General features: G+C 43.9%; 52 protein-coding genes (1 of these 52 only partly in view). 21 read left to right on the top strand and 31 right to left on the bottom strand.

Annotated elements, in window-relative coordinates; all coding sequences use genetic code 11:
- Window positions 1–323 precede the first annotated feature (323 nt).
- From B3O12_RS05775 to B3O12_RS05785, 3 genes are all read right to left on the bottom strand, one after another.
- Window positions 324–1,976, bottom strand: coding sequence for a hypothetical protein (locus B3O12_RS05775; RefSeq protein ID WP_286755615.1), 1,653 nt, complete (start codon window positions 1,974–1,976; stop codon window positions 324–326).
- Between the two features lie 365 nt (window positions 1,977–2,341).
- Window positions 2,342–2,977 carry a peroxiredoxin gene (locus B3O12_RS05780; RefSeq protein ID WP_286755616.1) on the bottom strand — a complete coding sequence of 212 codons (636 nt, stop codon included), beginning with the start codon at window positions 2,975–2,977 and terminating at the stop codon, window positions 2,342–2,344.
- Window positions 2,978–3,222: 245 nt separating this feature from the next.
- Window positions 3,223–3,603: a GtrA family protein gene (locus tag B3O12_RS05785; protein ID WP_189630580.1), complete on the bottom strand. Its 381-nt coding sequence runs from the start codon at window positions 3,601–3,603 to the stop codon at window positions 3,223–3,225.
- Between the two features lie 85 nt (window positions 3,604–3,688).
- Between B3O12_RS05785 and B3O12_RS05790 the strand changes: the two genes are divergently transcribed.
- On the top strand, window positions 3,689–5,395 hold the full coding sequence (locus B3O12_RS05790) for an ArnT family glycosyltransferase (RefSeq protein WP_286755617.1): 1,707 nt from the start codon (window positions 3,689–3,691) through the stop codon (window positions 5,393–5,395).
- A 78-nt stretch (window positions 5,396–5,473) separates the two neighbouring features.
- On the opposite strand, the gene B3O12_RS05795 is transcribed toward B3O12_RS05790, so the two are convergent.
- Genes B3O12_RS05795 through B3O12_RS05815 form a run of 5 tightly spaced genes read right to left on the bottom strand, consistent with a single transcriptional unit; the run spans window position 5,474 to window position 7,224 of the window.
- Complete coding sequence (locus B3O12_RS05795) at window positions 5,474–5,848, bottom strand: SdpI family protein (protein ID WP_286747176.1); 375 nt, start codon at window positions 5,846–5,848, stop codon at window positions 5,474–5,476.
- Window positions 5,848–6,060 (bottom strand): zinc ribbon domain-containing protein, encoded by a 213-nt coding sequence (locus B3O12_RS05800; RefSeq protein WP_286755619.1) that lies wholly within the window; start codon window positions 6,058–6,060, stop codon window positions 5,848–5,850. Before B3O12_RS05800 ends, B3O12_RS05795 begins: the two co-directional genes overlap by 1 nt.
- Window positions 6,060–6,221 (bottom strand): Arc family DNA-binding protein, encoded by a 162-nt coding sequence (locus B3O12_RS05805; RefSeq protein WP_189630584.1) that lies wholly within the window; start codon window positions 6,219–6,221, stop codon window positions 6,060–6,062. The genes B3O12_RS05800 and B3O12_RS05805 overlap by 1 nt, the downstream gene beginning before the upstream one ends.
- Window positions 6,222–6,224: 3 nt before the next feature.
- Window positions 6,225–6,368, bottom strand: coding sequence for a hypothetical protein (locus B3O12_RS05810; protein WP_189630585.1), 144 nt, complete (start codon window positions 6,366–6,368; stop codon window positions 6,225–6,227).
- A gap of 4 nt (window positions 6,369–6,372) precedes the next feature.
- On the bottom strand, window positions 6,373–7,224 hold the full coding sequence (locus B3O12_RS05815; RefSeq protein ID WP_189630586.1) for an SPFH domain-containing protein: 852 nt from the start codon (window positions 7,222–7,224) through the stop codon (window positions 6,373–6,375).
- A 129-nt stretch (window positions 7,225–7,353) separates the two neighbouring features.
- Between B3O12_RS05815 and B3O12_RS05820 the strand changes: the two genes are divergently transcribed.
- The 6 genes from B3O12_RS05820 to B3O12_RS05845 all read left to right on the top strand — a co-directional run bounded on the left by B3O12_RS05820 (window position 7,354) and on the right by B3O12_RS05845 (window position 15,333).
- Entirely contained in the window at window positions 7,354–8,460 is a 1,107-nt protein-coding gene (locus B3O12_RS05820; RefSeq protein ID WP_286755621.1) for an alanine racemase, read from the top strand.
- A 75-nt stretch (window positions 8,461–8,535) separates the two neighbouring features.
- The gene (locus B3O12_RS05825) at window positions 8,536–10,950 is read left to right on the top strand and encodes an ABC transporter permease (RefSeq protein ID WP_286755622.1); all 2,415 of its coding nucleotides are present in this window, start codon (window positions 8,536–8,538) and stop codon (window positions 10,948–10,950) included.
- 169 nt (window positions 10,951–11,119) lie between these two features.
- Window positions 11,120–12,121, top strand: a complete 1,002-nt coding sequence (locus B3O12_RS05830) for an endonuclease/exonuclease/phosphatase family protein (RefSeq protein WP_189630589.1) — start codon at window positions 11,120–11,122, stop codon at window positions 12,119–12,121.
- A gap of 22 nt (window positions 12,122–12,143) precedes the next feature.
- Window positions 12,144–12,338, top strand: coding sequence for a PspC domain-containing protein (locus B3O12_RS05835; protein ID WP_189630590.1), 195 nt, complete (start codon window positions 12,144–12,146; stop codon window positions 12,336–12,338).
- A 12-nt stretch (window positions 12,339–12,350) separates the two neighbouring features.
- Window positions 12,351–13,967, top strand: a complete 1,617-nt coding sequence (locus tag B3O12_RS05840) for a hypothetical protein (RefSeq protein ID WP_189630591.1) — start codon at window positions 12,351–12,353, stop codon at window positions 13,965–13,967.
- Window position 13,968: 1 nt separating this feature from the next.
- Window positions 13,969–15,333: a DUF5723 family protein gene (locus tag B3O12_RS05845; protein ID WP_189630592.1), complete on the top strand. Its 1,365-nt coding sequence runs from the start codon at window positions 13,969–13,971 to the stop codon at window positions 15,331–15,333.
- Here B3O12_RS05845 and B3O12_RS05850 read toward each other — a convergent pair.
- On the bottom strand, window positions 15,328–17,637 hold the full coding sequence (locus B3O12_RS05850; RefSeq protein ID WP_286755625.1) for an efflux RND transporter permease subunit: 2,310 nt from the start codon (window positions 17,635–17,637) through the stop codon (window positions 15,328–15,330). The genes B3O12_RS05845 and B3O12_RS05850 overlap by 6 nt on opposite strands.
- A gap of 30 nt (window positions 17,638–17,667) precedes the next feature.
- Between B3O12_RS05850 and B3O12_RS05855 the strand changes: the two genes are divergently transcribed.
- Window positions 17,668–18,462 carry a thymidylate synthase gene (locus B3O12_RS05855; protein ID WP_189630594.1) on the top strand — a complete coding sequence of 265 codons (795 nt, stop codon included), beginning with the start codon at window positions 17,668–17,670 and terminating at the stop codon, window positions 18,460–18,462.
- Here B3O12_RS05855 and B3O12_RS05860 read toward each other — a convergent pair.
- Entirely contained in the window at window positions 18,440–19,270 is an 831-nt protein-coding gene (locus B3O12_RS05860; RefSeq protein ID WP_286755627.1) for an aminotransferase class IV, read from the bottom strand. The genes B3O12_RS05855 and B3O12_RS05860 overlap by 23 nt on opposite strands.
- A gap of 82 nt (window positions 19,271–19,352) precedes the next feature.
- Between B3O12_RS05860 and sdaAB the strand changes: the two genes are divergently transcribed.
- The 3 genes from sdaAB to B3O12_RS05875 are packed head-to-tail and all read left to right on the top strand — an operon-like array spanning window position 19,353 to window position 22,881.
- Window positions 19,353–20,030, top strand: a complete 678-nt coding sequence (sdaAB, locus tag B3O12_RS05865; protein ID WP_189630596.1) for an L-serine ammonia-lyase, iron-sulfur-dependent subunit beta — start codon at window positions 19,353–19,355, stop codon at window positions 20,028–20,030.
- A 9-nt stretch (window positions 20,031–20,039) separates the two neighbouring features.
- Entirely contained in the window at window positions 20,040–21,494 is a 1,455-nt protein-coding gene (locus B3O12_RS05870) for a TolC family protein (protein WP_286755629.1), read from the top strand.
- A gap of 10 nt (window positions 21,495–21,504) precedes the next feature.
- On the top strand, window positions 21,505–22,881 hold the full coding sequence (locus tag B3O12_RS05875; protein WP_286755630.1) for an efflux RND transporter periplasmic adaptor subunit: 1,377 nt from the start codon (window positions 21,505–21,507) through the stop codon (window positions 22,879–22,881).
- A gap of 91 nt (window positions 22,882–22,972) precedes the next feature.
- Here the strand turns inward: B3O12_RS05875 and B3O12_RS05880 are convergent, their stop codons facing one another.
- Genes B3O12_RS05880 through accC form a run of 3 tightly spaced genes read right to left on the bottom strand, consistent with a single transcriptional unit; the run spans window position 22,973 to window position 26,319 of the window.
- Window positions 22,973–23,551, bottom strand: a complete 579-nt coding sequence (locus B3O12_RS05880) for a Maf family nucleotide pyrophosphatase (RefSeq protein WP_349675965.1) — start codon at window positions 23,549–23,551, stop codon at window positions 22,973–22,975.
- Complete coding sequence (locus B3O12_RS05885) at window positions 23,517–24,821, bottom strand: DUF1015 domain-containing protein (protein WP_286755632.1); 1,305 nt, start codon at window positions 24,819–24,821, stop codon at window positions 23,517–23,519. The genes B3O12_RS05880 and B3O12_RS05885 overlap by 35 nt, the downstream gene beginning before the upstream one ends.
- A 1-nt stretch (window position 24,822) precedes the next feature.
- Window positions 24,823–26,319, bottom strand: coding sequence for an acetyl-CoA carboxylase biotin carboxylase subunit (gene accC / locus B3O12_RS05890; RefSeq protein ID WP_286755634.1), 1,497 nt, complete (start codon window positions 26,317–26,319; stop codon window positions 24,823–24,825).
- A gap of 157 nt (window positions 26,320–26,476) precedes the next feature.
- On the opposite strand from accC, the gene B3O12_RS05895 reads away from it, so the two are divergent.
- Both B3O12_RS05895 and B3O12_RS05900 read left to right on the top strand, forming a co-directional pair.
- A complete protein-coding gene (locus tag B3O12_RS05895) occupies window positions 26,477–27,727 on the top strand; it encodes an aminotransferase class I/II-fold pyridoxal phosphate-dependent enzyme (protein WP_286745271.1) in 1,251 nt (416 codons plus the stop codon).
- Between the two features lie 99 nt (window positions 27,728–27,826).
- The gene (locus tag B3O12_RS05900; protein ID WP_189630603.1) at window positions 27,827–28,000 is read left to right on the top strand and encodes a histone H1; all 174 of its coding nucleotides are present in this window, start codon (window positions 27,827–27,829) and stop codon (window positions 27,998–28,000) included.
- Between the two features lie 72 nt (window positions 28,001–28,072).
- Here the strand turns inward: B3O12_RS05900 and dapA are convergent, their stop codons facing one another.
- The 8 genes from dapA to B3O12_RS05940 form a co-directional block, all read right to left on the bottom strand.
- Window positions 28,073–28,933, bottom strand: a complete 861-nt coding sequence (gene dapA, locus B3O12_RS05905) for a 4-hydroxy-tetrahydrodipicolinate synthase (RefSeq protein ID WP_286755636.1) — start codon at window positions 28,931–28,933, stop codon at window positions 28,073–28,075.
- Window positions 28,934–29,443, bottom strand: a complete 510-nt coding sequence (locus tag B3O12_RS05910; protein ID WP_286755638.1) for a DUF6913 domain-containing protein — start codon at window positions 29,441–29,443, stop codon at window positions 28,934–28,936.
- The gene (ligA, locus tag B3O12_RS05915) at window positions 29,444–31,495 is read right to left on the bottom strand and encodes an NAD-dependent DNA ligase LigA (protein ID WP_286755640.1); all 2,052 of its coding nucleotides are present in this window, start codon (window positions 31,493–31,495) and stop codon (window positions 29,444–29,446) included.
- Window positions 31,496–31,500: 5 nt separating this feature from the next.
- Entirely contained in the window at window positions 31,501–31,695 is a 195-nt protein-coding gene (gene xseB, locus B3O12_RS05920; protein WP_189630607.1) for an exodeoxyribonuclease VII small subunit, read from the bottom strand.
- Complete coding sequence (gene xseA, locus B3O12_RS05925) at window positions 31,685–32,923, bottom strand: exodeoxyribonuclease VII large subunit (protein WP_286755641.1); 1,239 nt, start codon at window positions 32,921–32,923, stop codon at window positions 31,685–31,687. Before xseA ends, xseB begins: the two co-directional genes overlap by 11 nt.
- Before the next feature lie 166 nt (window positions 32,924–33,089).
- On the bottom strand, window positions 33,090–33,593 hold the full coding sequence (locus B3O12_RS05930; protein WP_286745284.1) for a Spy/CpxP family protein refolding chaperone: 504 nt from the start codon (window positions 33,591–33,593) through the stop codon (window positions 33,090–33,092).
- A 4-nt stretch (window positions 33,594–33,597) separates the two neighbouring features.
- Window positions 33,598–34,155 carry a hypothetical protein gene (locus B3O12_RS05935; protein WP_189630610.1) on the bottom strand — a complete coding sequence of 186 codons (558 nt, stop codon included), beginning with the start codon at window positions 34,153–34,155 and terminating at the stop codon, window positions 33,598–33,600.
- Between the two features lie 30 nt (window positions 34,156–34,185).
- Window positions 34,186–34,725, bottom strand: a complete 540-nt coding sequence (locus B3O12_RS05940; protein ID WP_189630611.1) for an RNA polymerase sigma factor — start codon at window positions 34,723–34,725, stop codon at window positions 34,186–34,188.
- 255 nt (window positions 34,726–34,980) lie between these two features.
- On the opposite strand from B3O12_RS05940, the gene B3O12_RS05945 reads away from it, so the two are divergent.
- On the top strand, window positions 34,981–35,442 hold the full coding sequence (locus B3O12_RS05945) for a MarR family winged helix-turn-helix transcriptional regulator (protein WP_286755642.1): 462 nt from the start codon (window positions 34,981–34,983) through the stop codon (window positions 35,440–35,442).
- Here the strand turns inward: B3O12_RS05945 and B3O12_RS05950 are convergent.
- Window positions 35,432–36,553 (bottom strand): P1 family peptidase, encoded by a 1,122-nt coding sequence (locus tag B3O12_RS05950; RefSeq protein WP_286755643.1) that lies wholly within the window; start codon window positions 36,551–36,553, stop codon window positions 35,432–35,434. The two genes, B3O12_RS05945 and B3O12_RS05950, sit on opposite strands and share 11 nt — an antisense overlap.
- Window positions 36,554–36,658: 105 nt before the next feature.
- Here B3O12_RS05950 and B3O12_RS05955 point away from each other — a divergent pair, with 105 nt between their 5' ends.
- Together B3O12_RS05955 and B3O12_RS05960 are read left to right on the top strand one after the other, a co-directional pair.
- Window positions 36,659–37,891: an MFS transporter gene (locus B3O12_RS05955; RefSeq protein WP_286755644.1), complete on the top strand. Its 1,233-nt coding sequence runs from the start codon at window positions 36,659–36,661 to the stop codon at window positions 37,889–37,891.
- 54 nt (window positions 37,892–37,945) lie between these two features.
- On the top strand, window positions 37,946–38,356 hold the full coding sequence (locus B3O12_RS05960; RefSeq protein WP_286755645.1) for a heme-binding domain-containing protein: 411 nt from the start codon (window positions 37,946–37,948) through the stop codon (window positions 38,354–38,356).
- Window positions 38,357–38,508: 152 nt separating this feature from the next.
- On the opposite strand, the gene B3O12_RS05965 is transcribed toward B3O12_RS05960, so the two are convergent.
- The 6 genes from B3O12_RS05965 to B3O12_RS05990 all read right to left on the bottom strand — a co-directional run bounded on the left by B3O12_RS05965 (window position 38,509) and on the right by B3O12_RS05990 (window position 47,396).
- The gene (locus B3O12_RS05965; protein WP_189630616.1) at window positions 38,509–39,429 is read right to left on the bottom strand and encodes a universal stress protein; all 921 of its coding nucleotides are present in this window, start codon (window positions 39,427–39,429) and stop codon (window positions 38,509–38,511) included.
- Between the two features lie 95 nt (window positions 39,430–39,524).
- A complete protein-coding gene (locus B3O12_RS05970; protein WP_286755646.1) occupies window positions 39,525–40,604 on the bottom strand; it encodes an aminotransferase class V-fold PLP-dependent enzyme in 1,080 nt (359 codons plus the stop codon).
- Window positions 40,597–41,790 (bottom strand): MFS transporter, encoded by a 1,194-nt coding sequence (locus tag B3O12_RS05975; RefSeq protein WP_189630618.1) that lies wholly within the window; start codon window positions 41,788–41,790, stop codon window positions 40,597–40,599. The genes B3O12_RS05970 and B3O12_RS05975 overlap by 8 nt, the downstream gene beginning before the upstream one ends.
- A 393-nt stretch (window positions 41,791–42,183) precedes the next feature.
- Complete coding sequence (locus B3O12_RS05980) at window positions 42,184–44,436, bottom strand: aminotransferase class III-fold pyridoxal phosphate-dependent enzyme (RefSeq protein WP_286755647.1); 2,253 nt, start codon at window positions 44,434–44,436, stop codon at window positions 42,184–42,186.
- Between the two features lie 137 nt (window positions 44,437–44,573).
- Window positions 44,574–46,298, bottom strand: coding sequence for an amidohydrolase (locus B3O12_RS05985; RefSeq protein WP_286755648.1), 1,725 nt, complete (start codon window positions 46,296–46,298; stop codon window positions 44,574–44,576).
- Window positions 46,299–46,541: 243 nt separating this feature from the next.
- The gene (locus B3O12_RS05990) at window positions 46,542–47,396 is read right to left on the bottom strand and encodes a M57 family metalloprotease (protein ID WP_189630620.1); all 855 of its coding nucleotides are present in this window, start codon (window positions 47,394–47,396) and stop codon (window positions 46,542–46,544) included.
- Between the two features lie 211 nt (window positions 47,397–47,607).
- Here B3O12_RS05990 and B3O12_RS05995 point away from each other — a divergent pair, with 211 nt between their 5' ends.
- Window positions 47,608–50,430 (top strand): S8 family peptidase, encoded by a 2,823-nt coding sequence (locus B3O12_RS05995; RefSeq protein ID WP_286755649.1) that lies wholly within the window; start codon window positions 47,608–47,610, stop codon window positions 50,428–50,430.
- 156 nt (window positions 50,431–50,586) lie between these two features.
- On the opposite strand, the gene serA is transcribed toward B3O12_RS05995, so the two are convergent.
- Genes serA through B3O12_RS06010 form a run of 3 tightly spaced genes read right to left on the bottom strand, consistent with a single transcriptional unit; the run spans window position 50,587 to window position 55,255 of the window.
- Window positions 50,587–52,479 carry a phosphoglycerate dehydrogenase gene (gene serA / locus B3O12_RS06000; protein WP_189630821.1) on the bottom strand — a complete coding sequence of 631 codons (1,893 nt, stop codon included), beginning with the start codon at window positions 52,477–52,479 and terminating at the stop codon, window positions 50,587–50,589.
- 5 nt (window positions 52,480–52,484) lie between these two features.
- Complete coding sequence (locus B3O12_RS06005) at window positions 52,485–52,844, bottom strand: hypothetical protein (protein WP_286755650.1); 360 nt, start codon at window positions 52,842–52,844, stop codon at window positions 52,485–52,487.
- Entirely contained in the window at window positions 52,841–55,255 is a 2,415-nt protein-coding gene (locus B3O12_RS06010) for a penicillin acylase family protein (RefSeq protein ID WP_286755651.1), read from the bottom strand. Before B3O12_RS06010 ends, B3O12_RS06005 begins: the two co-directional genes overlap by 4 nt.
- A 153-nt stretch (window positions 55,256–55,408) precedes the next feature.
- Between B3O12_RS06010 and B3O12_RS06015 the strand changes: the two genes are divergently transcribed.
- The 4 genes from B3O12_RS06015 to B3O12_RS06030 all read left to right on the top strand — a co-directional run.
- On the top strand, window positions 55,409–55,948 hold the full coding sequence (locus B3O12_RS06015) for a KdsC family phosphatase (RefSeq protein ID WP_286755652.1): 540 nt from the start codon (window positions 55,409–55,411) through the stop codon (window positions 55,946–55,948).
- Between the two features lies 1 nt (window position 55,949).
- Complete coding sequence (kdsA, locus tag B3O12_RS06020; RefSeq protein ID WP_286755653.1) at window positions 55,950–56,795, top strand: 3-deoxy-8-phosphooctulonate synthase; 846 nt, start codon at window positions 55,950–55,952, stop codon at window positions 56,793–56,795.
- Window positions 56,792–57,643, top strand: coding sequence for a polysaccharide biosynthesis/export family protein (locus tag B3O12_RS06025; RefSeq protein WP_286755654.1), 852 nt, complete (start codon window positions 56,792–56,794; stop codon window positions 57,641–57,643). The genes kdsA and B3O12_RS06025 overlap by 4 nt, the downstream gene beginning before the upstream one ends.
- The coding region annotated (locus B3O12_RS06030; RefSeq protein WP_286755655.1) for a GumC family protein crosses the window boundary (this coding region is incomplete at its 3' end): on the top strand, window positions 57,643–57,671 show 29 of its 2,306 nt. The annotated region continues 2,277 nt past the right edge of the window. The genes B3O12_RS06025 and B3O12_RS06030, both read left to right, overlap by 1 nt.

Raw genomic sequence — 57,671 nt, forward strand, 5'->3', positions numbered from 1 at the left:
ACCCTGAGCAAAGCGAAGGGCCTGTCAAGTACCTATGCCACCTGAACATTCCCTAAATAGGTCCAATGCTCTTGCTTTAACCGCAGCATTGCAGCACCCTGAGTGTCTCCTGAAAGGGGCACTGAGCACCAGCCTATAGCACATCAGAGTCCTCTAGCGAGAGACTCTGATGGAGGTTAGAGAATTAGGTTAATTGGAAGGGTTCAAGGTTCAATGTTTAAAGTTTAAGGTATTGACAAACTGGATCTTAAGGTTTTATCCTGAGGGAGTTTATAAGCGTAAAAGGCGAGATAAACGACCTCTTTTTTTGTATCGGTCTGATATTAACTTTGCTTTGTAAGCGTTAGAGATGGCTGCATAAAATCGGCTTTGTAAAATGTAGGAGCAATTTGTACAACAGGGCAATTTGATGAACCATTATTGTTGCTATAGCCAATCGCAATATTGGTTATTATGCCATTGTCATTATTTACAGTGGTTCCTTCTAAACTAAACTTTCCTGCGGGGCTTAGTGCTGTAAAATAGCTAAGAGGAAAGCCTTCTTTGTCTCCAGCAGGTTGAATATAGTCTCCATTATTAAGGAGAGAAACGGTATAGCTTTGGTCTGCAGCTAGGGTTTCTCCAAGGTCTATTTCTCCAAACTGAACGGAAACCACCATATCATACTCTCCTGGTGATTTAGTACTGGCCAAAACTTCGAGTTTGAAACCGGTAACAACTCTCAGGTGGTTATTAGAGGTGGTGGTCGGAGGAGTAGGGAAGTCGCATTGAAAGGTGGTCACATCGAGATAATCTACAGGTACCCATACATTAGTTACATCTCCAGAAAGTTTATAAAACCAGTCCTGGGGATTATCTAAATCGGCACTTGTAGGAAATGGGTTTGCATCGGGTACAACTTTCTTTTTTTGATCGAGTGTCGCTGTTGTTCCTTGCAAGGCATAAATAGGAGTAAAGCTGTTAATGCTCTGTGATTGCACTCCATGATCAGTGTAATAGTCGGGCATAAAGAAGTTAATCGAGGTAAAAAACCTGTTATTACCCAGGCTTATGCCCTTTCCCCAAAAAAAAGTCCTAGAAACTATGCCGCTGCTGGTTTGCATTTCCGAAACTACCGCAGGTAGGGGGTACTGGTCTGTACTTAGCGCGGCCTTAAACATTTGCTCGGCAGGGCTTAGTGGAACGGTACCATTCTGAAAAGATTGTTCCAGGTAGGCATTGAATACTTCTGGTAGTTTGGTCCATGTTGGGGTACTTGATACAGCCCCAGTTGCAGGCACATGTCCAAAAAGGTCCTTGACATGAAGTGCCCCGTACGTTATACCTTTATTCGGAAGGTCTGCAGTCTTTATCAAATGAAGTATCGCTTCGTAAACAAAATTGAGCGCTGCGATGGTTTCATAGATATGCATTACAAGTTTTGTCATGGATTCCCATCGAAGGTTTGAGCCCAGCGCTCCTGAAAAATTACCTTTATGAGCATACTTCAAGACCTTATCAAATACTTTAAATCCATTCGATTCAGATAGTGTTCCAGCATTTAAAGCATTATGTATTCTCAAAAAAGCCAACTGAATTTTGTCTAGTGCTCCAGAGCTTGTTTCATTGCCATAGGCCCAGTGAGTGAATGTACAGTCAGGGCCACTAAATGGACTAATAGTAGGATCAATGCTGTGGGCTAGATTCTTCTTTTTTTTACCGGCCTGACGCAGAATATCTAAGGCTTCTTTGACCTGCCCTTTGGCTGTATTTAGAGCATCTTCGAGGGTTTTTAGATCTGCCTTGTATTCTTGTTGTAAGGCGAGGTCAATCATTGTTTTCAATTCCTGGATAATAGCATTGTCTTCGGAATAACGATCTATGCTATGCTTTCCACCGTCTATAGCGTGAATCAGAGAGTCGAGATCGCTGCCGGCAGTAAAGATTTTGCTAAAGTCATCAGCAAGCTCTACAATATTGGAAAAGTTGAGACTCATTATTTCAAGTAATTTGGTTGAGGAGAAAGTTGAGGAAAAAAGTAGATGTAAAAAACCGTAGTAATACCTGATTTTTAGCTACGCAAAATCGGGTTCAATACTAAGTGGTCAATTTTGAGGATTAAAAAAGTATAACAGAGTCTAGGTGTTTGTATAAGTTACATGGCTGGGCCCTTCCCTACATACGTGTTGGGAGTTAAGCTGTTTTAACGATACAAAGGCAGTCTCAGAAACCAAATAATCAACGACTTTGGATATTTTGGAGGTAACCGCTCGCCATTTTAATTAAATGAAGACCAGTAGATAAATACCTGGTGTATAGCCAATGATTTATTGAAATAGAGACCGCCTCGCTACTTAATCTGCTACTTATTCGGCTGAGGAGTGGTTCTGAGGTATGGTTTAATTACCTTATGACCTTTGGGAAATTTGGCTGGAATATCTTCCGTTGCAATGGCGGGCGAAACCACTACATCATCTCCCTCTTTCCAATCGGCCGGTGTAGCTACGCTATAGTTGGCCGTAAGCTGTAAGGAATCGATTACCCGCAGAATTTCTTGGAAATTGCGTCCGGTAGAGGCCGGGTAAGTGAGTGTGAGCTTCACTTTTTTATCCGGGCCAATCACAAAAACCGACCGAACGGTTAGGGTATCGTTGGCATTCGGATGAATCATATCATACAAGGTTGCCACTTTTCTGTCTTCATCGGCTATTATCGGAAAGTTCACCGTAGTGTTTTGCGTTTCGTTTATGTCTTGCACCCAGCCTTTGTGCGACTCAAGTCCGTCTACCGAAACGGCCAGCACCTTTACATTTCGCTTTTCAAACTCGCTTTTCAATTGAGCTGTGCGTCCTAATTCGGTAGTGCATACCGGAGTATAGTCTGCAGGGTGCGAGAATAATAAACCCCAGCTATCTCCCAACCATTCATGAAAATTAATTGGCCCCTCAGTGGTTTGAGCACTAAAATCAGGGGCAATGTCACCTAGTCTAATTGCCATAATTTTTAGTTTTAAGTTTAGTTGTGAACGTAGTGTTGAATACAAAGTTCAAAAAGTCTATAGAAATTATAGGGTTATTTAGAAAAAACTTAGATGACTCCTTACTATTGGGCAAAAGTGACCATAATTTTCCACTACAGGCAGAACGCTCTCAGCACCTGAGTAGTCGTTGATGAACGGGGGCAATGAAGACAACGATAAGAAGGCTTCTTGTCTAATACTCATTGAGTAAGCTCATGTATACCTTACATGAAAGTGAAGTTGTAGTTGGCTATGAAATTCCAGACTACCACTACGGCAATGGCAATAAGCTTGGCCCAGTAGAAATTAAGTCCCTTTTTATTGATGAGCAGATAAATGATGAGAGTATTAATACCCAGGCCAATAATGGCAAACCCCAGATATTTGGAGTATTGCAGCCATTCCTCGGGGTTGGAGTCGTGAAATGTCCAGGTTTTGTTAAGAAAAAAATTGAAGGTGGCGGCAAGCAGAAAGCCAAGTCCGTTGGCTACATACTTGTTCACCTTTATTTTTTCTTTTCCCAGATATGTTATTCCATAATCTATGCCCATTCCGGTGAGTCCAACCAGGCAAAATCTGATGAATTTGATGATTACTTCAGTCATTGATTTGTTGTGGGCGAAACCACAAATATGCAGAACATTTAAGTTTCTTGAAAAGGCTTACTTTTGTGCTTTCTAATTTCCTTAGATGACTACTAGCACCTTATCTCGAAGTACGGACACTAAGCCGGTTTTCGCGGTTTTTCTGATTATATGGTTTATTGTTGGGCTTATTCAAAACTACTTTACTGAGGTGAGCGGAGAGGAAGCCTATTACTGGTTGTTCTCTCAATATCTTGACTGGGGCTATCTGGATCATCCTCCAATGGTTGGTGTTTTAAGCTATATGGGCTACACCCTCATTCCAAATGCCCTGGGGTTAAGGCTCTGGTTTTTAATCGCTAACATGCTCACTTTGGTGGTTATTCGTAAAACCTTGGCTAAGAAAGACGATCCGTTGTTTGTTTGGATTGCCCTTTCGGCTGTGGCTGTCCATGCGGGTGCTTTTTTGGTAAAAACAGATGTGCCCTTAATTCTGTTCGAAGCATTATTTCTGTATTTCTACAAACAGTATTTGGAAGACGACAACTGGAAGGTTTCGGTGTTGTTGGCGTTATCTATTGCTCTTATTATGCTGAGCAAACACCATGGTTTCCTGATTGTCATTTTCACGGTGCTTTCTAACCTTAAGTTGGTTCTGCGTAAATCTTTCTGGCTGGTGGTGTTGGCCACTGTGGTATTTATGATACCCCACACCATTTGGCAGTTTAATCACGATTTTGCCACCATCAAGTTCCATTTGTACAACCGAATAGACATGGGCTTTAGTTGGGAATCGCTGGCTTATTATGTCGGTATTCAACCGGTAGTATTTGGCCCGTTTTGTGGAGTTTTACTCATTGCAGGGGCTTTCTTGAACAGGCATAGTTCCGATTTTAACCGGGCCCTTCGCTTTTGCCTGGTGGGAGTATTCGTCTTCTTCTTTATTTCCACTCTCAAGGTAGAGTTTCATAAACATTGGACGAGCATAATGATGATGCCGCTGGTGCTTCTGGCTCATGAGTACATAGCCGATCATGAACGCATGAGACAATGGATGAAGCGTATTGCGGTGGCTACTCTAGTGCTGATTGTACCCTTAAGAATATATCTGATGTATGATTTCCTGCCCAAATCGTGGACTGAAGGGTGGGACGTGTTGCATAATTGGGATACCTGGGCCGAAGAGGTGAACGAGCTGAGCAACGGCCTGCCTATTATGTTCAACAATCACTACGAGAGAGCCTCTCGTTACGCCTACCTTACCGGAGACATTGTGCACTGTTATAACACCTTTGATTACCGGGAAACCCAGCACGACCTTTTACCATTAGAGGAGCAGCTGCAAGGAAAAACAGTGTTTCAGATAAACCGTTATCGCGATACGGTAAACTACAAAGACTATTACACGCAAATTGGGAAGGGCATACATTATCGGGTGGTAGAAAACTTCAGGAGTTTTAGAAAGGTAGCTGTAGAACTGATTGATGAGGAGCAAGTAAATGACCTTAAGAAAGGAAATGTGATGGTAACCTTGCGACTAACCAACCACTATGATTATGCAGTCAATTTTAGCGATGCAGGTGAGCGTAGAGTTGTACTCAATGCCCATTATTTAAAGGGCTTGCAGCCCGTAGGAATACAGGAGTTGAAAGAACTGAGTGGAGAAATAGCTCCGGGAGAAAGCAGGGAGGTGTCAGTATTACTACAGCAGCCGCAGTTGGGAGAGGGTAAGCACCACCTTCGCTTTTCAATACAAGTTGAGGGTATAGAGCCTCCCATTAACTCCAAAAAATATGAGCTGGAAATGGACTAAACTCCACCGCATTATGCCGGCTTTAGCTCAAACACTCTTGCCCGAACCAAGGTGGAGTTTTTTTAATGTAAGGCAACACTAGAACCGGTCGGCATCCAGGTCTTTAGGCATTCCGTCTTTGTCGAACCGGTTATGGAGCTTACTTTCCGTAATGGCAATAACCATAAGAAAGCCCAGGGTCATCACTCCGGAAGCAATGAGTATTTGCGCTTCCAGGCTGCTTATTACAAAGTATAGCACAATTTGAATGGCTACGGTAATAATACCTGCCCAAAGTATGGCCTTGGCACTGAACTGATTGGCAAACTCCCAGGTATGTTGGGTTTTCATAGAAAATGGTGTACGATAACCTACCCAACGGTTGGGCGACTCCACATTTACGAACTGCATAAGCACTCCCGGCAGCAGGGCCGAGAAGGCAATAATGGCATGGATAAGCAGGGCTTGGGTCATTAGGTTGTAATTAGGTCTAACAAGTTACTTAATGTACCGGCTTTGTTCATTTTATAAAATTCTGTATAGCCGCAGCGAGTACAGTTTATAGCGGCAAACTTTCGGTTTTGAATATCGAAAAAACGGCTCAATCCGCTGCCTGTCATCGCAACAGTATCCGTTTCGAACGATCTGTTCCTACACTTGGGACAGGTCCAGTTTTTGTGTTCCATTAGTCTTTCTTTTTAGGTAGTCTCGAAGCTTCCTTCAAGGCTTTGTTTATAATCCATTCCATTTGTCCGTTTGTACTACGAAATTCATCGGCCGCCCATTTTTCAACAGCGGCCAGAATTTCAGGATCCATCCTGAGCACAAAAGGTTTCTTCTTGGCCATAACTTAGTATTTCTCTTTGCCCAAAACCAGGTAAAAGTCGCCCATAGAAGTAACTACCCGCCAGCCAGACATGGCCAACTCGTTCAACCTCTTTTCGAATTTCTCCAGCTTTTCAAATGGGCCTTTCTGTAAAATTTTATACTGCATAATTCTAATGGTTTAAGGTTCCGGCATTTACCACAGGAGTAGCCGATTTGTCGGAGCAAAGTACAACCATAAGATTACTCACCATAGAGGCCTTTTTCTCCTCGTCTAAATCTACTATCTGTTTTTTATTCAGCTCTTCCAAAGCAGACTCAACCATGCCCACAGCACCTTCTACAATTTTATAACGGGCGGCTACTATGGCCGTAGCCTGTTGTCTTTGTAGCATAGCACTGGCAATTTCTTCGGCATAGGCCAAATAACCAATACGCGCTTCAATTACTCGTATACCGGCAATGGCCAAACGCTCAGCCAGCTCTCCTTCAAGGTCGTGGTTTACTTCTTCCATGCCCGAGCGGAGCGTTATTTCGCCTTCATCTTCAAAGTTGTCATAGGCATAAGTGTTGGCTAGCTTTCGCACGGCCGCATCGGTTTGTACCCTCACAAAGTGAGTGTAATCGTTCACCTCGAAAGCTGCTTTATAGGTTTCTTCAACCTGCCAAACCAAAATAACGCTAATGAGAATGGGGTTACCCAGTTTGTCGTTCACCTTTACCCGTTCGCTATCAAAGTTGTGTGCACGAAGCGAAACCTTCTTTTTGGAGTAAAATGGGTTCACCCAGAAAAAACCATTCTTCTTAACCGTTCCTCTATAGTCTCCGAAAAAAACCAATACTCTGGATTGATTGGGTTGCACTACAAAAAAACCGGGCAACAGAAACAAGAAGAGGATAAACAGAAGAGCAAATAGCGGGTTTTGGGTAACAATTAGTGCGGCTATTGTTCCGGCCAGGAGAATGAAAGCAAAGGCAAGCATGCCAAAGCCGGATTTAGGCTGATAGGGTTTTTCGTTTTTCATGTCTTCAAATTTAATATGATATTAAAATGATATCAAAAGATAATCATAAAAACGTGACCTTTAGAAAAAAGGTTGAGTTCTGTGGCCAATTTTTTTTAATGCCTGTCATTATCCTCGTAATTTTCAGTCATGGAACTGAATATAACCCGACCTACTCTACTGCTCGATGAGGCCAAAATGCTGGCCAATTTGGATCGCATGCTTCAAAAAGCCCAAAGAACCGGAACAGAGCTGGTGCCTCACTTCAAGACCCACCAGTCAAGAGAAATTGCGGGGCTGTTTAGGGCAAGGGGAGTAGATCGGATTAGCGTGTCTTCAGTGAAAATGGCAGAGTACTTCGTCCAGAATGGTTGGAAAGATATTACCGTGGCTTTCCCTTTAAACCCACTGGAGGTTGATGCTTTAAATGTGCTTTTAGAACAAGGGGTGAAGCTGACTGTATTGGTGGCAGACCCTGCGGTTATTCAGCATGTTGCCGGCCGATTCAAGCAAACGGTAAATGTGCTTGTGGAAGTAGATGCCGGTTATGGCAGGTCTGGACTAAAAGCCACTCGTGTAGATTTATTTGAACAGGTACTCAAAGCACTGACCAATGATGAGAGCCTGAGATTCTATGGCCTGTATTGCCACCCGGGTAATACCTACCAGGCCAATAGTATTGATGATATCAGGCAAATTTGGAAGGAGAGTATCGAAAAGCTTCTGGAACTAAAAAATACCCTTGGTTTGTCAGAGTGTGTTATCAGAATGGGAGATACCCCCGGTTGTACGGTGGTCGAAGATATGCAGGGCGTGGATGAAATGGGTCCCGGTAACTTTATTTTTTATGATCTGGTAATGAATTACCTGAACGTTTGTGATGAGACCGACATTGCCGTGGCAGTGGCTTGTCCTGTGGTGGCCAAGTATGCCGATAGAAATCAGATAGTGGTGCATGGAGGTGCGGTTCATTTTTCTAAAGACCATTTGTTCGATGCCAACGAGCAGAAATTTTTTGGGGAGATGGTTATTCTTCAGGAGCGAGGATGGTCTTCCATTATTCCGGAGGCCCGTTTAACTTCTCTTTCTCAGGAGCACGGAGTATTGTCGGTAGATGACGAAACTTTTGAGGCCATAGAAATTGGTGATGTGCTTGGCTTTCTGCCTATACACTCATGCCTCACTGCCAATTTGCTTAAGTCTTACCTGACCTTAGATGGCAAAAGGTATGAGCATATGGAAACTGTAATGAGCTAATGCAACTTCTGTGTGGTTTGAGTCGTCTTACGCGCAAGTGGCGCAAGCCACTGGTCAAAACTCAAACCAACAATAATGTTATACAACTACATCAAAACTGCCTTCCGGAGTATTTGGAAGGATAAATTCTTTTCTGTTCTCAATATTTCGGGGCTGGCTATAGGCATAGCGTGTTGCATGCTCATTGTTACTTATGTTCAGTACGAATTGAGCTATGACAGGCACTTCCCTAATCACGAAAACATTTACCGGGTAGTTATTGAGGGCTCTTTCAATGGCAGAGACTTTACGGGCTCGCAAAGTCCGGCTCCCACCGGTGCTACTTTCAGAGACCAGATACCCGGAGTAGAAGAAAGGCTACGGCTTAGAAACACCGGCAATTGGATTGTGAAATACAACGATAAGGTTTTTAATGAAAACCGCTTTGTGTTTGCCGATGAAACGTTCTTTGAGGTATTCCGGGTGCCATTGCTCAAAGGTGTTCCGGGGGAGGTGCTCACCAAGAAAAACCACCTGGCCATGAGTGCTACTACTGCCCGTAAGTATTTTGGCGATGAAGACCCGATTGGTAAAACGGTGCGCCTAGATAACGACTCCGATTGGGTAGTTGCCGGAGTCTATGAAGATATTCCTTCCAATAGCCACTTTCGTTTCAATGTAATTTTGTCATTCATTACCAGAGAAAGTGACTACAACAACCAGCAATGGCTCAATCAAAACTATGATACTTATCTGGTAATGCAACCCAACGCCAATGTAGAGCAAGTGCAAAAGCAGATGAACGAAATTGCTATTGAGAAGATGGGGGCAGAGTTTAAACAGTATCTGGATATGACTTTCGAGCAATTCGAAGCAGCCGGTAACCGATTTCATTATTTTCTTCAGCCCATAGCCGATATTCACCTGTTGTCTGATGGTTACGGAGGTTTTGAACCTGAGTCTGACATAACCTATGTCTATATATTCTCGGCCATAGCGGTTTTTATATTGGTTATTGCCTGCATCAACTTTATGAATTTATCGACCGCCCGAAGTGCCAACAGGGCCAAAGAGGTTGGTGTTCGTAAGGTACTTGGTTCTGTTAAAGGTCAGTTGGTGACACAATTTATCTCCGAGTCGGTGCTTATCACCTTTATCAGCGGACTGATTGGCCTTGGATTGGCTGTTCTCTTGCTTCCATTTTTCAACAACTTTGCCGGGCGCGAAATGAGTCTCGATTTTGTGGCCAATCTGCCGTTGGTTTTTGCCGGTTCAGTGGTGGTGGGCTTTTTGGCCGGATTGTATCCTGCGTTTTTTCTTTCAGCATTTAGCCCTGTAAAAGTATTGAAGGGCAACCTGAGTATGGGTATGAAAAGTGGTGGCTTGCGCAAAGCCCTCGTTACCTTTCAATTCTTTATATCCATTCTGCTCATTATAGGTACATTCAGTATTCTCAATCAGCTGCAGTACATTCAAAACAAAAAACTGGGATTTGAGAAAGAAAAGGTGTTGTTGGTCCATAATACTTACTTATTGGGCGATGGTGTGGAAGCATACAAAAACGAGCTTTTGGCCAATGCCAATGTGGAGGCAGTGAGTTCTACCTGGTATTTGCCCACTTCGAGCAACAGATCTAGTACGGTGTTTTTTCCTGATGGCATTATCGACCAGGATAGGGGGCAGGTATCGCAAAACTGGTATGTAGACCATAACTATCAAAAAGTGTTTGGTTTAGAGCTAGTGAAGGGCCGTTTCTTCGACCGTGATATTCCCACCGATAGTACAGCCATGGTAATAAATGAGAAAGCAGCCGAAATTTATGGTATTAAAGACCTGGAAAATGCGGTGATTGGCGATTTCAATGATGATGGTTCGGCCCTTGACCGATACAAGGTAATAGGTATTGTAAAAGACTTTCATTTTGAATCGCTCAAAACAGAGATTGGCCCCTTGGTTATGCGACTCAACGGCCAAAATGGCTACTTGGGCGTTCGACTCAATGCTGGCAATTTTCAGCAGGTAATTAGCGATGCCCGATCGGCCTGGGACCAGATGGCTACCGACCAGCCTTTTGAATACAGTTTTCTAGACGATCGCTTTGGAAATATGTATGAAACAGAAAGCCGTTTAGGCGATATATTTACCTCTTTTGCCGTACTGGCTGTGCTTATTGCCTGTCTTGGTCTTTTTGGTTTGGCTGCATTTACCGCACAACAAAAAACCAAAGAAGTGGGCATTAGAAAAGTACTGGGAGCCACTTTGCCCCAACTCATGTATTTAATGTCTAAAGAAGTTACGGTACTCATCCTTATTTCTTTTGTGGTGGCCTCGGCAGTCGGGTGGTATGGGGTAGACTTGTGGATGCAGTCTTTTGCCTACAGACCGCCCATTAGCGTTTCCGTGTTTTTGTTGGCCGGAGCTTGTGCACTGGTAATTGCTCTGCTCACCATGAGTTATCAGTCTATCAAAGTGGCTACCGGCAATCCGGTACGTGCTTTGCGAAATGAATAAATAACGAAAGGAGAAAAGCCTTCCGCCAGAAAATACCTGAAAATCTTTTCTAAGGAATGGTCGTGAATATCAATCGGTTGAGATTGAACTTGCGACCATTCCTGTTTTTTGTGGTTTATGTTACAAGAAAATCGTTTTAAAATTGTTAGAATAGTGATTTGAGTGGTCAATGAAATCTCTCTTTAAGTTACCGCAGGTTCTTTGGATTTTCTTCACACTGGTGGTCTACTCCAGCGTACTCATATCTCCTCTGTTTTTTAAGTACTCAGGTATTGTGTCTTTTGGTGTGCCATTGGTGCTACTGCTCAACTTCTTATTACTCATTGCCTCACTTTTCTTTAAATGGAAGTCGGGTTTCATAGCCCTGGTACTACTCATAGTTGGCTACCCTTTTCTGCAGGTGAGTTTTAGTTTTGGAGGAAGGGAAGAGTCTACGTCAAAGTCTGTTTCAATAATGAACTACAATGTGAAATGGTTTGTAGACGCGAAAAAGGATAACTATGAGGAGGTAATCGACTGGATGGATAAAGTGGATGTAGACATTATGTGTTTTCAGGAGTTCTACCCACTCAAAAATATATCCCCTCGAATTGCCCAAAAAGGATATCGCGCCTCGTTGCACAAAGACCAGTTTCATGTAGCTATCTATTCCAGGTACCCCATTATTAACGAAGGGTTGGTTTTTCCTTTAGACGAGTTGAATAATGCACGGTTTGCCGATATTAAAATTGGAAAAGACACCCTCAGGGTCTATAGTGTTCATCTGGAGTCTATGGGTATTAATCCCGATAAAATTCAGAACCCTGAAGGCATTAAGCTGGAATACGAAAACGTGAAAAACCGATTTATTACGGCTTCGGCCAGGCGAACACGTCAGATCAAAGAGTTGCTGGCTCATGCAGCTTCAGGACCTCGAAAACATATTTTTGCCGGAGACTTCAACGATGTGCCCTTTAGCTACAATTACTTTCAGTTTAAGAAAAAGTATAAAAATGCTTTTGAAGAAGCCGGTAGGGGCATGGGAGTTACTTACAACGGAAAACTCCCATTTCTTCGAATCGATAATCAATTCTATTCCCAGGGCATAAAAGCGTTGGAGCTCAAAACCGTCAATGATGTTTATTATTCCGATCACTTTCCCTTAATCGGAATTTATGATATAACTCCTTAAATTGTTGGCTAATACTATTTTTATGGCTGGCAACAACAAATTATACCGTTCTCAAGACAAGAAGATTATTGCAGGAGTTTGTGCAGGGTTGGCAGAGTATTTAGGTTGGGAGGTCTCTATGACCCGACTGGCCTATGTTCTGATCTCAATTTTTAGCGCTGCTTTTCCCGGAGTAATTGTCTATCTGGTACTGTGGGTTGTAATGCCTGAGAAATAATCAACCCGTGGTATGAAAAAATTATTGACTGTTTGCTTTGCTGCTCTGGCTGCATTTATGCTCGCCTGCAATGTGCAGTATTTTGAAGATGCCGAATTTGGCGATATCGTGTTCGACCCCTCCATTGCTGTTGTGTTTGGCGAACTAAACTATACGGTAAGCGATTTATTTGAGGAACTGAACGATGCTACAGCAGGAGTAACCACCAATGCTGAAAATGTGGTTACCATAGTCTATTCCGAGCAGTTACAGTCGCAAAGTGCCGAAGAGTTTTTGCAGGTACAAGATCAGACCTTTGGCTCGTCTCTTCCGGCCGGAACAAGTATTAGTAATCCACCGGCCACAACCACCATAACCATTTCTGAAACCTACGAGTTTGATTTGAGTCAGAGAGGCAATGAGGCTTACGACAGTATATTTTTTAAGGGTGGACTTTTTGAGTTTACGGTAGAGTCCGACTTTAACGCTAATATAGATTTTGAGGCTACCTTTCAGTCCTTAGAGAGTAATGGAACCCCGCTGGTTATGAGCGGCAGGCTCACCGCATCCAATAATACGTTTACCGATACCGAAAGTCTGGCCAACTATGCAGGCTACTTTCATCGCGACAAAGATGGCAATACTACTTCCAATAAATTTTTGGTTAACCTGACATACGACATTGAAGTAACCCCTTCCAGTTCCATTGCCGCTGCCGATCGTATTGAGTTTAACGTGGGCATGACCAACACCAGCTTTGAACGGGTATATGGTTTCATCGACTCTCAGGAGCTCGAAGTGAGCTTTGAGATTGTGAGTTTCGATTTCTTCGATCAGTTTGGCGATGGTACCATTCAGTTTGCCGATCCGCGGGTGTCTTTTGTATTCGACAATAGTTTTGGCTTCCCGCTGGGGGTAGATTTTCAACAGATTGCAGCCATTACCAAAACCGGTCAAATCATTAATCTGAGTGGCGATGTAATTAACCAACTGAATGTGGTAGCCAGACCTTCTTTGGCAAATGAAGGAGCCACAAGAACCACACAGATAGATCTGACACCTGAAAACTCAAACATTGATGAGCTGCTAAATGCGCGCCCCAAACGAGTAATTGTAGACGTTCAGGCCGCATCGAACCCCAACGGCATACCCTTCCAATACAACTTTGTAAACGATCAAAGTGTGTTGAATGTAGGGGTAGATATTGAAATTCCGCTTCACTTGAGCCTTGATGAACTTAGAGCGGAAGAGAGCATGCCATTTACCAGCCCTGAAGATATAGATAAGGCCAAACGCTTACTGCTGAGGCTCATTGCAGACAATGAACTGCCCATGGGAGGACTGGTAGAGATCCAGTTTCTGAACGATCAGGGAGGAATAGTCTACACTATTGATGAGCAACCTGTTTTTGAAGCCGCTCCGCTTGGAACAAACGGCAGAACAACCTCATCCGTACGCACCATTGCCGATATCGAAATGGAAAGCGAAGATATTCAGGCCATTAAAGAAGCCACACGGATCAATCTGGTAGTTAAGCTTTCGACTACCGAGGTTGGGCAAGGGGCCAATGTGAAGTTTTTCGATGATTATCAGTTAAAGTTTACCATTGCTGGTCAACTGGATGTAGAACTAAACACTAACGGTAACTAAGATGAAGAAGCTCACTCTAACCCTTATTGCTCTTTTGGTTGCCGTTCAGGTTTCGGCTCAAGGTTTTTTGTCCTTCTATCAGCTGCGCGATATAGTGCCACAAAGCAGTAATTTTCAACCTGCCTTTATCCCCAACAATAGTTTCACTTTTGGGCTTCCCGCCAATTTGGGAGTTACCGTTCAGGGCGATCTGCGCCTGGAAGAGCTTTTGTATAAGGCTCCCGGACAAAGTGATTTCACCGTCAACTTCGATGTTATGAATGGTGTAGCACTTACCACCAACCACGTGAATGTGCAGACCGATATTAATTTGATGCACCTTGCGTTTAAAACAAAGCAAGGCGGTTTTTCTGTGTTTGCCAACATTAGGGCCAATGTGGATCTTATTTACAACAAAGATTTAATTGAATTTTTGGCCAATGGTAACTCAACAAGAATAGGAGGTACTTTGGACTTTTCAGGTAGCCGGGCTCGTATTGATGGATACCATGAAGTGGGTATTGGCTATGCCAGACGCTTTCTGGACGATAAGCTAACGGTTGGTGGCCGAATAAAAATGGTAACCGGAATGTTTCATGGCTCAATACAAGAGAATGCCACCCTAACCCTTACTACCGATGAAACCGACTATAGCTGGCACGTAGAAGTACAGAATGGAACGGTTAATACAGCAGGGTTCGATATGTTCGGAGATTCTGATGATTACTCTGATAGTGAAAGAATGCAGTATCTCATGTCTAATGGCAACCAAACCGTGGCCTTCGACTTTGGCGTGCGTTACCAGCCGCTGAAATGGCTGGAGGTAGAAGCGGCCGTAAACGACATCGGAAAAATTAAGTGGACAGAACAGGCCAAGAATTATAATACAGAGGATGCCTCATTTACTTTTTCGGGAATTGATTTACGCGATATGGAAGATCCGGAACAGGCCATTCAGGATAGTATAGTAAATAAGTTTACCTCTAACGAAACCAGAGAACCCTTTGAAACAACTATGGCTAAGCGTGTTTATCTGACAGCCTCTGCTTACCTGACTCCCAACGATCGATTCTCCATAACCTATTTCAAGCGCGATGCACTGTCTGGTATGCGGCCCAACTATGCCGTTTCTTTCAATCACAAGTTCGACAAGTTTGTGGTGGGTATTTTAGGAAGCTATAGAGGAGCCAATAATGAATATAATTTTGGAGCCAATTTGGGTACCAACATTGGACCGGTTCAGCTATACCTGGCTATGGATAACGCTCTGGTTACAAACAGGCCGGAACAATACAGTAAGGCCGACATCCGATTTGGTCTCAACCTTATGTTCGGTTACAAAAAATGGATCAAGAAGTCCGACATTGTCGATTTGGACAAGCTATAGTTTTTTGCGGCCAATGCGCCTGAGTATAATTGGCAAAATGGTGAGGTCGAATAGTACGGCCAATAGAGCCGCAAGCACTATGAAAAAGCCTAGATAAAATGCGGCAGAAAAGCCTGAGGCCAGAAAGACGGCAAAACCCAGGGCAATAACTATTGACGTAACCACAATGCTCTTACCCGTTTTTACAAAGGTGTTTTTAATCGCCTGTGATTGCTCTGAGCCTTGTCTTTCTTGTTGAAAACGTGCTATAAAATGTATGCTGTCGTCTACGGCTATGCCAAGGGCCACGGTAAAAATTATGGCAGTTGAAATATTCAGGTCTATGGCCAGCAGCCCCATACTACCAAACAGCAGGCAAATGGGAAGTACATTAGGTATTAGAGCTATGAATGCCAACAACCAGCTTCGGAAGGCCAGGAGCACAAATATACCAATACAGAGTAAGGCAAAGCCCAAACCTTTAATCAGCGAGCGTACAACGTAACTATCCGTTTTGTCAATAAGGTATGAGGCTCCGGTAAGTTTGGCCTCGAGCCCATTCCCGTTTATTTGAGAAGCTAAAAACACATTTAGGCTGTCGTTTAGAGGGTGGTAATGAGCGCTTCCAAGGTCTTTGGTTCTTCCTACCATGCGAATCATTTTTCCGTTAATTGACTGTACGTTATTTCGTAAGGTGCGCAGTCGAGGGGAGTAGTAATAACGCCTTACTTTATCCAGATCATCGGTTTGTGGTAGGGTGGCATACTTACGAGCTCCACCGTAGAGTCCTGCATTTATTTCGCGAATAAGCGAAAGAGGAGATTGCACATGAGCCACTCCATATTTTTGTTGCAGATAGTTTTCAATGCGCCCCATCTTTTCCACTACTTCCGGTGAAAAAAGATCAGCATTGTCGGAGAGCTTTATACCCAGTTCAAAAGGTTTGTAACCATCATAGTTTTTGTCGAAATAGGCTACTTTTTCCAGTTCCGGCTCGTTGCGTTGCAGCCCCACAATCAGGCTGGTAGAGAGCTCAAGTTTAGAAATGCCCCAAACCGAAGCAAGGCAGAGCAGGAGCGTGCCGGCAACAATAAACCGGGGCCGTTTTAGAATTTGCCCGTGAAGGTTGTAAAGTGTGCGTTCCCACGAAAAACCAAAAGCCGATGTGTTTTGAACGGTAGACGGATAAAAATAAAGGAGGGACGGAAGACTAAGGAATGTAACCACAAAAGCCAGTAGCACACCCGCTGCCGTAAGTAAGCCAAACTCCTTGATGGGAGTTATGGGTAAAAAGAGCAGGCCAAGAAAGCCCGTTGCGGTGGTAGCGGAAGTTAAAAGAGTAGCCTTTCCAATGGTTTTTACAGCCAATCGTATGGCCTCTTGCTTGGGTAGAGCCTGTAACTTTAACTCGTCATATTTATGAACGAAATGAATGACATCCGAAAGAGCCACAACCAATAAAATGGGCGGAATCATCACCACCATCACATCAATAGGTTTGTTTAGCCAGGCCATTAGCCCCATGGTCCAGATCAGTGTGATGAGCAAAACAACGAGTGGAAGTATCAGTCCTTTCCAGCTTCTGAATAACAGAAAGAGAATCAGTGCAATAACTAATAGCCCTAAACCCAAAAGACGCGATAGCTCCTTTTCCAACTTTAAGGTAAAATCGTATTGCATTTGAATTTTTCCGGAGATGACGAAGTCTTCCAGTCCGGCAGAAGAAAAATGATCAGACAGTTGAAGGTAAAAGGCATCGGCATCTGGCTTTGCCTCAAAGGTTTCATGTTCCAACCATAAAAGTACCGAACCATCTTCTCTACCAAAGTAGTTGCCCAGCATTCCTAAAGAGTCTAGAACAGACGGTGTAAAACGGTTTATTTTGGGCAGCAATGGATAGGTGTTGATGCCAAAGGGAGTAATTTGTATGCCTTTCAGGTCTAAGGCGCTTTCTATACGTTTTACCTCGGGCCACTGATCAAGGGTTTGTTTATGGAGTTCAACGCTATCGAGGAACGGTTGGGTGAGGCCTTCCTTGTTTTTTTGCACCACAAACAGAAAATCGTTGAATTGCCCAAACTCGTCAATGAACTCATTGTAATAGGTAAGGTCATCATCACCCTCGGGGAAAAAACTATTGAAGCTATAGTTGAACCGAAGGTCATTGAGTTTAGTACCAAAAAACAGGGTGATGGCCAACAGAATGAATAAGTGCCAGCGCGCTTTGGAGGTGTTAAGATAAAAGCAGGTGGTTAAAAAAACTTCCCAGCCATTTTCCTTGTGATCTGACTTCGGTTTACCCACATTTTCCGTTAATTTGTTCACTAGTTCAAATCTAAAAATACCCTACAGAAAATGAGGCAATACCACGAATTGTTGAGACATATTTTGGAGAATGGAGTGGACAAGGGCGATAGAACCGGCACTGGTACCCGAAGCGTGTTTGGGTATCAGATGCGATTCGATTTGTCCGAAGGCTTTCCGGTGGTAACGACTAAAAAACTCCATCTGCGGTCTATTATTCATGAATTGCTTTGGTTTCTAAAAGGAGATACGAACATTAAGTACCTGAAAGATCATGGGGTGCGAATATGGGATGAATGGGCAGATGAGAATGGTGACCTAGGGCCTGTTTATGGCTACCAATGGCGGCATTGGCCCGATGGCAAAGGAGGTACAATTGACCAGATTACCAAAGTGGTTGAAAGCATTAAAAATAACCCTAATTCGCGCAGGCATATTGTAAGTGCCTGGAATGTGGCCGATGTAGATCATATGGCTCTGCCTCCTTGTCATACCATGTTTCAATTCTACGTGGCCAATGGTAAGCTCAGCTGTCAGCTTTACCAACGGTCTGCCGATGTCTTTTTAGGGGTTCCTTTCAACATAGCCTCCTATGCCTTACTCGTGTTAATGATAGCGCAGGTTTGTGATCTGGAGCCGGGCGAGTTTGTTCACACTTTTGGCGATGCTCACCTCTATTCCAATCACTTCGATCAGGCCAGGTTACAGTTAACAAGAGACTTTAGGCCTCTGCCAACAATGAAACTGAATCCTGAAGTGAAGGATCTGTTTTCATTTACCTATGAGGATTTTGAACTAATAGGTTACGATCCGCATCCGCATATTAAGGCCGAAGTAGCTGTGTAAGTATTGGCTTTAAAAAAGCCAGAGGGTTCTCTTTCCTTTGAGTACTATTCATAAAGTGAGAATAATACCTGATGCCCGATGCATTGGTAGTAAAAATACATTGTGCTGTTGGGAGTACCTCAGGGTTGGCTTTTACCTCATTCACTACCATGCCGGCCTTTTCGGCTTTTTCAAGCACAGCCCTTCGCATAATACCTTCTATACAGCCGGTATCTAAAGAAGGAGTAAATAGCTCACCATTGGTTACCCAAAACAAGTTGGCCATGCTGGCTTCTGCCAGGTGTCCTTCGGTACTTAGTAACACAATCTCATCCCATTCATTTTCTGCCCTTTCTTTTCCTGCCAGTACATAGTCTATGGCATTTGTTCTTTTGGCAAAGGAGTAGAGGGTATGCCGGGTGGTAATGGTTTGGCTCAAGCCAATAGTGCCCAGGCCTTCAAAAAATGGTTTGTGAGAGGGCTTGCACTCCAACAGAAAGCCGCAGCTGTTTTGCTCCGGGGCATACAGTCCGCCTTCATTTCTCCATACTATGAGCTTGGTTCGTGTGGCGCCTTTAACAGCATTCTCTTTGCACAATTGCTCAATACTGTCGCGCACATAGTTGGGGGTCAACACTTCAGGAGCCTTCATGCCGTAGACCGCGGAGGCACGCAACAGCCTTTCCAAATGCCAATCAATTAAATCAATTCTGTCCGGCCCTGTAACAATCGTTTCGAATAGGCCGTCTCCATAACAAAATGCACGATTGCTTGTTAAAATCAGCGGTTTGGAAGTGTCAATAATTCGGGAGTTAAATATTGCTTTCATGGAGGGTATTCACCTTTCAAACATAATCGAAAATCAAGTAGGGCATATTTATCTAATATTGAAAACATAATTTGGATGATCTATGGCAGAGCAAAGTAGTGTGTTTGATATGATTGGTCCTGTAATGATAGGCCCCTCCAGTTCTCACACCGCTGGAGTTGTTAGAATAGGGCGTGTAGCCCGCAAGATTTTAGGTAAGGCTCCTGAAACTGCCGACATAACGTTTTACAATTCTTTTGCCAGAACCTATGAAGGCCATGGCTCTGACCGTGCAATTATTGCCGGGCTAATGGATTTTAAAACAGACGATGACCGGATTAAAACCGCCCTCGACCTGGCCAAAGAAGCTGGCTTTCAGTACAAATTTAAGTCGGTAGGCAATGCATCTGTTATGCATCCAAATACGGTTAAGGTGGTAGCTACCAGTGGAGACCGCACCATTGAGGTGGTGGGTGAGAGCCGCGGTGGCGGGGTAATAAAAATTGGCAGTGTAAACGGTTTTGGAGTAGGGTTCAATGCCAACCTGAGTACAATGATTATAATGGCAGCCGATAAAAAAGGAGCTATTGCCTTTATTGCCACAGTTTTAGCCAATGAAGATTGCAACATTGCCTCCATGGCGGTTAACCGAAAAGGTAAGAACGACCGAGCCTGTCACGTGATAGAAATGGACTCTAAACCCTCGCAGGTAACCATCGATTTTCTGAAACATTTGAGCTGGATAAATGAGGTCATATTTATTCCGGATATAGATTTTTAAATACAAATCATGAAGTTGAAAAAAACAATAATTTTTGGGCTGGGAATGCTCCTGAGCTTTCACCTGGCTCAAAGTCAGGAAGGTCAAACAACTTTCACTCTGGAAGAGTGTATTAATTACGCCTGGGAAAACAACCTGAGCGTAAGAAGTAATCAACTAAACCAATTGGGCAATGAAATAGCCCTGAAGCAATCCAGATTTGCCCTGTTGCCAAGCGTAAGTGCCAACGGAAGCGTGGGTAAATCGTTCGGTAGAAGTATTGATCCGGTATCTAACTCCTTTGTGAGTCAGGATTTCACTACCGGAGGTCTCTCTGCTAGTTCGTCTGTGGTACTCTACAGCGGAGGAGCTCTTAGAAATACCATTAAAAGAAATGAGCTGAATCTGGAAGCCAGCGGATTAGACCTTGAAAAAGCTAAGAACGACATAGGCTTGCAGGTGGCGACTAACTTTCTAAACGTACTGCTCAATCAGGAACAACTGCAAAATGCAAGGTACCAGCGAGAGGCTACAGCCGCACAATTAGATCGTACGACCAAATTGGTGCAGGCAGGCTCTCTGCCCATTACCAATCAGCTCGATTTAGAGTCTCAGTTGGCTTCTAACGAAGTTCAGGTAGTGAATGCCGAAAACGCTTTGAACCTGGCTATGCTTAATTTGAAGCAGGCTATGCAGATGCCAGCAGAGGTAAACCTTCAGTTGGAGGCACCAACCCTGGAGATTGAATCAGTTAGGCTGGCTATGAGCAACCCTTCTAAGATTTATGAAATAGCGCTAGACAATCAACCCGATGTAAAGAGTGCCGAACTGGGAATACAGAGCAGTGATATGGATGTAAAAATTTCTAAAGGAGCTTTCCTGCCCACCTTGTCATTGAGCGGTAGTATTTCTACCAACTATTCCGATCAGGCAAGGCAGCTTACCGGTACACAAGAGGTTGTTGTGCCTGCCCAGGAAATTGGCTTTGTGCAAGGGACCAACGAGAGCGTTTTTTCCAATCCAAGAACGCAAACCGTGCCCGTATTTTCTGATTCATACAGGTTTACTGACCAGTTTAATGATAACCTGGGGCAATCCGTTCGGGTAAACCTGAGCATTCCTATCTTCAACCGTTATGGAAATACTGCCAACCTACAGCGTGCAGAGATTAATAAGCAGCGTGCAGAAATTCAGGCCCAAACGGTGAAAAATACACTGAGACAAAACATTGAGTCGGCTTATAACACGGCTTTGGCCGCTTTGAAGTCTTACGAAGCTTCTCAAAAGCGAGTAGCGGCCCTCGAAGAATCATTCCGGGCCACTGAGCAAAGGTACAATGCGGGGAGTGCCAATTTTGTGGACTATCAGGTGGCCAACAACAACTTATTTGCAGCCAGAACTGACCTTGTTCGGGCCAAGTACGAATACATATTCCGCGCAAAAATTTTAGACTTTTATTTGGGTAACCCAATCACTTTAGATTAAGAACAACAACATGGCTAAGAAGAAAAAAGGATCGAATCGAATTGTCTGGATACTACTGATAGCAGTAGCCGCCATTATGATATTTGCTATTGTAGGTAAGCAAGCAGGCTTTATTGGTGGTGCGAAAACCTTGTCTGTAGAAATGGCAAAGGTAAGCCGTAACACCATTATAGAAAAAGTTACTGCTTCGGGCGTGGTTCAGCCAGTAACAGAAATTATCATAAGCCCCGATGTTGCAGGGGAAATTATAGAATTGAATGTAGAAGAAGGAGACTTTGTCAATGAAGGCATGGTGCTGGTTAAAATCAGGCCTGATAACTTACAGTCAGCCTTAGATAGAGCTCAGGCCAACCTTAACCAACAATTGGCCAACCTAGCCTCTGCCAAGGCCAACAAGGCCCGCAGCGAGGCACAGCTCACTCAGGCAGAACTTGCTTTCAAAAGGGCAGAGCAATTGAGAAAAGAGAATGTGATTTCAGATGCCGATTTTGAAACGGCTCAGTCTAACTATCTCACGGCCAAGTATAACCTGGAGGCGGCAGAAGAAAGCGTGAAGGCAGCCGAATACATTATCAAATCGAGCCAAGCTACAGTTGATGAAGCTAAGGAAAACGTGAGACTCACTGTGGTTACGGCTCCTGCCAGTGGTACAATTTCTAAACTCAACGTAGAGAAGGGAGAGCGTGTGGTAGGTACTCAGCAAATGGCCGGTACAGAAATGATGCGTCTGGCAGACCTTAACCAAATGCAGGTTGAAGTAGATGTAAACGAGAATGACATTATTCGAGTGAGTGTGGGTGATACCTCAATTATTGATGTGGATTCTTACTCTCAGATGGATAAAAAGTTTAAGGGTATAGTCACTCAAATTGCAAACACGGCTAATCCAAAAGCTTCGGCCGATGCGGTTACAGAGTTCAAAGTAGAAATAAGAATTCTCAACGAGAGTTTTACCGACCTGCTATCGGAAATTAATGGTCCTTCACCTTTCCGTCCGGGTATGACAGCCAGTGTTGAGATTATCACTACAACCAAGCAGAATGTACTTTCAGTGCCCTTAGCGGCTGTAACTACCCGTAATCCAAACTTCAAAGGAGCTAACGGAGAAAATGATAATGAGACAACAGCTACACCGGCCTCTAACCGACTGGCCAGTGAAGACAACCTCAAAGAAGTTGTTTTTGTAAATGAAGGGGGAGTGGCTAAAATGGTAGAGGTAACAACCGGCATTAGCGACTTCGACAATATTGAGATACTATCCGGTTTAGATGAAGGTCAGGAGGTTATTTCAGGGCCATTCTTTGTAGTGTCTAAGCGATTGAAGGATGGGGATTTGGTAGAAAAAATGCAAGCCAAAAAGCCGGCTGCTGCTCCTGCAACGAACTAATTAATACAGACTCATAATTATCAATTAAGAAGCACTCCTAAAGGGGTGCTTTTTTGTTGAATACGGATAACCAAAAGTTTTGCAGATAAGGTTAGACCTGCGAAGTGAATGACCTTAGCGTTTTGTATAGCCTATGAAGCGGCAGCCCCATCACATTGTAATAGTCGCCCTCAATTTTATGTATACCAATCATGCCAATCCATTCCTGAATGCCATAGGCTCCTGCTTTATCGAAAGGCTTATAAAGGTCTATGTAATGGTCTATTTCAGCGGCTTCGAGAGCATCGAAGTAGACCAATGTACTTTCTGAAAATGAGGTGATTTTATTTTGGGTTTTGAGACATACGGCTGTGATTACCTGGTGACTATTGCCGGAAAGAGCCTGCAGCATGGTTTTGGCATCATCTCGGTTGGCCGGTTTAGCCAACGCCCTGCCATCGCATATCACAACCGTATCGGAAGTAATAACCAATTCTGAGGCTAGTAGGTCATCAAAAGCTTCGGCCTTCTTTCTGGCAATGAACTCTGCCATTTGGGTGGCTTCCAGATGAGTAGGGAATGTTTCGTCAACAGGCCTAACCCGAACTTCGAAGTCAAGCCCCAGGTTCTTTAGTAGCTCCTGCCTTCTGGGAGATTTACTCCCAAGGATTAAACGGTAGGGTAAATTCATCATCCTTTATAGATCCGAATAAATAGCCACAAATCACTTTTGGGTAAAAATATGTCGATTTTTGAGGTAATGTATAACCGGAATGACATACCTCCTTTACCGTGTCCATGCTTATTTCTTTGGTTATGATGGCAAACTGGGCTTCGTTGCGAATGGTTTTGCTCAGGCAGGTGGCGAAATTTCTTTCGAAAGAAATGTTTCTGGATTTTCGCTGGTCTTTGCCTTTTATACCAAGTGCTTTCTCTATGATGAAGTAGTGCATCACGGTAAGATCCAGCCGCTTTACAACCTCTGGAAAATTCCACTCCATTGCATCCAGTGCTTCAGGCTTCAGTCGTACTTTAAAGGTTTCATCTTTAAAAAGAAGACCAAAAGCCCATTGCTTACCCAGAATTATCTCCGTAATGTCATACGGGTTTTCTATAGGGCGAATGAAGAAATAAGGCTCCAGCTTCTTCATAAAGTCCTCTCGGCTAAAATCGTTAATGCCGTTTATGAGTCGGTGAGTCGGCAGAATGCGAAGATCATCAGCCTCGCCATTGGTGAGGTACATAAGGTGAAAATTAAAGCCTTCATGTCCTCCGGATCCTTGTTTTTCTACCATCTCCTGCCTGTACTGTATGGAGCTCTCCAGTCGGTGATGACCATCGGCAAGAATGATTTTCTCAGGGCCTAGTTTGTCGATGAACTTTTGAATAATGTTTCGATCGTGGATCACTGAAAGTACATCTTTTACCCCTTGGTAGTCTTCCGTTTCATAAATAGGGTTTAGCTGGCTTTCATCCATGTATTGCTCCAGCTCAAAGTCAGGATCGAAGTATAGACCGTGAGTAGGACTAACGTTCAGTTCTGTTGCTTTCAATACTTCTACACGATCGGCTACCGAGTGAGGGATGGTGTTTTCATGCCTTAAAATAACGGAGTCGGGTTTTCCCCAATCAGTGGCTTCTATGAAGCTAACGAACCCCTTTCTTACGTAATTTTTATCGCTTCCCGGTAGGGCAAAATGCTGGTAATACACATAAATTCCGGGAATTGGGTCTTGCTCAATTATTCCTTTCTCTTTCCACTGGGTAATGGTATGCCGTGCTTCTAGCGGGCTTTCCGAGTTCAATGGAACGCTCAGGTGTATGCTGTTGTAAGGTATAGCATATAGAGCGTCTCGCTGTTTTTCGGAAATCACATCGAACAGCGGAGAGGTTAGCTCATCTATAGTACGAGATAGCTCCTTGTTGTATCTCCATGCCCTAAAGGGTAGAATTTTCGCCATACTATTGCTTTGCTCTCAACTTCCATTTACTCAACTGTCCGCTCGCATCGGCACGGTTGGTAGCTTTTTTCTTTTCTTCAAGGGCATAGGCAGCCAGAGCAATGGCAATGGTTTCTTCCTCTTCATTATGAGCATCAAGATACCCCGGTTTAAAGTGATTTTGAACAAACTTTGTATCGAAGTCACCGCTGATAAAGGCATCGTGCTTCAGGGCAAAGGAGCAGAAGTCGAGCGTAGTGCTAATGCCTGTGATTTCGTATTCATTGATGGCTCTGAGCATTCTCATTCTGGCTTGTTCCCGGTTTTCACCCGTAGCCACAAGTTTGGCAATCATAGGGTCGTAATAGATCGGAATATCCATGCCTTCTTCAAAGCCATCATCTACACGGATTCCCGGCCCCTGGGGTATCTTATAGGTTTCAAGACGGCCGGTTTCGGGAAGAAAATTCTCTTTGGGATTTTCAGCATATACCCGTACTTCAATGGAGTGTCCTTTAATCTTCAAGTCTTCCTGGCTGAAGCTTAGCGGGTGTCCTTCGGCAATCCGTATTTGCTCTTTTACCAGATCAATGCCTGTTATTTCTTCGGTCACAGGATGCTCTACTTGTAAACGCGTATTCATTTCCAGAAAGAAGAAGTCGAGATTCTCATCTACGATAAACTCTACCGTTCCTGCACCGTAGTAGTCGCATGCTTTTGCCACACCAATGGCTGCTTCTCCCATAGCTTTTCTTAATTCGGGAGTTAACACGGATGAAGGGGCTTCTTCAATTACTTTTTGGTGTCTGCGTTGTATAGAGCATTCTCTTTCGAAAAGGTATACCAGGTTGCCATGCTGATCGCCCAGCACCTGAATTTCTATGTGCCGAGGTGAACCGATGTACTTTTCAATAAAGACAGATTTATCTCCGAAAGCCGATTCGGCTTCGCTCATGGCACGCTGCATTTGCTCCTGAATATCCTCAGGCCGTTCTACCACACGCATGCCTTTTCCTCCGCCTCCGGCACTGGCCTTAATGAGTACGGGGTATCCAATATCTTCAGCAATTTTTCGGGCTTCGGCCAAGTCTGTAACGGCATGGTTTACCCCCGGAATCATGGGCACGTTGTATGCTTTAACAGCATTTTTTGCGGCAAGTTTATCGCCCATTACTTCTATAGCGTGTGTAGAAGGGCCAATGAAAATAATGCCTTTTTCGGCCACCTTTTTGGCAAATGTGGCATTTTCAGAGAGGAAACCATAGCCGGGGTGAATAGCATCTACGTTTAATTCAAGGCAGATGTCTATGATTCTATCCATCTTAAGGTATGACTGATTGGATGGAGCCGGCCCAACGTTTACGGCTTCATCGGCATAGCGCACGTGTGGTGAATGAACGTCTGCATCGCTGTAAATGGCCACGGTTTTGATGCCCATTTCGCGGGCAGTTCTCATTACACGGATGGCAATCTCGCCTCGGTTGGCCACTAAGATCTTCTTAATTTTACTTTCTGACATAGGCTCAAATTCTCGCTTGCAATGCTAATTAATAATATTGGTTTTGAGAACCAATCAGTCTTTTATATGTGTCTCTATTTTTGATAAATGGTTATTATAGTATTACCTTTGCGTCTTCTTTGAATAAGTGAGAATCGACTATTAAAGCACTAAGGCGTTGGATTTATTTGAAAAATTATTGTCTAATCAAGGCCCACTAGGCAAGCATTCAGACGTATCAGAAGGGTATTTCATGTTCCCAAAACTAGAAGGAGAGATAGCTCCAAGAATGAAGTTCATGGGAAAAGAAGTATTGACCTGGAGTTTAAACAATTACCTGGGTTTAGGTAATCACCCCGAAGTAAGAGAGGTTGATGCTCAGGCAGCTGCCGACTGGGGAATGGCATACCCGATGGGAGCCAGAATGATGTCTGGTAATACCAGTTATCATGAGCAACTCGAGCAGGAATTGGCCGAGTTTGTAATGAAAGAGTCGGCTTACTTGCTTAACTATGGCTACCAAGGAGTTTTGTCTATTATAGATGCTCTGGTAGATCGTAAAGATGTAATAGTGTATGATGCAGAGTCTCATGCCTGTATCATCGATGGAGTGAGGCTTCATATGGGTAAACGTTTTGTTTTCCCTCATAACGATATTCAGAACCTTGCCAAGCAGTTGGAAAGGGCTACAAAAATTACCAAAGAAACCGGTGGAGGTATTTTGGTAATAACCGAAGGGGTTTTCGGAATGACCGGTAACCTGGGTAAGGTAAAGGAAATTGCCGAGCTGAAGAGTCAGTTTAATTTTAGGCTTTTGGTAGATGATGCACATGGCTTTGGAACTATGGGGGCTACCGGAGCCGGCTCAGGCGAACACTTGGGTTGTCAGGATGAAATAGACCTTTACTTCTCTACTTTTGCCAAGTCTATGGCGGCTATTGGTGCCTTTGTGGCTGGAGACAAGGAGATCATTAAGTTCCTTAAGTATAACATGAGATCTCAGATTTTTGCCAAGTCTTTACCAATGCCCTTTGTCATTGGCGGTCTTAAAAGGCTCTCTATGTTGCGCGATAATCCGGAGCATAAGAACAAGCTTTGGACGATTGTTAATGCTTTGCAAAGTGGCTTGAAAGAGAAAGGCTTTAGCATTGGTACAACAGAATCTCCGGTTACTCCTGTGGTATTGAACGGTACAGTAGGAGAGGCTGCAGCGCTGAGCAAAGACCTGAGAGAGAACTTCAATATTTTCTGTTCGGTGGTTATTTATCCGGTGGTACCTAAGGGTATGATCATACTTCGTCTTATACCTACGGCATCGCACTCTTTGGAGGATGTTGAGGAGACCATCGCAGCCTTTGAAGCAATTAAAGGAAAACTTACATCAGGGGAGTATAGAAAAGAAGAGTTGGCCCTCGCCTTTGGTGAGTAAAACTCAAAAAAAAGTGCCTCTATTGTTGTGAATAGAGTATTTTGCTTTATATTGCTCTGAATTAAACAATATTATCAACAACCTTAAAACACGATAAATATGAGTCAATTTGCCAAAGTAAAAGCATTAGTAGATTCACTTGAGGACGATTTCGCAAAATTCTATGACAAAGGTAACCAGGCTGCTGGTACTAGAGTTAGAAAAGGAATGCAAGAGCTTAAGAACCTAGCTCAGGAAATCAGAATCGATGTTCAAAACATCAAGAATAGCTAATACGGAAACCGTATTTATATAAAGAGGCCAATCAATTGCTTGATTGGCTTTTTTATTGTCTCAATTTTTGGTTTAGAGCAACGCGGCTATCCTCTGCTTAAGTTCTTCAGTAGCAGGGAGTAAGGGTAGTCTTACCTGATTGTTACATACCCCTTTTTGTCTCAATACCTCTTTTATCCCAACCGGATTACTCTCTACATACATTAGCGGGTTTATGGCTTCAAAGCTGTTAGAAATCTCCTTAGACTTTTTAAAATCGCCACTCAGTGCCAATCGGGCTATCTGACTGAATTCTATGGGAAACCCATTAGCCAAAACTGAGATAACTCCACAGCCGCCCATCTCCATAATTTCGGTGGTAATGAGGTCGTCTCCGGAAATAAGTAGAAAGTTTTCTGGCTTTTGGGTGGCTATACTTTGGCACTGATCGAGCTTGCCTGAGGCCTCTTTTATACCCAATATGTTAGGATGTTGGGCCAGAGCAAGCGTAGTTTCGGCCAGCATGTTTGACATTGTTCTGCCCGGAACATTATAAAGTATTACCGGAACCGGGCTTGCATCGGCCACTTTTCGGAAGTGAGCAATAATACCTGCCTGACTAGGCTTGTTGTAGTATGGACTCACTGAGAGTAGAGCGTCCACTCCATCGAAGTTGGTGTCGTTTATTTCATCGAGTACGGCCGCGGTATTGTTGCCGCCAATGCCGTATACTATGGGTAATTTCTTCGTGTTATTTTCGCGCACGAAGGCTAGAATTGCTTTTTTCTCGCTTTTAGTGAGTGTAGCTACCTCACCGGTTGTTCCCATAACAACGTAATAGTCAACTCCCTCGCTGGTGAAGTCGAGTACTCGCTTAAGACTATCATAATCTACCAGCCCTTCTTGAGTGAATGGCGTTATAAGCGCCACTCCTGTTCCATGTAATTTTTCCATTTACCTGATTGCCTTAATGTATTTAACCATTTGCTCTGCAAAATTAGCAGTCCCGGCACTTTTGTTGATACCAATCATCAATTCATAATAATTGGTGGCCGTTTCAGAGTGAAAACCAACCCTGCACTTGGCTTTTGTACGATTTAACAGCGTTTGAACAATTTCGTTCAATTCAAAATCGAGATGTAGCAGATAGTCGAAAGAAGTGTCTAAAAAGCTTTCGGTTTCCGGAGAATTAAGTTTGCCCCAACTACTAATCTGGTCGATTTTCAGAGTGGCACGGTTGAGAGATGGTACTTCCTTTTGGTTCACAAAACAAAGTACTTGAATGTGCTTATGCTTACCCAGTTCTTCAACCAGGTGGTTTATGCTTTCTTCTTTCTTTTCGCCTTCATAGGTATAGAGAACGCCAATGTTAGTGGCCTTTTCGTATGGTGGTATAGGCTCTTTGTACTCGCGTTTTCTGGGCTTATTGACAAGCCCCAGAATCTTCCTTCCTAGTATTGACATTTAGCTGTTGATGAGTTGAATGAATTCATCTTCTGAGATGATTTTAATGCCCAATTGAGTGGCCTTTTCCAATTTGGCAGGTCCCATGTTTTCTCCGGCCACAAGGTAGTCTAGCTTAGCGCTGATGGATGAGACTACTTTGCCGCCATTCCGTTTAATCTTTTCCTTCAATTCGTCTCGCGAAAACTGATGAAATACTCCACTGATTACGAAAGAAAGATCTGTCAGTTTTTGGCTTTCACTTACCTCTTCCGTTTCTTCTATCTGGAAGTGGAGTCCGGCTTGCTGAAGATCGGCAATTAGTTTCTGATTTTTTTCATGGCTGAAGAAATCTGTCACACTCTCGGCAATGCGTTCTCCAATTTCGGGCACGGCAACCAATTCTTCCAAGGAGGCATTCATCAGGTTGTCGATAGTTTTGAAGTGGCGGGCTAGTTTCTCTGCCACGGTTTGGCCAACGTAGCGGATACCCAGGGCAAACAGAACTCGTTCAAAGGGTACTTTCTTCGATTCTTCAATGGCTTTTATGATATTGGAAGCTGATTTTTCCCTTAGGCTTCGGGCACTGTATTCACCTTTCTTCTCTGAGAAAATACGAAACTCCAGGCCGTTCAGGTCATCGAAAGTGAGCTGGTATAGGCCGGCATAGTCATGAATTAACTCTTTGTCCAGAAGGCCTCTGAGTGTTTCTGAGCCAAGACTGTCTATATCCATGGCTTTCCGTTGAATAAAATGCTCAATTCTTCCCAGTATTTGAGGAGGGCATCCTTCTGTATTGGGGCAGTAATGGTTTGCTTCTCCTTCTTTCCGTATAAGTTCGGTCTGGCATTCCGGGCAATGGCTTATGTAGCTTACCGGTTGACTGTTTACCGGCCGGGCCAGCGGGTCTACACCGGTGATTTTAGGGATGATTTCTCCACCTTTTTCTACGAATACTGTGTCGCCCAGGCGGAGATCCAGGCGTTTGATCTCGTTGGCATTGTGCAGCGATGCTCTTTTAACGGTAGTTCCGGCCAAGAGCACGGGTTTTAAATTGGCTACGGGAGTAACGGCTCCTGTGCGGCCCACCTGGTAAGATATACTTTCTAAAACGGTTGAGGCACTTTCGGCTTTGTACTTGTAGGCAATGGCCCACCGGGGGCTTTTGGCTGTGAACCCAAGTTCGTTTTGATGGTGGAGACTATCTACTTTTATCACTACTCCATCGGTTTCTGATGGGAGTTCGTGTCTTTTGATTTCCCAATAGGCTATATAGTCGAGTACTTCTTCTATAGATTGGCAACGTTTGTAGGTCTGTGAAACATTAAAGCCCCATTTTTCCAGCAGGGCAATAGACTCAGAATGAGTATTTACCTCAACGGATTTGCCAAGAAGGGAGTAGAGGTAACAGTCGAGTTTTCGGTAAGCAACTACCGAAGAGTCTTGCATTTTTAGCGTACCCGAAGCTGCGTTTCTGGGGTTGGCCAGAGGCTCTTCTCCGGCATCAATCCGTTCAGCGTTGATCCGGGCGAACTGCTCTTTTGGAAAATAGACTTCTCCTCTAACCTCAAAACTATCAGGAGTTTGTGTGCCAATACGCAAGGGTATACTTCGTATGGTTTTAGCATTGGCGGTAATGTCGTCTCCTTGTGTGCCATCGCCACGGGTTACTGCGCGCTTCAATATTCCTTTTTCGTAGGTTAGGCTCAGAGCCACTCCATCGAACTTTAGTTCGCAGAAGTATGCATACTCATTAGTTCCCAGTCCTTTTTTTACCCGATTATCCCAGTCTATGAGTTCTTCTTTAGAATATGTGTTGCCCAAAGAAAGCATGGGATATTTATGAACAACCGTTTCGAAGTTTTTGGTTATGGTTCCTCCTACACGTTGGCTGGGGGAGTCTTCGAACTTGAACTGAGGAAACTTGTTTTCAAGGGCAATAAGTTGCTCCAATAATTGATCGAACTCAAAGTCTGAAATTTCAGGTTGGTCTTTCTGATAATAGAGTTCGTTATGGTAATTGATTTGCTCTGTGAGCTTTTTAATTTCGGAGAGGGCTTGTTGCTCGGTCATGGGAGTTAATTGAGTTTTTCAAGCGATGATTGTATTTCTGCTTCTGTGTTTTCCAACTTGGCTTTGCAGTCGTTGATTAGCTTTGTAGCCTCTTTAACCAGGCTCGACAGTTCGTCAATGTCGGGGTTTTGGTTTTCAATTCTCTCCACAATTTCATTGATTCGCTGGAGAGCTTCTTTATAGGTTGTTTTACTGCTCATTTTCTATGTTTGTCACCTTGCTTTCAATTTGTGTGTGTTGATTTTTGGTGATCAGCACGTCTCCCACTGCAATCGGCTGTTGGTTGATTGACCTTCCATTTTTCAGGGTAATGGAGTATCCGCGCTTAAAGATTGTTTCCGGGTCTATAAGCTTAATTTTATCCTCCAGACCCGTCAACAGAGAACGGCTTTTTTCTACCTGCGCTCTGCTGGCGAATTTAAGCATATGTTGTTTATCTGACAGAAGCTGTTGGGCTTGTTTTAGATAATTGAGGCCTGATCTTTCAAGCCGATGCCCCATTTGAACCAACTGTTGCCTAGCCATATTAAACTTATCTCTCACCCCTCTTTCTACACGTGTATTGAGATCGTAGAGTTGGTTATAGAACCGGTCCATGCCTGAAATAATAAATTCGGCTACGGCTGTTGGCGTTTTCAATGCTGTGTTGGCCACAAGGTCGGCTACTGTCTGGTCACGTTCATGACCAATGCCCGTAAGAACCGGCAGTGGAGCCGAGGCAATGAGTTTGGCCAGGTTGTAGCCATCAAAACTGTCCAGATCGGTTTGGGCACCACCCCCTCTGATTATGGCGATGAGGTCGTACTTTTCTTGGCGCTGTCGTATGTTTTCCAACGCTTTGGCAATTGAGTTTTCGGTTTCTGTTCCTTGCATGGTGGCGTTAAAGCTTTCAATCAGAAAATCGTAACCTTGCGAGTTGTTTTCTAGCTGATCGATGAAGTCGCCATATCCTGCTGCGGTGAGTGAGCTAATGACGGCTATCCGCTGAGGTACCAGAGGTAGGGGCAGCGACTTATTGAGGTTTAAAAAACCTTCTTCTTTGAGCTTGCGAATGGTTTCCTCTCTCTGCCGCGACCTTTCTCCAATAGTGAAGTTGGGGTCTATATCGTTAACGGTCAGGCTGAGCCCATATACTTCATGAAAATTGATACTCACATTGAATAGTACTTTGATGTCCGGCTTGAGGGTAGAACCTGTGGCTTGCTCGAATTGCTGGCTGAGTGTGCGGTAGGTATAGGCCCAGATGTTAGCTCTTATTTTGGCCTGAATGAAGTTATTCTCCTTTTCTACCAACTCCATATAGCAGTGGCCCTTCTGGTTGTTCCGAAGCTCACTTATTTCTGCAATGACCCAATAGGAACCAGCCAGGTTGTTTTCCAGCTGGCTTTTGATCAGGTGATTGAGTTGAAAAAGGGAGAGATGCGCCATGTTGCAAATTACGGCAAAGCCGGCAGGCTACAAACGAAAAAGAAAACATATACCTGAACTGTCTGGCGCGTTAGAGGCCGGTGGCTATGTGTTTAAAAAAGAACCGACTCTGCTGCTTTATGGGCAACAGAGCCGGTCGGGTTTTGTTATTACGAAGTTTTGCCTTCTAGTGATTTTGCTGGGGAAAATGTCTGTTTCCTCCATTATCCCTATTAGGCCTGTCTTTATCGTCACTTATGCGCTTCATTAAAGACCGCCTGAAATCAGAATCTATTCGAATAACCATCCATATCTGATTTTTATCGAGTACTTCGTTAAAACGGGTAAGGTATTTCTTTTCCAGATCGAGTTCTGCCTGTTTTTGCTCCAGATATACCTCAAGCATTTTATCGGCATTTTCATCGGTCATGTTTTTCCATCCGTTAGCCCCCACAAGGTTTCTTTTTTGCTCGTTGTATTTTTTACTCAAAGCGTCTTTTTCCTTTTCATATTCGTTGAAAATGGGCCAGAATTTTTGTGCGGTTTCGCTGGTAAGTTGCAGCCTGTTCGACAAAAAGGCTATGCGGGCTGCTTTTAATTTTTCCCAGTCGTCAGAGCTTCTGCCATTGCGATCTTGTGCTACGACAAGGTTGCAGGCAATTGCCAACAAAAGTATATATGCGAATCTCATGATCTTAGTAGTCAAAATATTCAAAATGGTAATCCAGTTCTGCATTGGTAGTTAGCAGGTCAGCAAAACTATTAAGTTCTTCGGCAATTATTTCGTCCAGTATCAGATCGAACGAGTCTACATCGCTGAAAATATCGTTTTGAAAGGCCTGTTGTGCATTGAGGTAATCAATTATTGTATCGTCAGAGACCAGCTCCAGGCCTGATTCATTGTTTTCGGGCAGTGCTTTAGGCGAAAGAAAGTAAAAGCTTGCGATAAGCACTAAGCTTGCCGCTACGGCCAGCCAGCGCATTGGACTTTGCTTATAAAGCGGAACTACTTTACGTTCCCGGCCCACAGTTTTGGCCATTATTTCTTCCGTTAACTCTTCGAAGTAGTTTTGAGGAACCTCGAATGGAAGCGTCTTCAGCTTTTCGTTTTTGTAAAGCGTGCTGTCTTCTCTTTCTGCGGCTTCAAGTATGTCTTTATTTAGCCGATCGAAATAACCCTCCGGTACCTCGAAAATATTCTTGGCCAGTTCGGGTTGGTCTTCAAGCTTAATATGTCGGCCTTTTTTGTTCATGGTACTTTGATTTTCAAATGGTTAGAAGGTTTAATCTGCGTTCAGTTCTTCCTCTACTTTTTTAACAGCCAGGTGAAAGCTGGCTTTTAAGGCACCCACGCTGGTACCGGTTATTTCTGCTATTTCTTCGTACTTCAGGTCATCGAAGTATTTCATGTTAAACACCAGTCGCTGCTTTTCGGGCAGTTTTAATACGGCTTTTTGGAGTTTCATCTGAATCTCATCTCCGTTAATCAATTGACCGTGTGTCAGGTGGTTAGAAAGTTCTTTGTGAACATCGTCTATAGAGAGTGCAGTTCTTCGTTTAATTCGTTTGAGCTGATTCAGTGCTTCGTTGGTAGCTATTCGGTATATCCAGGTAAATAGCTGAGAGTTTTCCTTGAACTCATCGAGGTGTTTGTACACTTTAATGAAAACCTCCTGAGTCACATCGTCTGCATCGTCATGTGTAATAACAATCTTACGAACATGCCAGTACACCCGCTCCTGATAAGCCGAAACTAACTTCCGAAAGGCCCTTTCTCTTGTGGAGGGTTGCTTAAATTCGGTGAGTATTTCCTGTTCGTGCAAATGGTGAAGTTTTGGAGTTAGATGATACTGCGATTGAATGGTTTAATATAGCTGTACTAATTTACATTATGCTGCTGAATTTGAGGGGTTTTCTTACATTTGATAATGTGTACCTGCAGGTTTAGGACGTAAATTTTTTAATGTGTGTAATATTACGTTCAATGTACAAAACAAACCTGTGGTGTAATGTGTATTTACTGACGTGGAAGAATTAGTACAATGTGTTAATTTTAGGCGTCATCCAACCAAAGACCCATGGGAATCGCGGAAGATATAAAACAGGGCAAGGACTTTAAGAGTTCTTACGAAAAATTGATAGTTAACATTCTTTACACCAACGGCTGGTTGTTAGACAAGCAGAACAAGCTGTTAAAGACCTTTGGTATCACCTCTCCGCAATACAATGTAATGCGCATACTAAGAGGCCAGTATCCTAAACCATGTACGGTAAATACTATTATAGAGCGTATGCTGGATCGTATGTCGAATGCTTCCAGAATTGTAGACAGGCTGGAAACAAAACGGTTGGTTGAGCGCACTATTTGTGAGTCGGATCGAAGGGCAAAAGATGTGCTCATTACAGCTAAGGGGCTCAAAGTGCTGGAACAGGTCGATGAGGCGCTCGCATGCTGGATGAAAGGCTTCGAAGGTATTGATATTCAGTCGATAGAGGGAGCCAGCGAGGTGTTGGATGCTATGCGGGCCTCTATCGAGTAACTCCATATTTTTTCAGCAAGGGCAGTACTTTATCCATCGGTAGTGCTTCAATGGTTCGGCCGTTGCCTTCCATGCGTTTAGCCGCTATTAGCGAATTAATTATGGCTTCTTCAGTGGCTTCAATGGTGGCCATAAATAATGGCGATATGTTGTCATTTCTCAATACATCGCCCGTGTCGGTTGTATGAGCGGTTTGGTATGCAATTCTCATGTTTTCGGCTGTAGAGGCAGCTACTACATAGTCTCCACTACCGTTGGAGGCGATTCCCCCGGTTTTGGCCAATCCCAACATGGCTCTTTTGGCCAGCCTTTCCAGTTGTCTGGCATCCAGGGGAGCGTCAGTCAAAACTACAATCATGCATGAACCATCACTTTTCTCAATAGCACTCCTGAACGGGTACCGGTTAAGTTCTTGTCCTATGGGAGCTCCGGCAATGGTTAGGTTGCCGCCAAAGTTCGATTGTACCAGAACGCCCACCGTATAACCTCCCAATGTTTCCGGAATCCTTCTGGATGAGGTGCCAATACCTCCCTTAAACCCAAAGGCTATGGTGCCTGTTCCGGCTCCAACATTACCTTCGGTTACCGGGCCGGATTGTGCTCCCTGAATGGCTTTTATTACATGGTTTTCAGTAATGTGCATACCTCGAATATCGTTAAGGCCGCCATCGTTAGTTTCACCCACTACCGCGTTTACCGATCGTACATTTTCGTTGCCGGGTAGGTCAAGCGTATATTTGACAGTACCCTGTATGCCCATAGGTACGCTCAAGGTGTTGGTAAGAATAATAGGCGTTTCCAGGTTGCCTAACTCCTGCACCTGGCTGATTCCCGCGAGTTTGCCAAAGCCATTGCCAATATAAATGGCGGCCGGTACTTTTTCTTGAAATATGTTTCCCGCATGGGGAAGAATGGCGGTTACTCCGGTTCTTACAGTTTCGCCTTCAATGAGAGTGGTGTGACCAACTTTTACCCCGGGTACATCCGTAATGGCATTCCATTTTCCGGTGGGTAGGACACCAATAGTAATGTTGTAATCTCTAGCTCGTTGGCCTATGGCTAGGTGAGTAGAGAGGAACAGAAGTATCAGAAACATCCCTTGCCTTTTCATCTCATCAAAATAGAGATTATCTGTCAAATTCGGAGCTACAGATGGTATAAGTGGGCTCTTTTAGGAAGTTTCACTATATTCCGAGTGCTACTTTAATTAAAAGCTATGAATCACAAGGCCATCAAGCTTTCGTTGTACATCAACTATTTTGTTTTTGCCATTCTGCTCAATTCTGTGGGGATCGTTATTCTTAAGTCGCAAAAAGTTTTTGGGGTAGATGAGGTAGAAGCAAGCACTTTGGAGGGGTTTAAAGACATTTCCATAATGGTAACTTCTTTTCTTATCGCTTCTTTTCTACCAAGAATAGGATATAAAAAAGGAATGCTGACTGCCCTTGGGGTGGTGACCATAGCCTGCCTGGTAATGTATTTCGGTAATTCTTTTTTAACTACTAAGCTCCACTTCCTGATGGTGGGTATAAGCTTCGGTGTTATTAAAGTGGCTGTATACTCGGTAATTGGCCTGGTAACCAATAGCCAGAAGGAGCATAATAGTTTTATGAGCAATATAGAAGGGGTGTTTATGTTTGGAATTGCTCTGGCCTATTTTCTTTTCCCCGCATTTAATGTGCCTGACCAACCCAATGCATGGCTCAATGTATATTGGGTTTTGGCTGGACTTACTTCTGTGGCTTTTGTGCTGCTCTGGAAGGCACGGTTTGAGCACTCGTATGAAGCTCCCGGCAATAGCCTTTCGGCCGATTTTATGGAAATGATTTCTCTGATAGCCAAGGGTTTGGTACTGGTGTTTGTTGGAGCCGCATTTTTATTTGTGATGGTGGAGCAGGGAATAATGACCTGGCTGCCGACTTTTAACGAGAAGGTTATGCAGTTGCCTGAAAACGTGGCGATAATGATGGCGAGCATTTTGGCCATTTCGCTGGGTATTGGACGCTTGCTAGCGGGGCAGTTGTCGCGATTATTTTCATGGCATGTAGTTTTGGTAGTGAGCATATTAGGGGCAATGGCTATGGTGCTATTTGTGTTGCCTGAAGCTGTAAATGCCAATATAGATGGAGTGGAAACATTGGCGGATGTGCCCCTGATTGGCTACGCCTTTCCCTTGGTTGGCTTGTTTATAGCTCCCATATATCCATTGCTCAATTCGGCAGTACTTAGTGCATTACCTAAAAAGCTGCATAGTCCCATGTCAGGGCTCATTATTATTTTTTCAGCCTTGGGAGGTACCATAGGCTCTCGAATTGTAGGCTATCTTTTTAAAACACTGGGAGCCGAAAAAGCCTTTACCTATACGCTAATCCCTATGGCTGTTTTGCTTACCGCTCTGTTTATGCTTAAACGACTTACGGCAAGGGAGTTGGCTAACAAGAAATCTTAAACCTTTTGAAGAACCAATTGTCGAACCATTAATTTTTTAAACCTATAACAAACTATGAAAAACCAACTCAAAGCTATTTTTGGTCTCTCTGCATTGTTTTTTTTGACAAGTGCTTTTGTGGTAGCACCAAGCTCCAATGAAAGCAGGGATGCACAGGAGCAGGATGCTAAAATTGAACTTCCCGAAAATGTAAAAGCCATTGTAGAGAAGAAGTGTATGAACTGTCATAAACCCGATGCTCGTAATGAAAAGGCAAAAGAGAAGCTGCAATGGGTTAAGGTACCTCAAATGAATAAAGAGGAGCAAGAGCATTTTGTAGCTGAAATGTTCGAGGTTTTGGAAGATGGTAAAATGCCTCCTGAAAGAATGGTAGAGCGTTTTCCTGAAATGAAATTGACCGAAGAAGAAACCAAAACCTTGTTGGCCTGGGTAGAGAAAGAAGAAAAGCGTCTGAAGGGCAAATAGCCTATCAGTTTTTGGCCTTTGGCAAAGCCGGGCTAGAGAAGGAGCCTCTCAAAATTCCGGATTTTACTTACTCTTGAAGAGGAAAGCAGGAGTTTTGAGAAGCTCTTTTTTTATGGTTAACAAACCCGATCCGTGTGGTTATGAAAAACCTATTAGATTTCTTTAATCAGATCGATAAAGCCTGAGTTTTGCCCCTTAGGCCTTACCACCATCATAGGAATATCATTGTTGTACTGAATTAGTTGTTCAGCGCGACTTCCAATAAAGAGGGCAGTAGTAGATGTTCTTCCTTTTACGCCAATAAAAATAGCGCTCGGATTGTTTTCATGGGCAAAGTCTATGATATCCGTCACCGGATTGTCGTTGGTGTCTAATGAATAAACCACCTCAAGGTCTACCCCCTCATGGTCTATTTCTGACATGAATTTTTTGTAATCCTTTTCCGCATTGGCACGCATCACTTCGGCAAATTCCTCGTAGGTTTTGCCTGAGTAATGATAGCCCCCCGGCACTGTATATACGTTCTGACATACAATCTTTACTCCCGGATACTTACGGGCAACTTTAATGGCTTCTTCCATGGCAATTTTAGAGTGCTTGGAGAAGTCGCACGGAACATGCAACATGTTCACTGTAGGTTTTGCCTCTTCCGGAATGATGAATAGGTTACAGGCTGCTCTTCTGGCCAGACGGTTGGAAAGAACACCTCCTCCAATGAAGTTCTTGTGTCTCCCCATCATAATGAGATCTATGTTGTGTTTGTCTACAAACTTAAGAATGGCCTTAGACGGAGCTCCTTCTTTAATGTGATAGCTTGAGATATCTTGCAGATTTTTAGGGAGCGTATTTTTTACCAGTGTACTGATTTTACTTTTACGCTCTTCAATGGCCTTATCCTTAATTTCAGGGAAGTCTCGTAGTACCTCTTCCGGTATTTTTATCTCACTAATGCTGTTAAAGAAGTGAATCTCTTTGGTTTCATTGGTGGTGGCAATTACTTCCAAAAACCTCAGTAGTGTGCGGTCTGCATCTGAGGTATCCATCAAAACCATTATTTTTTCTCGTGAAGGCATAGACTAAGAATTCGGTGCAAAATTAATATTTGGTGAATATGCAAGGCGAATAAATATAGAAATAATATTCTTGGTTTTCTTCACTGGCCCTTGCCTCATAATTGATTGATAAGGTCTGCCAAAAGCTCTATTTGCTCTTTAGAATGTGTTGGAAATGATGCAATGCGGATTTGTTTTCCTTTGTATTGGCCATAGCCATTGCCGATAACCAAACCTTTGGCTTTTAGGGCATCAATAATCACGCTAGAGCTTCCTAAAGTATTGGCTACAGCCACCGTTTGAGACCTCAGGTGTTTTTCGCTGACAAACGGAGTAAGCTCAGGGTGTTGCTCCAGGGTATGGTACAATAAGGCCGACTTGTAGCGCGCTTCGTGCCTGATGGTATCAATGCCTTTTTCTAACATATCTCCGGCAACTCGGCCTAAAAGGTATATACCCAATACATTGGCTGTATAAGTGGTTTGCCCTTTTTCCGCATTCTTCACCAGATTTGGGAGTGCCATGTAACTGCCTATGCTCTGACCACTTTGTAGCTTACTTTTGGCAGCCTCTATTGCCCTGGGGCTCACAATCCATACGCCCAGACCTGCAGGCAACCCAAAGCATTTTTGTACAGAAAAATAGACGCTGTCCACCATGGAGAAATTCAGATCCGTTACGGGGAGGGCCGAAACACCATCGACAGCTATAAGGGCTTCTTTATGCTTTTGACGAATGGTATAAATACTTTCCGTAGGGAAGGCCACCCCGGTGGAGGTCTCATTGAGGGCCATAGTAATCAGTTCAGTATCTGAAGGAATAAGGTTCGGATTGGTATCCGGCAATTGGCCAAACGGGGCTTCGGCCTTTTCCGGACTCAGTTTCCAGTCGCTAGCAAAATCATAAAAGCGATTGGAAAAGGCACCATAGCAATAGTGAAAAGACTTTTGGGTGACGAAGTTTTGGAGCTGACGCTCCCAAATTTCTGTAGCCGAACTGAGGAAAAGCACACGGTAGTCGGCCGGAATATTCATGAGGGCTTTAAGGTTTTCTTCGGTTTGCCGGTAGTAGGCTTCGGCCTGAGCGCTGCGGTGATTGATTTCCATAACCTGCTCTTTAAGAGCGGCTTTTAGGTGTTCTTCTACCGTGAAATATAGAGCGGACGGGCCGGGGGTAAAGAATATTTTTTTAGGCATTGTTTTCTGCGGCTTTTAGTTCCTCAACATGTTGATGATAGTGTTTTCTTACAAAGAGAAAATAGAACACCAACGGGAACAAAAGTATCACTCCACAGATAAAAAACATCATGCCTATTCCACAATATTCGGCTACATAGCCAAGAGCAATTGAGCCAGCTCCAATGCCCAGGTCTACGGCTGAAAAGAAGGTAGCATTGGCGGCTCCTCTGCGCTCCATAGGAACCATATTGAGCGCCATGGTTTGCACCGTAGGCATTATGATGCCATTGCCAAAGCCAACTAATACACCCACAGCCATCAGTGGCCAAAAGCTATCGATATAACGCAACCAAATGAGCCCTGCTACAGTCACTAGCAGGCCTGTAGCTACCAAAGCAGAAGGGCCTCTTCGGTCCATAATTTTGCCAACAATAAGCCTTACAATCGCCACGCCTATGGCCATAAAAATAAAGAACAGAGCCCCTTGATTAATTTGCAGTTCATCGCTGTATATGCGTATAAATGAAATAATAGCCGCAAAAGGGAAAGCCCCTGTAAACATGACTACTGCAATGCGATTTACTCGCTTGTCGAACATTTTGGAGAGCTGAATTTTCGTTTCTCCGGTCTTGATTTTTGGCACTTTTACTACCAGAGCCAATACCAAAGCGGCCAGGGCTACAATGGCAGAAATGCTAAAAAGGTTGACGAAGTTGTTTTGGCCCATAATCTGGTCGCCTCCGTAGGGAGCTAAGGCAATGGCGAAGGTCATAGCCAGGCCAAAGTATCCAATGCCTTCTCCGCGCCTCGACTCAGGTATAAGGTCGGCTGCAATGGTGCTCCCCCCTGTGGTAATAGTTCCCCAGGCGATGCCATGAAACACCCGAATGATGAGTAGAATGAAAAAGGTCGAAGCCAGATGATAGGCGGCCGTAAGAATAGTAAAAAACAACAAAGCCCAAAGGTAAACCGATCTGCGGCCGTAGGCATCGAGTACATAGCCACAAAATGGCCTTACCAACAAGGCGGCCAGTGCATAAACGCCAATTATATAGCCCACCTGATTTTTGTTAGCATCGAGTGCGTTTACGGCATAAATGGGTAGGGTAGGGAGTAAAAAGTAAAAGGCCGAGGCCATTAAGAAATACGAAACAAAATGCAGGATGAAGTCCCGCGAGAGAATGTTGTCTTTATTTGGTGCCAATAGTCGAGTCGTGTCTAAACCTGCAAGCTACTAAAAAGTGGCTGGAAAACGTAAGATGGTGTACTTTATGAATGTCTGGCTGAAATAAGGTGCTTTTCTTTTTTCTTGAAACCAAAGGCTTCATAAGTTTGTATTATTAACAGGGAAAAAAGAAATACCCATTTGAGCTTAGACCAGTTTTCGAACTTTACAATTCTAACTCAAATACCGGGTGAATCCCTCTCAAAACAAGGCCTCATCCCGATTTTTCGGGACCTCGTACTTAGTGCAGGATAACAGTGGACTGTTGCGAGTTTAAAGGATAGCCCAAATCTTGTCTTTAATAGAGGTTCGAAAAGACCTCTGAGTTCTTATGGGTAAAATAAAAAGCCGCTTCAAAAGCGGCTTTTTATTTTAGGTGTTTCTGGTTAGAATTTCGTGCATAGCCGACACAAGCTCTTCTGCATTGGTCTTGTTAAAGCACATAGGAGGTTTCGATTTAATGACATTGTCGTGTGGACCATCTGTACTTACCAGAATGTGCCTGTTTCTCAATTCGTTCTTAATAACGGAGGCCAGTTGAGTGTGAGGTGTCAGGTCATCATCGGCAATAATCTCTAAGCCCAGAAACAGTCCTGAACCCCTAATGTCACCAATTTGAGGAAACTGTTTTGCCAGGGTAGTAAATAGATCCTTTTTATAATTGCCAACCTCTAAGGCATTTTTCTGTAAGCCTTCCTCTTCAATGGTTTCGAGTACGGCCAATCCTATTTCGCATGAAACGGGGTTTCCTCCAAAGGATGAGAAAAATTCCATGCCGTTATCGAAAGCATCGGCTATGGCCTGAGTACAAACCACGGCTGCCATGGGGTGGCCGTTGCCAATAGGCTTGCCCAGTACCACAATGTCCGGAGAAACCTCATGCATTTGGAAGCCCCAATAGTGGCTGCCCATGCGGCCAAAACCGGTTTGAACTTCATCGCTTATGTATAGGCTTCCACTGTTTCGTAGATGAGGGACGAGCTTTCTCAGAAAGCCATTGGCCAAAGGCACCTGGCCTCCGCAACCCACAATAGGTTCGGCAATGAAAGCCGCCAGAGGTTTACCCTGGCTCAAATGGTTAATATAGTCTTGTGCATAAGCTTCTCCAGCGCTTGCTCCTCTGTAACGTCCCCTGTAGGAGTTGGGGAGTTCGGCTTCGACAATATTTTCTGCACGCCCGGTTCCTCCTTTTCCCATGTATTTGTAGGGGCTTATTTGAATGCCAGTGCGGGTGTTGCCATGATAGCCGTGTTGTACTACCCCAATGTTCGTTCGGGAGGTGAAGTTTTGGGCCAGCCGAATGGCAAGGTCACTGGCTGCGCTTCCGGAGTTTACAAAAAATACACGGTTGAGGTGGTCCGGAAATTTGCTTAAGAGCTTTTCTGCATATTGGGGGAGTGCATCGTACAAGTACCGGGTGTTTGTATTGAGTTTTGCGATTTGACGTTGCGCAGCTTCTACAACTTTTGGGTGTTGGTGGCCTACATGCGGTATATTGTTATAGGCATCTAAAAACCGGTTTCCATGCCTATCGAACATGTATTGAAATATGGCCGACTCCATATGAATAGGTGTATTGTAACTAATGGAGAGTCCCTTGCTAATGAATTTATGACGATTGTTTATCTGGTTTTCAAGGGGAGGGGGGCTTTTCGGAGGATACGAACAGGCCTCGCGAAAAGTGTTTTCGGCAAGGACAGGTCCAATGGTTATCCATTTCTCTAAAAGCTTCCAGGCTCCTTCTTCACTAATTTGAATGTAAGTATTATGCGGCTGTGCTTTGGCCTGTTCGGCCGACTTACACACACTGGTAACCAATCGACCGGCTATTAGATAATATAGTAGGTTTAATTCTTCTTCTTGCAGTGGCATCACACTGTGATAGCCCTTAACCAGATATGAAGCCCACTTTAGGGGCTCTTCCTTATTCATGAGAGCATAGGTGCAGGCAATGGCTACTTCGTTGATAAGGGCTGAGTAGGAGGCATCACCAAAATCGATGATTCCAAATGCCGAATCGTGGACCAATACATTCCAGTCGTTGGCGTCATTGTAAATAATACTGTGCCTGAGATGGGGGAGTTTGTGGGCAACGTGTTGGCGCCACTCAATAATGTAATGGTCAACCAGCTTCTTTTTAGAGGGAGAGGTAATGTATTGTGCGAGAGGGGTTGCCAACTCAAAATTATCGAGGTTCCAAACGAGTCTGCGACTAGCTATGGCACTATTTTCAAAATTAATGAGTCGTTGGTCCATATGGCCCAGGAACTGCCCAAAGCTTTCAAACAGCTGAGGAGTATGTGTGGTTTCCGCCAAAAATGTTCCCTCAATATAGCTCATGAGTTGAAGGAGGCATTCTTTTCCGTTGAGCGAAACGGTGCTTAAAAGCTCATTGTTTTTGTTGGGGATGGTGGTTGAAATTTGTCGGCTATTCAAATGGTCTAGCTGACGAACGAGCGCAATTTCACCCAGCACCTCTTCCTTAACTCTCGGGGTGTTGGGATATACTTTTAACACGTAGTTGGCCTCGTGGCCAATAACTTTATAATTGTGGCTTATGTAGCCTTCCAGTTCTTCAATGGTTTTGACCTGAATCTGGTAATGAGTGAGGAGTAGCTCTTCCATATGTGTGCACTAAAGCTCGGAAACAAGGCCTAAATACCCAAGCCAAAGTGCGCATCAAAAGCCAGAGGGGCATAAAAAACCCGCTACTCACAGTTTTCCATGAATAGCGGGAATGTTTTTACGTTTTTGGAGGCCGATTAGTCTGCCTTGTAAACAATTTCTCCTCCCACCACAGTCATGCTTACTTTGGTTTTGAGAATCTCTTGCTCAGGAATGGTCATAATGTTTTTGTTGAAGATGGTAAAGTCTGCTGCTTTTCCAACTTCAATAGAGCCTTTGAAGTCTTCTTCGAACTCTGCATAGGCACCATCTAAAGTGTATGATTTAAGAGCCTGCGCCCGGGTCATAGCCTGGTCGGCTTCAAAGCCTTCTTCAGGAAAACCTTCGAGAGTTTTTCTTGAAATGGAAGCATAAAATGACGGTAGCGGATCCAGAGGCTCTACGGGAGCATCAGTACCATTACAAACTACAGCACCGCTTTGCATTAGTTTTTGCCATACATAGGCGCCTTCAACAATGCGTTCTTCACCGAGCCTGTCAATGGCCCAAGGCCTGTCTGAACTCATATGAATGGCCTGCATGGCGGCTACAATATTCATTTCTCCAAAGCGGGTAATGTCTTCTTCACTAAGGTGTTGGGCATGCTCTATTCTAAAGCGCTGAGCTCTTCGGTCAATGTTGGGGTATTTATTGAATGCTGCCTCGTAGCGATCGAGTATTTCTCTATTGGCACGGTCGCCAATGGCGTGAGAGCATACTTGAAAGCCGGAAGCAAGAGCTTTTTCAGATACTTCGGTTACGGTTTCCATGGGGAGGGTTTCATGGCCGTAGTGGCCGGGTCTGTCGGTATACTCTTCGAGCAACCATGCTCCTCTAGGGCCAAGGGCACCATCGCAATTCAGTTTAATGGACCTCACGGTGTGCAAATGATCGGGGTCTATCATCGGGCCTTTTTTGTACCACTCTTCCAGGAGTTGTGGCGATCGGCCTGTGAGCATGGTATACATTCTTACTTTGAGCTTGCCCTGATCTTTGAATCGCTGCAATCGGTCTATGAAATCCTGGCCGGAGCCGGCATCGTGAAAACTGGTAATTCCGAGTCTCAGGCATTCATCGATAGCCATTTGGAGCGCTTGTTCGGCTCTTTCTTCTGTTTCTGCCGGAACGAGTTTGCCTACTATAGAAGCTGCCCGTTCGGTAAATACTCCGGTAGGGTTGCCTAGTTCATCTTTAATAATTTCTCCTCCCTCTACTTCTCCCTGCAGGCTCTCAATGCTCAGGTTATTCACGCCCGCCAGTTCCATGGCTTTGGCATTGGCGAAGGCAGCATGGCCGCTGGCATGTCTCAGCCACACCGGATTGTTAGGGCTTACTTCTGAAAGTTTATCATGAGTCTGGAAGCCTTTAACCATGTGGTCGGGCTTCTCTATCCACTTATCTTGGTGCCAACCTCTTCCGGTAATCCAATCACCGGGTTGAGCTTTTTCAACCGCCTCAGCTACTTTTTCAACCAATTCGTCATAGGTTTTTACATACATCAGGTCCAGTTCCAGTTTGTTGTAGCCTACGCCCATCATGTGGGCATGCGACTCTATAAAACCGGGTGTCATGGTTTGTCCCTGCAGGTCTACCATTTCCGTGTCATCACCCTGTAGTTTCATTATTTCAGCTTTAGAGCCGGTGGCCATTATCATGCCGTTCTTTACGGCCACAGCTTCTACTTGTGGGTTGCTGTCATCTACCGTATAGATTGTTCCATTGTAGAAAATTGAATCGGCCTTTTCGCCACTGTTACAGGCTTGTAATACGAGTATTGTCAGTAGTAGGAGGGCTCCTGCTACTCTTCTCATTAATGTCTTCATAGGTTTAAGATTGAAGATGAAAAAGTAAGGCTATTTCCTGACTCGTGCAATGCGAAATGTAGGCAGCGGGGCTGGGTGAATTATTATAATGTGGGAGGGTTTGTGGATGAGGTGGTAAAAATAAAAGAGGCCATCAACGAAGCCGGATTAAATAACATCAGGGTTATGAAGGTGTTATTTAACTCAAAGCCTCTCGATTGGCCTCCTTTGTGTTGATTATTTACAGACTATGAAATCAAATAATTAGTACAGGTATTCCAAAGCAGCAATGTCATACTGCCCGAATTCACCATCTTCATTAGAGCTAAAGCATGATAGCATAATGGAGTTGGGGTCGAATCCGGTAGGAGTACCAGGGATGTGGATGGCACCTACACCTCCAGAACCTTCATTTCCTCCGGTGCCACAAGAGAGCGACCGGTTGAAGTAGTCGGTGTGTCTAAGGCCAAGGCAGTGTCCGATTTCATGGGTAATTACGTGCTCAGTTACATTTGTACCAAAGCTACTTGTACCCGACTGAATCTGAACATACTTGTAGGGGTTGCCACCGCTAGGGAACCCGGCAGACCCGCCACCGCCACCGCTTACACGGTACACTACTATATCGTATGGCTGATAGTTGGTGCCAAAAGTTAGTGTAAATGTAAGACCGGTATTCAGGGCGTTATAATTGTTAATGGCCCACTGCAAGGCAGTTCTCATGGTATTGTCCAGGGCGTTGCTGCCACCGGTATAGCCAATAACATTAATAGTGCGGGGAGCATTTACCAGGTTGGTGGTTCGGTACTGCTCACCAACCGCTCCTACGTGCTCAATTTTACTTTTCAGCATTTTCTCCAGGTTTTCCGGAGTAATGATGATGTCATTTTCAAGCACATAATTGCCGGCTTCATAAGCAGGATCCAGAACCTCAGAACTCTTTGACATTCTGATGTCGCTTACGTCAAAACCCAACTCGGTAAATTGGTTTTTAACGGTTTCGCTTATTTCCTCCTGTTGGAGCTCTGTTGGATCTTGATCTTCGGTACAAGAGACAGCAAAGATCATGATCAAAAGTGCGCTAAAGGCACTAAGCAATGATAGTTTTACTTTTTGCATTGTAAGTGATGTTTAGTTAATAATAAATGTTAAGGTTGAGTTGTAAATAATCAACAATTAATGTTAATAAAATATATTAAAAAATAAAACTAATTAATGTATTATGCTTGTACTTTAGTGTGAATTGCTGAAAAATGTATTTAAACTATTTAATTTGTGTATTAACATATCAAGAGGTTATTTAGTAATATCATTAATAAATTAAATCAACTTGAAGACTGTAGCTAATCGATTACTCTGTGCATTAATTGCCGTATTCTTTTGGGGGAATTCAGAGTTGGTTTTAGCCCAGGTTAACACTTCATATTCCTTTTTTGAAAGAGAAACAGGGCTAAAGGAAGTGAAGGCTCGACCTGATGATTTTTATGCTATTCAGACTAATTCACATGCTTCCTTACATGGGCTTAAGATACTTCGCCCACTTGCCAACGGATGGTTTATTATCGATGGCTTAGCGGCTAAAGCTATCGACCCATCAACCGTTCAATCGGTGTGGAAGGTTGGCAATTCCTGGAAACTCTCGGCCAATGTTGCTCTGGAAAGTACTATGGGCACATATGTGGTAAAGGGGCTTAGAACCGAAGCATTAAGAGAACGACTTGATGCAGAAGCGATTGATTACCGGTTGACTAACCACTCTGCATTTATTGTAAGGCTGACATCGGAGCAGCTGCAACATATTCTCCAATGGCCCGAAGTACATTATGTGGGCAATGAGCAGCTCTTTCCGATATGGGAGAGCAAGGTGTTAGATTTGAACCTTGTGCCCAACAGAGTAAGGCAATTGTTTCATCACTACCCCAATCTGAAAGGACAAAATGAGTTAGTCTCTATTAAAGAAAATGGGTTCGACCCGGATGATTTAGACCTTTGGGGCCGAAGTGTGACGACACCACGTACGGCCGAAGATACAGATAACCATGCCACAGAAATGGCCACTATTATTGCCGGAACCGGAAATACTTCGGTGTTAGGTTTAGGTGTGGCCTCCAAGGCTTCGCTTACTTCTTCTTTTCCACAAGACCTCTTTCCCGATGATCCAGAGTATTTTAATGATTGGGGTATCCATATTCAGAATCATAGTTACGGTACGCGCATTGAGAATTTTTACGGTGCTTTGGCTTCGGCCTATGACGAGCATGCCTGGCAAACACCATCTGTTTTGCATGTGTTTTCATCGGGCAACTTAGGTTTGGAAACAAACAGCGAGGGGCCTTATGCCGGGTTGACCGGGTATGCCAATTTATCGGGTAATTTTAAAATGGCTAAGAACACCCTGCTGGTGGGAGCTGTAGATACCCTTAATCGTCCGGTGTTGTTTTCGAGCAATGGTCCCACCTATGATGGAAGAGTTAAACCCGATTTAGTTGCTTACAGTATGTTTGGTTCGTCTAATTCTGCCGCGCTGACTTCTGGTGTAGCGGTGCTATTGCAGCAAAAATATAAGCAGATAAATAACGAACCAGCTCCGGCCGCTTTGCTGAGGGCTTTGCTAATAAATGGTGCTGATGATGTGTTTACGCCAGGGCCCGATTTTAAAACAGGATTTGGCAGCCTCAATGCTTTTACAACCATGAGAGCACTTGAAGAAGAACGGTATATATCAGGAGTGTTGTCAAATGGAGTTGTGAATAATCATACGGTCCAAATTCCGCCAAACATTAGTGAATTTAAGGCAACACTGGTTTGGACCGACCCTGCCGCTGTGGTGAATAGCGACAAGGCTATTGTTCATGATTTGGATTTCAAAGTTTTAGATGTGCAGAGTAACGTTTGGCAACCTTTTGTTTTAAATCCTAATCCATCCAATCTTTCCGATGAGGCTGTAACAGGTCGGGATAGCCTCAATACCGTAGAACAAATACGAATTTTGAACCCTTCGCCCGGTTCCTATACCTTGAGGGTGGAGGCTTTTAATCACTTGGGCGAAGATCAACCCTACGTTATTGCCTACGATTGGAAGGCGGCCAACCAGTTCAATTGGGTGTATCCTACGGGTTCTGATCATGTGCCTTACAACGGTGAGACCGCGGGTTATCTACGATGGAATAGTACGCTGGCTGCTCACAGTGGTGAGCTCTGGCTTACACTTAATGAAGGAGACACCTGGCAACAGATTGCTTCCGGCATAGACCTTCGGGCGGGTTTGTTCCGATGGCGTGCACCGGATACTACGGCTATTGCTCAACTCAAAATGGTTGTGGAGGGTAATGAATACCTTTCGGATGAGTTCGTGGTCCATCGTACCACTGTTCCCCGTATCGGGTATTTCTGTGGGGACTCTACTCGCATAGCCTGGAAGCAATTGCCAGCAGCGATGAGCTATGAGGTACTTAACTGGAACAATGGTTCCATGGAAACTGTGCTAAGCACTACCGATACGGCTGCGGTTTTTCAATCGGGTGGTTTGAACTCCCGGTTCCTCTCGATTCGTGCGGTACTAAAAAACGGTAAGAAAACTTTGGCCAGCCCGTCTGTAAACTATGAATTTGGAACGGGATGCTACTTGAATTCTTTTTTCATTACGGAGCAGCAAGAAGGAGGAGGAGTGGAGCTGGAGTTGGCCTTGGGAACTGTGGCGGGCATTGAGCAAATACGTTTTTTACACAGAGAAGGGGTGGAATCAATGAAAGAAATAGGAGTGGTTGCAGCCGGGAATTTTGGAACTACCATAACTTTTGTTCATGATAGTCCGGCTGATGGATATAATGGTTACAGGGTTGAGCTTCATTTCGAAAACGGAGAGCAAATTCGATCGGAAGAGTTAAGCACGTATTGGTTGAATAAAGTTTCGGCTGCGGTGTTTCCTAATCCTGTTGAAGCAGGGGGAGACCTGAATGTCTATCTTCGTGATAACCCGGTGACCCATCGAGCCTTTTTTACGCTCTACAATAGTTCCGGTCATGTGCTTCTTACCGAACCAATTGTGGCCAGAGGCTATAGTTTTAGAATACCAAGCCTTTCAAGAGGAATGTATTTTTATACCGTAACCAACGGTTTGAATAGTCAAAGAGGGAGACTGGTGGTGAAGTAATGAGCATCTAAATAGCGCATTGTCGCTTTGGCAAGTCAATGCTGAAATGAAACTACCTCACCTGGGTTTAAACGGTTTTGAGTTTTAGACCCAAACCGGAAACAGCCCTTCCATCGCTTTGAGACTTGTTTCTGATCTCTCCCTTACGGAGCTTGACTAGTATAGTACCCTGAACTTAATGGTGTGCTCAATCTTCTTCAGCGCAGTGATTAAGTCCTTGTCATAAGCCTTGTTGATGTCGGTGATCACATACCCAACAGTTTCATTGGTTTTGAGATATTGCCCATCAATGTTGGCATCGTGTTCGGCCAGAACTTTGTTGATTTTGGCCAGCACTCCCGGTTTGTTAGAGTGAATGTGAATCAATCGGTGAGCATTGTTCAGTTTCGGTAGGGTGATATTCGGGAAGTTCACACTCAACGCGGTATTACCGGTGTTGATATAATCCATGATTTTGTTTGGAACAAAATCCGCTATGTTTTCCTGGGCTTCCAGGGTACTTCCGCCAATGTGTGGAGTTAAAATGGTGTTAGGTAGGCCAATTAACTCCGACTCAAACGGATCATTATTGCTTTTGGGTTCTTCCGGGAACACATCTACACCGGTTCCCCTGATTTTGCCCGATTGTATGGCAGCTTTTAAGGCGGGCACATCCACTACCGGCCCCCTGGCCAGGTTGAGGAAAATAACCCCGTTCTTCATGAGGTCGAAGTGCTCTTTGGTAAAGAAGCCGGTGTTTTCCGGCCTTCCATCAATGTGCAGTGTTACTACATCGGCCAGCTGCAATAGTTCTTCGAGGCTTTCACATTTGGTAGCATTGCCCAGGGCCAACCGTTCTTCTATATCGTAGTAGTGTACTTGCATTCCCAGGTTTTCGGCTAAAACCGAAAGTTGTGAGCCAATGTTGCCATAACCGATGATTCCCAGCTTTTTACCCCTTATTTCAAAGCTGTTGCTGGCTGTTTTAGACCATTTTCCCCGATGCATATCAGCTGACTTATCGGGAATGCCCCGCATGAGCATAATGATTTCTGCTATGGCCAGCTCAACTACCGACCGCGTATTGCTAAAAGGAGCATTAAATACGGCCACACCTTTGGCAAGGGCGGCTTCTAAATCGATTTGATTAGTGCCAATGCAAAAGGCACCAATGGCCATCAGCTTGTCTGCCGCTTGTAACACCTTGGCTGTAACCTGTGTTTTGGAGCGTATACCAAGTACATGGATTCCCTTAATTTTTTCAACTAATTCATCTTCATCGAGGCCTGCCGGATAGCTTTCTACAGAGAAACCATCGGCTTTTAGTTTGGCCAATGCATTGGGATGAACATTTTCCAGCAGGAGCATTTTGATCCTGTTTTTGGGGTATGAAAGGGCTCCACTCATTTTATTATCAAAAAGAATTTCGTCAAAACTAGGGGCTATATGATCGGCATAGGCTTTTACCTGGTCGCGTTCTATATTCTCGGTAAAGGCATAGAACTTTTTGGCCACACCGGCTTTCTTAACTTCATAGTCAGTATAGCCATCGCCAATCATATGAATTTCGCCTTCGAGGCGCAACTGCTCAATTTGCTTTACCTTACCACCATTGGAGGAAAGGACATTTTGCCTGTTGAAATCAGTAATGTTTCCTGATGCATCGAATACAAAGTCATTGGCAAAAACGTGCTCGGCTTTTATTCCTAAACCGGTTACCACCGGCACTATGAACTCTTTAAAACCATTGGAGACAATGTAGGTTCTGTCGGCATATTGTTCAAAAAAGTGCTTGTTTCTGCTTACCGACCTGGAAACGAGTTTTTTTAACCGGGTCACCAGCTCGTCCAGGTGTTCTCTTCTGGCATCGAGCAGACGGATTCTAGCTTCTAAAGACTCACGTAACGATAACTCTCCGGCCATGCCCAAATCAGTGACTTCTTTTATTTTTTGAAGTCTTTCTACTTTTTGAGGGTGTCCTGTCAGGGCAATTTCTCCCAGAATATCGAGCGCTTCTACCTGAGTAAAGGTGCTATCAAAGTCTATTACAAAGTGTACATTGGTAGTTATTGTATTCATCGGTTTTCCTTGCCCATCATTAGTCGGCATTGGTTGCCAAAAACTGCAGCCACTCCTGCTGCTATACCACCCAACAGGCCTGTTATCAGAAGCAAGAGCACCACATTTCCATTCAGGAAGAATAGTGTCGCAATTTTTCTTGCCAGAATAAAGTCGTTCGGGTTAGATAGCAACCAGGCGTTGACTATCCAAAATAAGGCGATTGCCAGAAAGGGAACAAAGAAGACGGCTGCTTTTCGTAGGCGAACGATTGCACCACTAATGAAGCCTGCGAGCATAATGGCCCACCAGGGTAGAAATATGGAAAATGTGATGCCTAATACTAAGGTGAGTATAAAGTTGGTGAGCTTTTTCATTGTTTTGGGTTTAGCGTTTGGGTGAATAAAACACCGGTAGGGTTTTCGGCAGATTGCATAAATTGGAGCTCCAGATATTCGCCAGCAGCCCAAATATCAACCAGATCATCATAGTATTTGCTGCCCGGGTTGCCCGATTGCCCCCCCGGATACACTCCTAATGCTTTGGGAGGGTCAGACATTTCTACTATCATTCGCCAGGAAGGGCCATGATTTCTTGATGTAGCATTTACAATTCCGCTGTTACCCCCAATGGGAAGGTTGAAGCGTGAGAAAGCCGGTAAGGCCTGAAGCAGGTGACCTACGTAGGTAGCTTTGACATCACCCCAATTGTAATTACCCAGTCGTTCTTTCCAGGTGTTTAGCTCCTTTACTCCTTCTTTGAATGAAGCCACAAACAGATCGGTGGCAGTTTCTATTTCGGGGGTGTTTACTCTGTCCATAAATGGATCGTCAGGAAAGTTTTTCAAAAGGTTAATGGTTTGATAGGTGAAGGGAGGAACCATTGCCAGGGTATCTGTCCTCAACTCGTCCCAGACCATTCGGTTGAGTTTGCTCCACCAGGCTTCCCAAACACTGGCACCTTTAGAGTCAGTGTTGTTGTAGAAGTTCCATGCTTTGGCTTCGTTCAGATAAGCCAATTCTTCTTCAGACAAACCGTCAGTTGGCATTACTTTCAGCATATGAGGAAGCAATTCTGCGGCTTTTAGATTGTAGTTGTTGTTGTGCAGGTCTTTAAAGTCCTGAATGGTAAATTTCTTTTTAGACCTGAAGAAATCGTTTATTACCCGGTTTCTGTACATTTCGTACCCATCGTTGAATACGTAGTAAGGATAACTTTTGTCTACCGGGTGTTGGTTGGCCGAGCTCACAAAGCCTCTTTCCGGATTCTTTACATGTGCATTATGCGCCTGTGGAATCCATCCCTGCCAATCATGCTCAGGATTGGTTCCGTCCATTAAGAATTTACCCTGCCCCTTCCATTTATTAGGGAACCTTCCCTGAATCCATAAGGCTATATCTCCATCTCTAGAAGAAAAGACGAAATTTTGGGCCGGAGCTACAAAATGAACGAGAGCAGCTTCATACTCATGGTAGTTTCTGGCTCCGTTCAACTCAATTAAAGTTCTTTGATTATTTCCGCCCAAATGCCCTGTCCATTGCATGGCATATCCCATTTTCTGTCCATTGCCTTTAAAGGAGGCGTCATAACTCACGGGGCCATGGTGAGTGTATACAACCGTATCGTAAAAGGTCTCTCTTCCTCGTATAACAATCTCTTCTACTTTTTTGGTCGTTGGTTTCCATTGATTGTCGTGCCAGTATTCCTCTCTTTTTTCGTCTTTGAATTTTATTTTATACCAATCTCTTACATCACGTGTGGCGTTGGTAACTCCCCAGGAAATGTGGTTGTTAAAACCAATGACAATGCCCAGGGCTCCGGGCAAGGTAGCTCCAAAAGTGTTTTTCTCAGGGGTAGCGAGTTGCATTACATACCAAATGGAAGGAAGATTAAGCTGCAGGTGAGGGTCGTTGGCCAAAATGGCATTACCTGAATAAGATTTATCAGGCCCTACCGCCCAGTTGTTACTACCATTATCCGGGTTTGGTTTATGCAAAACATCAGTAATATAATCCATTGGAAAATCTCCTTCAGGAGTGTCTGGCACAGTAACTTCCCAATCACTCCAATCTGTTTCGGCTGGTATTACAGGGTCATTTACATCAAAAAAATCAGGGAAAAGAAAGTCGAAACGCCCTCTTCCATAGTTGTTGATAAAGTTGGTAAACTCAAGGTCAGTCTCATATCCGGCCAGCATGTCTGTCATATACATTAGCAGTAGAGCTGTTTTTTTGAGTGTCCAGGGCTCTGGAGCATAATCCAAAAGCTTATACTCAACCGGGTATTTACTGGGTAACAAAGACTCTATATAGCTATTGATTCCATCGCGATAAGCCTCCAGGTACCCCAAAATTTCCGGATCTTTCTGCATGTTTTCCAAGGCTTTTTCGGCTCCAAAGAGCATACCCTTTCTTCGCTGACTTCGGTCATAATCCAGGGCCGCACTACCCACAATTTCAGAGAGTCTTCCGGCCGATGCATGCGTTTGAAACTCCATTTGCCAAAGCCTGTGCTTCGCGGTTATATACCCTTGCGATCGGTATAAGTCTAAATTGTTTTGAGCAAAGACATGAGGGATGAGGTGTTTGTCGTAATGTACTTTAACGGGTGCTGAAAGGCCTTTAATACTGAGCTCCTCTGTGTTATCTTCAGAAACATCGTTTAACCAGATGCCTTGGTTGGGCGACAGGAACTTACCGAGAGGGGGTAAAGGGTCAATTTTAGTGTTTAGTGCTAGGAATACACTCAAAGCCAAAAGAAAGGATAGTAAGAATTTTAGAAGCTTCATTGTCGATGAATTTGTTATGAATATAAGGTGATTTTAATGCAAATAGCTACATAGAAAGAGAACAAGTTCCAACATGATGTCTTCCGGGTTTGGTGGAAGTGAAGGTTTCTATTGTGAGCTTTCTGCTAATCGTTCTACCTTTGTCAGATACACATGAAAGACTTTTCAAAAGAATTGACCGAGAGGGCCAAAAAAATCAGAGCTATTTTCTTTGATGTTGACGGAGTGCTAACCAATGGTAGTATTATTTACGACAACAATGGCTTGGAATCCAAGCACTTCAATGTGAAAGATGGTCAGATTATCAAGTACCTGAAGCAGTACCAAATCGCAACGGTAGTAATTACCGGGCGCGATTCCAGAGTAGTCAGAAACCGATGTAACGAGTTATCTATAGACAGGCATTACCACGGGGTTAAGGATAAAGGGGCGGTGTATGAAGACTTGAAAAAGGAGCTTCATTTACACGATAGTGAGATAGCCTATGTTGGAGACGATATTAACGATTTACCCATTTTGAGTAGGTGTGGATTGAGCTGTACTCCGGCCGATGGTCATTGGCAGGTAAAGGAACATGTTCATTGGGTACTGTCTAAAAAAGGTGGTGAAGGTGCTCTTCGTGAACTGGCCGATATGGTATTGTTGAGTCAGGGTAAGTATGAAGAAATTATTAACAAACTCTTGAAAGCATAAGATGAAAAAATTTGAGGAAGGGTTTCAACTGTCTGACAGTATTACGGTTGGCTCAGGTAAGATGGTTTTGTTTGCCGGACCATGCGCGGTGGAGTCTTATGAGGTGTGCGCGCGCGTGGCAGAAACCCTTAAGGAAATTTGCTTGAGGCTCGATATTCAGTATATCTTTAAGGCATCGTTTGATAAAGCTAATCGTACTTCGGCAAAATCCTTTCGAGGAGTAGGGTTAGACGATGGTCTACGAGTATTAGACCAAATCAAGCGTGATTTCCAGTTGCCGATAGTCACTGACATTCATGAGTCTTGCCAGGCTAAACCTGTGAGTGACGTGGCGCAAGCATTGCAAATTCCCGCTTACTTATGTCGCCAAACAGACCTGCTTTTAGCGGCTGGTGAAACCGGTAAAACGGTGAAAATCAAACGTGGGCAGTTTATGGCACCGGAAGATATGCAGTACGCAGTAAACAAGGTGAAATCTACAGGAAACGAAAAGGTTATTTTGACTGAAAGAGGAGTATCTTTTGGCTATCATAATTTGGTGGTAGACATGAGGGCACTTCCTGTAATGAGACAATACGCTCCCGTAGTTTTTGACGTTACCCATAGTGTACAGCAACCCGGAGGCATGGGAGGGAGTTCAGGAGGACAAAAGCAGTTTGCTCCCTATTTAGCCAGAGCGGCCGGAGCAGTGGGGGTCGATGGGTTCTTTATTGAAACTCATCCCAACCCGGAGAAAGCTTTAAGTGACGGGCCAAACATGATCCCTCTGCATAAAATGAATGATTTTCTGACCATGGCCAAAGCGGCCTTTGAAATGGGTCAGCAAGCAAATAATGACGTTGAATGAAAACAAGAAATAGAAAAAGCCCTTTAGCCCTAAAGCTAATGGGCTTTCTTTTTGTGGTACTTCTGGTAAGTAGCTGTATTCCCAATGAAAAAATTGTGTACTTACAGAACAAGGAAGACGACCCTGCTTTGGCCAATGATACATTGATTGAACTAAAGAGAATTGACTACCGTCTTCAACCCAACGACATTCTTCTGATTAACTTTTTTTCCAAAGCGACTCAAGCTGTTGAGGATTATTATCCGATTTTTCAGAGAAGAGCCATGATGGGGCTAGGTGGTGGAAATAACAATAATGGAAATAATATCCTCAATGACCCTTACCTGACTGGTTATCATATCGATAAAAATGGAGAAATAGAAATTAACGGTATAGGTAGAATAAAGGCGGCAGGATTAACTACCGATGAACTAAAGTACAGCATTGAAGATACTATTAGAACGAAAGATGGTGTATTGGATATTCTGGTTGGAGTTAAGCTTCAAGGAATTCCCTTTACAATTTATGGAGAGGTGGGGTCTCCTGGTAGCAAGGTAGAAAGGGTTTATGAGCTTACCTTGCTTGAAGCGATTGCCTCATCTGGAGACTTAACATTGAATGCTAATAGGGAACATGTGATTTTGTTGAGAGATTATCCGGATGGTGTTAGAATTCATGAGATTGATGTAACAGGCAGAGCTATCATTCCCACAGAGTACTGGTTTATTCAACCTGATGATGTGATTTATGTCCCTCCTTTAAAAATTCGTGAATTAGGTGTTGGTACCAGTGCTTTGCAAAACCTCTCAGTAATTGTTTCTGTTATATCCAGCACAACATTGATTATTAGCTTATTGACCAGATTCTAATGGCAGGATCCGAATTCGATTTTTTTGA

The sequence above is a fragment of the Roseivirga sp. UBA838 genome, assembly GCF_002296035.1.
Lineage (GTDB): Bacteria > Bacteroidota > Bacteroidia > Cytophagales > Cyclobacteriaceae > Roseivirga > Roseivirga thermotolerans.

Bases quoted from the DNA above. Each gene is read 5' to 3' on its own strand.
- B3O12_RS05775 (WP_286755615.1), bottom strand. From the start codon at position 1,976: ATGAGTCTCAACTTTTCCAATATTGTAGAGCTTGCTGATGACTTTAGC.
- B3O12_RS05780 (WP_286755616.1), bottom strand. From the start codon at position 2,977: ATGGCAATTAGACTAGGTGACATTGCCCCTGATTTTAGTGCTCAAACC.
- B3O12_RS05785 (WP_189630580.1), bottom strand. From the start codon at position 3,603: ATGACTGAAGTAATCATCAAATTCATCAGATTTTGCCTGGTTGGACTC.
- B3O12_RS05790 (WP_286755617.1), top strand. From the start codon at position 3,689: ATGACTACTAGCACCTTATCTCGAAGTACGGACACTAAGCCGGTTTTC.
- B3O12_RS05795 (WP_286747176.1), bottom strand. From the start codon at position 5,848: ATGACCCAAGCCCTGCTTATCCATGCCATTATTGCCTTCTCGGCCCTG.
- B3O12_RS05800 (WP_286755619.1), bottom strand. From the start codon at position 6,060: ATGGAACACAAAAACTGGACCTGTCCCAAGTGTAGGAACAGATCGTTC.
- B3O12_RS05805 (WP_189630584.1), bottom strand. From the start codon at position 6,221: ATGGCCAAGAAGAAACCTTTTGTGCTCAGGATGGATCCTGAAATTCTG.
- B3O12_RS05810 (WP_189630585.1), bottom strand. From the start codon at position 6,368: ATGCAGTATAAAATTTTACAGAAAGGCCCATTTGAAAAGCTGGAGAAA.
- B3O12_RS05815 (WP_189630586.1), bottom strand. From the start codon at position 7,224: ATGAAAAACGAAAAACCCTATCAGCCTAAATCCGGCTTTGGCATGCTT.
- B3O12_RS05820 (WP_286755621.1), top strand. From the start codon at position 7,354: ATGGAACTGAATATAACCCGACCTACTCTACTGCTCGATGAGGCCAAA.
- B3O12_RS05825 (WP_286755622.1), top strand. From the start codon at position 8,536: ATGTTATACAACTACATCAAAACTGCCTTCCGGAGTATTTGGAAGGAT.
- B3O12_RS05830 (WP_189630589.1), top strand. From the start codon at position 11,120: ATGAAATCTCTCTTTAAGTTACCGCAGGTTCTTTGGATTTTCTTCACA.
- B3O12_RS05835 (WP_189630590.1), top strand. From the start codon at position 12,144: ATGGCTGGCAACAACAAATTATACCGTTCTCAAGACAAGAAGATTATT.
- B3O12_RS05840 (WP_189630591.1), top strand. From the start codon at position 12,351: ATGAAAAAATTATTGACTGTTTGCTTTGCTGCTCTGGCTGCATTTATG.
- B3O12_RS05845 (WP_189630592.1), top strand. From the start codon at position 13,969: ATGAAGAAGCTCACTCTAACCCTTATTGCTCTTTTGGTTGCCGTTCAG.
- B3O12_RS05855 (WP_189630594.1), top strand. From the start codon at position 17,668: ATGAGGCAATACCACGAATTGTTGAGACATATTTTGGAGAATGGAGTG.
- B3O12_RS05860 (WP_286755627.1), bottom strand. From the start codon at position 19,270: ATGAAAGCAATATTTAACTCCCGAATTATTGACACTTCCAAACCGCTG.
- sdaAB (WP_189630596.1), top strand. From the start codon at position 19,353: ATGGCAGAGCAAAGTAGTGTGTTTGATATGATTGGTCCTGTAATGATA.
- B3O12_RS05870 (WP_286755629.1), top strand. From the start codon at position 20,040: ATGAAGTTGAAAAAAACAATAATTTTTGGGCTGGGAATGCTCCTGAGC.
- B3O12_RS05875 (WP_286755630.1), top strand. From the start codon at position 21,505: ATGGCTAAGAAGAAAAAAGGATCGAATCGAATTGTCTGGATACTACTG.
- B3O12_RS05880 (WP_349675965.1), bottom strand. From the start codon at position 23,551: ATGAATTTACCCTACCGTTTAATCCTTGGGAGTAAATCTCCCAGAAGG.
- B3O12_RS05885 (WP_286755632.1), bottom strand. From the start codon at position 24,821: ATGGCGAAAATTCTACCCTTTAGGGCATGGAGATACAACAAGGAGCTA.
- accC (WP_286755634.1), bottom strand. From the start codon at position 26,319: ATGTCAGAAAGTAAAATTAAGAAGATCTTAGTGGCCAACCGAGGCGAG.
- B3O12_RS05900 (WP_189630603.1), top strand. From the start codon at position 27,827: ATGAGTCAATTTGCCAAAGTAAAAGCATTAGTAGATTCACTTGAGGAC.
- dapA (WP_286755636.1), bottom strand. From the start codon at position 28,933: ATGGAAAAATTACATGGAACAGGAGTGGCGCTTATAACGCCATTCACT.
- B3O12_RS05910 (WP_286755638.1), bottom strand. From the start codon at position 29,443: ATGTCAATACTAGGAAGGAAGATTCTGGGGCTTGTCAATAAGCCCAGA.
- ligA (WP_286755640.1), bottom strand. From the start codon at position 31,495: ATGACCGAGCAACAAGCCCTCTCCGAAATTAAAAAGCTCACAGAGCAA.
- xseB (WP_189630607.1), bottom strand. From the start codon at position 31,695: ATGAGCAGTAAAACAACCTATAAAGAAGCTCTCCAGCGAATCAATGAA.
- xseA (WP_286755641.1), bottom strand. From the start codon at position 32,923: ATGGCGCATCTCTCCCTTTTTCAACTCAATCACCTGATCAAAAGCCAG.
- B3O12_RS05930 (WP_286745284.1), bottom strand. From the start codon at position 33,593: ATGAGATTCGCATATATACTTTTGTTGGCAATTGCCTGCAACCTTGTC.
- B3O12_RS05935 (WP_189630610.1), bottom strand. From the start codon at position 34,155: ATGAACAAAAAAGGCCGACATATTAAGCTTGAAGACCAACCCGAACTG.
- B3O12_RS05945 (WP_286755642.1), top strand. From the start codon at position 34,981: ATGGGAATCGCGGAAGATATAAAACAGGGCAAGGACTTTAAGAGTTCT.
- B3O12_RS05950 (WP_286755643.1), bottom strand. From the start codon at position 36,553: ATGAAAAGGCAAGGGATGTTTCTGATACTTCTGTTCCTCTCTACTCAC.
- B3O12_RS05955 (WP_286755644.1), top strand. From the start codon at position 36,659: ATGAATCACAAGGCCATCAAGCTTTCGTTGTACATCAACTATTTTGTT.
- B3O12_RS05960 (WP_286755645.1), top strand. From the start codon at position 37,946: ATGAAAAACCAACTCAAAGCTATTTTTGGTCTCTCTGCATTGTTTTTT.
- B3O12_RS05965 (WP_189630616.1), bottom strand. From the start codon at position 39,429: ATGCCTTCACGAGAAAAAATAATGGTTTTGATGGATACCTCAGATGCA.
- B3O12_RS05970 (WP_286755646.1), bottom strand. From the start codon at position 40,604: ATGCCTAAAAAAATATTCTTTACCCCCGGCCCGTCCGCTCTATATTTC.
- B3O12_RS05980 (WP_286755647.1), bottom strand. From the start codon at position 44,436: ATGGAAGAGCTACTCCTCACTCATTACCAGATTCAGGTCAAAACCATT.
- B3O12_RS05985 (WP_286755648.1), bottom strand. From the start codon at position 46,298: ATGAAGACATTAATGAGAAGAGTAGCAGGAGCCCTCCTACTACTGACA.
- B3O12_RS05990 (WP_189630620.1), bottom strand. From the start codon at position 47,396: ATGCAAAAAGTAAAACTATCATTGCTTAGTGCCTTTAGCGCACTTTTG.
- B3O12_RS06005 (WP_286755650.1), bottom strand. From the start codon at position 52,844: ATGAAAAAGCTCACCAACTTTATACTCACCTTAGTATTAGGCATCACA.
- B3O12_RS06010 (WP_286755651.1), bottom strand. From the start codon at position 55,255: ATGAAGCTTCTAAAATTCTTACTATCCTTTCTTTTGGCTTTGAGTGTA.
- B3O12_RS06015 (WP_286755652.1), top strand. From the start codon at position 55,409: ATGAAAGACTTTTCAAAAGAATTGACCGAGAGGGCCAAAAAAATCAGA.
- kdsA (WP_286755653.1), top strand. From the start codon at position 55,950: ATGAAAAAATTTGAGGAAGGGTTTCAACTGTCTGACAGTATTACGGTT.
- B3O12_RS06025 (WP_286755654.1), top strand. From the start codon at position 56,792: ATGAAAACAAGAAATAGAAAAAGCCCTTTAGCCCTAAAGCTAATGGGC.